The sequence below is a fragment of the Micromonospora sp. WMMD734 genome, from assembly GCF_049178975.1.
GTDB lineage: Bacteria > Actinomycetota > Actinomycetes > Mycobacteriales > Micromonosporaceae > Micromonospora > Micromonospora wenchangensis.
In genome coordinates, this window is record NZ_JBMHMK010000001.1 from 2,981,617 (window position 1) to 3,039,287 (window position 57,671).

General features: G+C 70.7%; 34 protein-coding genes, 1 pseudogene and 3 CRISPR repeat arrays (2 of these 38 only partly in view). Of the genes and pseudogenes, 7 read left to right on the plus strand and 28 right to left on the minus strand.

Annotated features, from left to right (window positions below; all coding sequences use genetic code 11):
• The 4 genes in view from ACN267_RS12675 to ACN267_RS12690 are tightly spaced (at most 43 nt apart) and all read right to left on the minus strand, a layout consistent with a single transcriptional unit that may run on beyond the window.
• Positions 1–525, minus strand: the 5' end (the start) of a protein-coding gene (locus tag ACN267_RS12675; protein ID WP_421488733.1) for a hypothetical protein. The gene continues 3,147 nt to the left of window position 1, outside the view; the window shows 525 of its 3,672 coding nt (coding positions 1–525); its start codon is at positions 523–525; its stop codon lies beyond the left edge, outside the window.
• 5 nt (positions 526–530) lie between these two features.
• Positions 531–3,302 (minus strand): hypothetical protein, encoded by a 2,772-nt coding sequence (locus tag ACN267_RS12680; protein ID WP_421488734.1) that lies wholly within the window; start codon positions 3,300–3,302, stop codon positions 531–533.
• Positions 3,303–3,342: 40 nt separating this feature from the next.
• Positions 3,343–7,914 carry a DUF6603 domain-containing protein gene (locus ACN267_RS12685; RefSeq protein ID WP_421488735.1) on the minus strand — a complete coding sequence of 1,524 codons (4,572 nt, stop codon included), beginning with the start codon at positions 7,912–7,914 and terminating at the stop codon, positions 3,343–3,345.
• Between the two features lie 43 nt (positions 7,915–7,957).
• On the minus strand, positions 7,958–9,631 hold the full coding sequence (locus ACN267_RS12690; protein WP_421488736.1) for a hypothetical protein: 1,674 nt from the start codon (positions 9,629–9,631) through the stop codon (positions 7,958–7,960).
• A gap of 287 nt (positions 9,632–9,918) precedes the next feature.
• On the opposite strand from ACN267_RS12690, the pseudogene ACN267_RS12695 reads away from it, so the two are divergent.
• Positions 9,919–10,119, plus strand: a pseudogene (locus ACN267_RS12695) (phenolic acid decarboxylase); the annotation flags it as partial.
• 74 nt (positions 10,120–10,193) lie between these two features.
• Here the strand turns inward: ACN267_RS12695 and ACN267_RS12700 are convergent.
• The 4 genes from ACN267_RS12700 to ACN267_RS12715 all read right to left on the minus strand — a co-directional run bounded on the left by ACN267_RS12700 (position 10,194) and on the right by ACN267_RS12715 (position 14,371).
• A complete protein-coding gene (locus ACN267_RS12700) occupies positions 10,194–10,901 on the minus strand; it encodes a VOC family protein (RefSeq protein ID WP_421488737.1) in 708 nt (235 codons plus the stop codon).
• Between the two features lie 26 nt (positions 10,902–10,927).
• Entirely contained in the window at positions 10,928–12,937 is a 2,010-nt protein-coding gene (locus tag ACN267_RS12705; protein ID WP_421488738.1) for a putative bifunctional diguanylate cyclase/phosphodiesterase, read from the minus strand.
• A gap of 751 nt (positions 12,938–13,688) precedes the next feature.
• Complete coding sequence (locus tag ACN267_RS12710) at positions 13,689–13,970, minus strand: winged helix-turn-helix transcriptional regulator (protein ID WP_208570228.1); 282 nt, start codon at positions 13,968–13,970, stop codon at positions 13,689–13,691.
• Positions 13,967–14,371: a VOC family protein gene (locus ACN267_RS12715; protein ID WP_421488739.1), complete on the minus strand. Its 405-nt coding sequence runs from the start codon at positions 14,369–14,371 to the stop codon at positions 13,967–13,969. The genes ACN267_RS12710 and ACN267_RS12715 overlap by 4 nt, the downstream gene beginning before the upstream one ends.
• 580 nt (positions 14,372–14,951) lie before the next feature.
• On the opposite strand from ACN267_RS12715, the gene ACN267_RS12720 reads away from it, so the two are divergent.
• A complete protein-coding gene (locus ACN267_RS12720) occupies positions 14,952–16,202 on the plus strand; it encodes a hypothetical protein (protein WP_421488740.1) in 1,251 nt (416 codons plus the stop codon).
• Between the two features lie 682 nt (positions 16,203–16,884).
• Positions 16,885–17,061: a hypothetical protein gene (locus ACN267_RS12725; RefSeq protein ID WP_421488741.1), complete on the plus strand. Its 177-nt coding sequence runs from the start codon at positions 16,885–16,887 to the stop codon at positions 17,059–17,061.
• A 278-nt stretch (positions 17,062–17,339) separates the two neighbouring features.
• Here ACN267_RS12725 and ACN267_RS12730 read toward each other — a convergent pair whose 3' ends face one another.
• Positions 17,340–19,166, minus strand: a complete 1,827-nt coding sequence (locus tag ACN267_RS12730; RefSeq protein WP_421488742.1) for an FG-GAP-like repeat-containing protein — start codon at positions 19,164–19,166, stop codon at positions 17,340–17,342.
• A 41-nt stretch (positions 19,167–19,207) separates the two neighbouring features.
• Here ACN267_RS12730 and ACN267_RS12735 point away from each other — a divergent pair.
• Positions 19,208–20,649, plus strand: a protein-coding gene (locus ACN267_RS12735) for an IS3 family transposase (RefSeq protein ID WP_421487888.1) whose coding sequence is annotated in 2 segments (ribosomal slippage) — positions 19,208–19,580 and positions 19,580–20,649 — 1,443 coding nt in all. Because the reading frame shifts where the segments join, the coding sequence is not laid out codon by codon here.
• A 1,887-nt stretch (positions 20,650–22,536) separates the two neighbouring features.
• Here the strand turns inward: ACN267_RS12735 and ACN267_RS12740 are convergent.
• The 8 genes from ACN267_RS12740 to ACN267_RS12775 form a co-directional block, all read right to left on the minus strand.
• Positions 22,537–23,784, minus strand: coding sequence for an IS701 family transposase (locus ACN267_RS12740; RefSeq protein WP_421488743.1), 1,248 nt, complete (start codon positions 23,782–23,784; stop codon positions 22,537–22,539).
• A 307-nt stretch (positions 23,785–24,091) separates the two neighbouring features.
• Positions 24,092–24,417: a CRISPR direct-repeat array (repeat unit 36 nt; unit sequence TTTCCATACGCCCTTGGGCGTGACGTGGTTGGGGAC).
• A 151-nt stretch (positions 24,418–24,568) separates the two neighbouring features.
• Complete coding sequence (locus tag ACN267_RS12745; protein ID WP_421488744.1) at positions 24,569–25,633, minus strand: hypothetical protein; 1,065 nt, start codon at positions 25,631–25,633, stop codon at positions 24,569–24,571.
• An 83-nt stretch (positions 25,634–25,716) separates the two neighbouring features.
• Positions 25,717–26,163 (minus strand): hypothetical protein, encoded by a 447-nt coding sequence (locus ACN267_RS12750; RefSeq protein WP_421488745.1) that lies wholly within the window; start codon positions 26,161–26,163, stop codon positions 25,717–25,719.
• On the minus strand, positions 26,160–27,419 hold the full coding sequence (locus tag ACN267_RS12755) for an RAMP superfamily CRISPR-associated protein (RefSeq protein ID WP_421488746.1): 1,260 nt from the start codon (positions 27,417–27,419) through the stop codon (positions 26,160–26,162). The genes ACN267_RS12750 and ACN267_RS12755 overlap by 4 nt, the downstream gene beginning before the upstream one ends.
• Positions 27,416–28,738, minus strand: coding sequence for a hypothetical protein (locus tag ACN267_RS12760; protein WP_421488747.1), 1,323 nt, complete (start codon positions 28,736–28,738; stop codon positions 27,416–27,418). Before ACN267_RS12760 ends, ACN267_RS12755 begins: the two co-directional genes overlap by 4 nt.
• Positions 28,735–29,307, minus strand: coding sequence for an RAMP superfamily CRISPR-associated protein (locus ACN267_RS12765; RefSeq protein ID WP_421488748.1), 573 nt, complete (start codon positions 29,305–29,307; stop codon positions 28,735–28,737). Before ACN267_RS12765 ends, ACN267_RS12760 begins: the two co-directional genes overlap by 4 nt.
• Positions 29,304–30,734: a Cas10/Cmr2 second palm domain-containing protein gene (locus ACN267_RS12770; protein WP_421488749.1), complete on the minus strand. Its 1,431-nt coding sequence runs from the start codon at positions 30,732–30,734 to the stop codon at positions 29,304–29,306. The genes ACN267_RS12765 and ACN267_RS12770 overlap by 4 nt, the downstream gene beginning before the upstream one ends.
• Complete coding sequence (locus ACN267_RS12775; RefSeq protein ID WP_421488750.1) at positions 30,731–33,157, minus strand: TIGR03986 family type III CRISPR-associated RAMP protein; 2,427 nt, start codon at positions 33,155–33,157, stop codon at positions 30,731–30,733. The genes ACN267_RS12770 and ACN267_RS12775 overlap by 4 nt, the downstream gene beginning before the upstream one ends.
• A 294-nt stretch (positions 33,158–33,451) precedes the next feature.
• On the opposite strand from ACN267_RS12775, the gene cas6 reads away from it, so the two are divergent.
• Genes cas6 through cas1 form a run of 3 tightly spaced genes read left to right on the plus strand, consistent with a single transcriptional unit; the run spans position 33,452 to position 36,368 of the window.
• The gene (gene cas6, locus ACN267_RS12780) at positions 33,452–34,195 is read left to right on the plus strand and encodes a CRISPR system precrRNA processing endoribonuclease RAMP protein Cas6 (RefSeq protein WP_421488751.1); all 744 of its coding nucleotides are present in this window, start codon (positions 33,452–33,454) and stop codon (positions 34,193–34,195) included.
• Positions 34,192–34,953: a reverse transcriptase domain-containing protein gene (locus ACN267_RS12785; RefSeq protein WP_421488752.1), complete on the plus strand. Its 762-nt coding sequence runs from the start codon at positions 34,192–34,194 to the stop codon at positions 34,951–34,953. The genes cas6 and ACN267_RS12785 overlap by 4 nt, the downstream gene beginning before the upstream one ends.
• Positions 34,845–36,368, plus strand: a complete 1,524-nt coding sequence (gene cas1, locus ACN267_RS12790; RefSeq protein ID WP_421488753.1) for a CRISPR-associated endonuclease Cas1 — start codon at positions 34,845–34,847, stop codon at positions 36,366–36,368. The genes ACN267_RS12785 and cas1 overlap by 109 nt, the downstream gene beginning before the upstream one ends.
• A 1,162-nt stretch (positions 36,369–37,530) precedes the next feature.
• Positions 37,531–42,953: direct repeats of the CRISPR family, unit length 37 nt; unit sequence GTTGCGATCCTCGCCCGGCGCGGTGGCCGGGCGCAGC.
• A gap of 126 nt (positions 42,954–43,079) precedes the next feature.
• Here cas1 and cas2 read toward each other — a convergent pair.
• The 11 genes from cas2 to ACN267_RS12845 form a co-directional block, all read right to left on the minus strand.
• Positions 43,080–43,388, minus strand: coding sequence for a CRISPR-associated endonuclease Cas2 (gene cas2, locus ACN267_RS12795; RefSeq protein ID WP_067314634.1), 309 nt, complete (start codon positions 43,386–43,388; stop codon positions 43,080–43,082).
• Positions 43,373–44,401 carry a type I-C CRISPR-associated endonuclease Cas1c gene (gene cas1c / locus ACN267_RS12800; RefSeq protein ID WP_421488754.1) on the minus strand — a complete coding sequence of 343 codons (1,029 nt, stop codon included), beginning with the start codon at positions 44,399–44,401 and terminating at the stop codon, positions 43,373–43,375. Before cas1c ends, cas2 begins: the two co-directional genes overlap by 16 nt.
• The gene (cas4, locus tag ACN267_RS12805; protein ID WP_421488755.1) at positions 44,394–45,044 is read right to left on the minus strand and encodes a CRISPR-associated protein Cas4; all 651 of its coding nucleotides are present in this window, start codon (positions 45,042–45,044) and stop codon (positions 44,394–44,396) included. Before cas4 ends, cas1c begins: the two co-directional genes overlap by 8 nt.
• Positions 45,041–45,931, minus strand: a complete 891-nt coding sequence (gene cas7c, locus ACN267_RS12810; RefSeq protein ID WP_421488756.1) for a type I-C CRISPR-associated protein Cas7/Csd2 — start codon at positions 45,929–45,931, stop codon at positions 45,041–45,043. The genes cas4 and cas7c overlap by 4 nt, the downstream gene beginning before the upstream one ends.
• A complete protein-coding gene (gene cas8c, locus ACN267_RS12815; protein WP_421488757.1) occupies positions 45,928–47,754 on the minus strand; it encodes a type I-C CRISPR-associated protein Cas8c/Csd1 in 1,827 nt (608 codons plus the stop codon). The genes cas7c and cas8c overlap by 4 nt, the downstream gene beginning before the upstream one ends.
• A complete protein-coding gene (cas5c, locus tag ACN267_RS12820; RefSeq protein ID WP_421490415.1) occupies positions 47,754–48,443 on the minus strand; it encodes a type I-C CRISPR-associated protein Cas5c in 690 nt (229 codons plus the stop codon). The genes cas8c and cas5c overlap by 1 nt, the downstream gene beginning before the upstream one ends.
• Positions 48,444–48,632: 189 nt before the next feature.
• Complete coding sequence (gene cas3 / locus ACN267_RS12825) at positions 48,633–50,900, minus strand: CRISPR-associated helicase Cas3' (protein WP_421488758.1); 2,268 nt, start codon at positions 50,898–50,900, stop codon at positions 48,633–48,635.
• 239 nt (positions 50,901–51,139) lie between these two features.
• Positions 51,140–55,164: a CRISPR direct-repeat array (repeat unit 37 nt; unit sequence GTTGCGATCCTCGCCCGGCGCGGTGGCCGGGCGCAGC).
• Between the two features lie 442 nt (positions 55,165–55,606).
• Entirely contained in the window at positions 55,607–56,020 is a 414-nt protein-coding gene (locus ACN267_RS12830) for an SDR family oxidoreductase (RefSeq protein WP_421488759.1), read from the minus strand.
• 44 nt (positions 56,021–56,064) lie between these two features.
• The gene (locus ACN267_RS12835; RefSeq protein WP_421488760.1) at positions 56,065–56,415 is read right to left on the minus strand and encodes an S-adenosylmethionine decarboxylase family protein; all 351 of its coding nucleotides are present in this window, start codon (positions 56,413–56,415) and stop codon (positions 56,065–56,067) included.
• 11 nt (positions 56,416–56,426) lie between these two features.
• Complete coding sequence (locus tag ACN267_RS12840) at positions 56,427–57,551, minus strand: hypothetical protein (RefSeq protein WP_421488761.1); 1,125 nt, start codon at positions 57,549–57,551, stop codon at positions 56,427–56,429.
• Positions 57,548–57,671 carry the end of a class I SAM-dependent methyltransferase gene (locus ACN267_RS12845; protein WP_421488762.1) on the minus strand. 554 nt of this gene lie beyond the right edge of the window, so the window shows 124 of its 678 coding nt (coding positions 555–678); its start codon lies off the right edge, out of view; its stop codon occupies positions 57,548–57,550. Before ACN267_RS12845 ends, ACN267_RS12840 begins: the two co-directional genes overlap by 4 nt.

The window sequence follows — 57,671 nt, forward strand, 5'->3', positions numbered from 1 at the left end:
GGCGGCGAACGTGATGTTGCCGGGTGCGACCGCGGTCAGGAACGGCGTCGGACGCTCGGCCGGCTCCCGCCAACCCGCCAGGGGCAGCACCCGGCCGATCCGGGTCGGCGTCGGCGTTCCGGCCGTCGGGTCGAGGTACGGCGAGGCTCCTTCCGGACCGAGGTGGTCGCTCTCGACGACCCACCCTCGGCTGCGGACCCGGTCGCCGGGTGCCCGATCCGCTCGCGTCGCGCTGCGGACGACCAGCCAGCGGTCCGGCACCAGCGGATATGTCGTCGTGCCGCCCGCCGCGTCGTGGTGCCCGGTGCGCATCGCGGCGGGCAGAACCCACTGCAGGTGCACGCCGTCGCTGTCGGTGTCACCGGCCCAGTCCAGCCGGGGCTCGGCGAACGCGTCGGGTTCGGGCGAGTCGAAGCCGGGCAGCTGGGTGTAGTCCATCCGCCACCGCCGGAAGCCCTGGGCGCGCACACCCGGGTTGACCTGGAGGGCTTGAAGCTGGATCGGGACCAGCAGGGTGGTGTCCACCGGGCTCACGTCTCTCTCGGCACTGGGGCGGTGTGGTGGAAGGTGAGCTGATGCGCCGACGCGAGGAGTTCGGTGGCGAACAGAGCGGGACCCATCGGTACCGCGGTGCCGGGCAGCAGTTCCCCCAGCCGGGCCTGCAGGGCGTCAGCGAGGTCCCGCACCCGCAGCACCGACGGATCACCCGGGCGGGTGAAGGCGGCGTGCAGGCCGGGCTGACCGGCGGCCGGGAACCGGGCGTTGAGCTGGGTGCCGTCGGGCCGGCGCAGAACCAGCCCGCCACCGCCACCGTCGTCGTTGTCACCGCCACCGCCGAAGCCGAAGTGCAGGCCGTGCCAGGGTTCGGTCAGCGTCACCGTGTCCGGCACGCTGTCGAACAGCGCCAGCAGCACGGTGTCGGAGAGCCGGTCCAGCCGCAGCAGCGGCACCGGCCGGCCGCCGGCGCTGGCCTCGACGGCCAGGCCGGGCCAGCCGGCGACCACGGCCGAGCGCAGCAGCAGACCCGCGCGCTGCTGCGACAGGGGGACGGCGTCGGGCCCGGGGTCGGGGCGGTCCGGCCGGCCGGGAATGTCCGGCAGGCCACCGGAACCGGGCGTCCCCTGCGGGGCGGGGGGCGTGGGCGGGGTGGCCAGGCCGGCCGCCGTGGAGGCGCCGGTCCCGGCGGCCTCGGCCCCGCCGGTGGGTACCGCCAGGTCCGGCCGGTTGCGGTGGTCCGCGCGTACCGCACCCACCTTCGCCGCGACGACCTCGACCAGCGGCCGGCTCATCGCCTGGTGCAGCTCCAGGTCGCGGCTGCCTTCGACGCCGATGCTCAGCGCACCGTCGATCAGGGCCGCGATCCAGCCGCTGTCGAGGTAGAAGAACCGTATCGACTCGACCGGCAGCATGCGCTCGTCCGGGATCAGGTGCCGGAACGGGATCTGGTGCAGCAGCGCCAGTTCGGCCAGCCAGCCGGTGGCCGGGTCGGCGGCCGGGCCGCGCGCGTGGTCGGCGAGCAGGTCCTGGACGTCGGTGCGGGAGAGCAGGTATCGCAGCTGCTCGACCGGGTCGAGCCCGTCCCGGCCGGGCCAGCCGGGTCGGCCGGGGATGAAGCCGGTCGGCAGGTCCGGGTCGGACGGTCGCGGCGGGACCGGCGGCTCGGCCGCCTCGACCGGCTCGACCGGCGCGGCCGGCTCGACCGGAGACAGATATGCCGCATCGACGCCCTCGTCGGAGCCACCGCCGCCGAGGTACAGCGCCGACGGTGGTGGCAGCAGCAGGCCCGCGATGACCGCCGCGGCGGCGGTGCCCGGCGACACCGCCATCGGCGGGCTCGGCGGTGCCGGCGGGCTCGGCGGCGCGGGTGGGCTCGGCGGCGCGGGTGGGCCGGTGAACGCCGAGGTCAGCTGGTCCCCCATGCCGCCGGCCAGCAGTTCCCCGAACGCGTTGCGGGTGCGGACGGCGAGCAGGTCGGCGGCGCTCACCTGCGGACCGGGTGGCGGCGTGGGAGCAGGCGGCACCGGCAGCGCTGGCCTGAGGTTGGCGAACAGCGGCGAGCCCGCCCGGGCCTGGAGCTTGGTCACGATCTGGAACGCCGAACGGCGGGCGTTGACCATCGCCACGGCAAAGCCACGGTCGGCCAGCGCCGCGAGCCGGCCGGCCTCGAACGCGACCGCGTAGGAGACGTCGAAGACGCCGTCGGACTGCGAATAGACGGTGACCTCGGAGGCGGTCGCGTAGTGCGGGGTGCCGTCGGTCGGGCCGGGCAGCGGCTGTGCCGGGTACGGCGTGAACGGCCCCCGGTACCAGGCGAAGGTCTGCTCGCCGGTGGGTAGCCGGTAGTCCAACGCCGCGAAGCCCTGCCGGAGCCGGGTCAGCGCCGCGGACGGCGGTGCGGACGGCGGCACCGGGATCCGCGGCAGGAGCGCCTCGGGCCCGGCGGACGCGGCAGGGGCCAGACCGGCCAGCAGCCGGCCGATGTCACCGCCGCCGGCCGGGTTCGACGTGAACGACCACGACGCGAGCACCGCCAACCGCAGCCGGACGTCCCCACCGTCCGCCGGGGCGCCGCCGACACCCGGCAGGTCGACGGCGAGACCTTCGAGCGAGATCAGGCAGGCGAGGTGGGCCGAACCGGTGCCGCCGCTGCCGGGCGGCGGGGTGGGCCGGCGGTTGGCGACGACGACGGCGTGCCAGCCGTCCCGGTCCGCCTGTCCGGCCGCCCGGGACGCGGTGTCCGTGCGCCGTACGTGTGCCAGCAACCGCGCCTCACCGGCGGCCGGTGCGATGGCGGTGAACAGCCGCCGGTGCAGGCTCAGGCTGGTCATCTCCGTCGCGAGGACCTGCGCGGACAGCTTGTCGGCGGCGATGGCCGGCGGACGTTCGTGGGGGTCGGAGGCGTCCAGGAACTGCGCGACGGTCCCCGTGTGCAGCGCCGGGCCGGGCGGCAACTCGTCGGCGCGCAGCACCAGCAGCGCCAGCCAGGGCTCGGCGTTGTCGCTCGAGTCGGCGTCGAGGTGCCGTTCCCACGGCAGGGTGCGCCGGTTCAGGACGATCGAGGGCAGGGTGGCGCCGAAGTCGCCGGAGCTGTTCGCCGGTGGGTACACCTCGCCGACGTCGCCGGCGTCGAGCACGAAGCGCGGGGCATCGACGGTGAACGTCTGGGTGCGCGGCCCGAAGTACGTTCCGGTGTCCACGCCGTCGACGCTCTGCACGGCCGACAGCTCGTAGGTCCCCGCGTCCAGACCCGGGCGGTACCCGTCGTAGAACTGCACGGAGCCCGGCGGCAGCGGCTCGCTCATCGACGTTCCTCTCTCACACGGGGTCGCCGTGCCGGCCTGTTCAGGGTGCGGTCCCGGTCAGCATCGGCTCATCGGTGAACAGCGTCCCGGCGTCCGCCGCGAAGGCGTCGACCGGGCCGTCGGCCGATGGCGCGGCGCCGAGGATGCCGAGCGCGGTGAACAGCGCGGCACGCGCCGACTTCGCGGCCGGGCCGGCGATCTGCGCCGCGATCGCGCCGACCGCGCCGGAGTGCGTCGCCACCGCACCGACCGGCTCGGCGGCGGCGCTCAGCGGCAGCGCGTCGTCGGCCGTGATCCGCGCGACGCCGAGGGTGCCGGCCGCGTCGACCGGGCCGCCGGTCCACCCCGCGACCGCAGGCGGTGCGGTGAGGGTCAGGCCGGTCAGCCGATCAGGGACCAACTGCGCGCCGCCGGGGTCGAGGGTCGAACCGTCGCCGGCACCCCACAGCGCCGTGGGAACGTCCGCGGTGACGCCGGCAGCGTGCCAGCCGGTAGCGGTCAGGTCGATCTCGCCGGCCGGGCCGCCGGCCGTGCGCCGTAGCGTCACCCGCTGCCGCACCGTCAGGCCGGTGCGGCCCAGGGGCCTGACGTCCACCGGCGACCCGGACACGGCCGCGGTCTGCGTCGTGGAGCCGAGCAGCACCCGGCTGACCGGCACCGCGTTGCGCAGCGTCACGGCGAAGCCGTCGGCGCGCACCGGCCAGGGCTCCGGCTTGGCTGAGTCAGTCGAACCAGCCGAGCCGTTCGAGCCGGTCTGTGGCGCGGCCAGGCCGGCCGCCGCGGTGAAGGTGGTGCTCGCCGTGGCGGCCGGCAGCAGTTCCTGGAACCCGGCCCAGTCCAGCCGGGTCACCGCCGGATCGGCGGTGTCAGCCGTCGCGCCGAAGGCCACCGTGAAGGTGACGACCCACAGCCGGACGGTGACCGTCCCGCCGGTCGGCGGACCCCACAGCTCCAGCTCCGCGCCCGCCTCCAGGTGCAGGGTCTTCGCCGTGAACAGCAGGTTCGCCGTGTACTCGATCCCGACGCTGACCCCGATCCGGGTCCGGAACCGGAACGGCGCCCATGCGACCAGCAGATCGGCCTGGGCGGTGAACCAGGCGGTCAGGCTGCCGTCGTGATAGCGCACGTCCAGCGTCCCGCCGGCCATGATCGCCGACGGGGTCAACGCGAAGTAGGCGGTGCCGGAGATGCGTACCGCCGCGTCCAGCGACCAGGTGAAGCCGACCCGTGGTACGACCGGGTAGTGCTTCGGCGCGTCGAACGCGGGGTGGTAGCCGCCGACGGTGACCGCGAAGTCGCCGGCGTTGCGGTGCTCACCGAACCAGGCGTAGAACGCGAAGCCGCCGGTGAGTACGCAGGCCGGGTCGAGCAGGTACGAGTTGCGGGTCAGCGCCGCGGACAGGGCGAAGATCCCCTCGCCGGGCCGCAGCACGCTGCGGAGCTCGAGCTGCAGCTGCGCGTACGGGCGGGCCGCGCCGGTCGACGGGAAGCGGGCCGTGGTCACGCCGAGCAGCAGGACCGTCAGCGCGTTGCCGAACTCGACGGCCAGCAGGGCGGTCGTGTCGAACTGCCGGTACGTGTGGAAGCGCACCCCGACGGCCAGCCAGGTCTGCCCCGGCGCAGGGCTGAGCCAGGGCTGCGGCCCGCCGGTGAGGGCGGCCAGCGCCTGCGCCGGTGAGCCGTCCGCCTCCTGCGCGCCGAGCCCGGCGACCAGCGGGAAGCCGGCCACCTCGGTGACCGCGGGCAGCCGGATCGTGGAGTGGTAGCCGAAGCCCGCCGCCAGCGCGGTGACCGAGAACGCGGGCGGACCCCCGAACGTCCCGGCGGCCCGCAGGAACAGGAACATCGACGGTTCGCCGTCGACCTCGGTGTACGAGCCGTAGGCCAGCGCGCCCCAGGACGGCATCGAGACCGCGGCGCCGCCGTCGTACCGGAACGTGGCACCGTCCGTCGGCGGGACCGAGGTGAATCCGCCGAGGATCGCCAACGGCGCGTTCACATAGGACAGTGCCAGGCCGCGCACATCGAACCGCGGCACGAAGCCGGCCACCGGCACCCCGATCGAGGCGTCCTGCAGGGCCAGGGACAGGCCGTCGGCCTCCAGCGAGCCGTCCAGGACGAACCAGAGGGCCGCGTCGCGGTACCGGGCGCCGACCCGGCCGATGGTGACCGGTCCGAACGCCTTCTGCACGGTGAACCATACGGTGCCGTCCGCGTCGGTCGGCGCGGCGGCGACCACGCCACCCCGCCCGGACGATTGGCCGACGGTGGAACCGACGGGCGCGGTCGCCGGATCCGTGGGGGTGCCGGATCCGGCGGCCTGGCCGGCGCCGAGGGCGATCGGGATGCGCTGCGCCCCGAAGCGCAGCACGGCGGAGAAGGCGAGGGCCGCAGCAGTGCCCTGCTCCGGGAACCTCGGATAGCCCTCCCGGATGAGCCCGTTCGCCTCGACCGCGGTCTGCGGGAGAATCCGGGCGTCGGACACGATCACCTGGAGCTGCTCGACCGCGCAGGTTTCGGCGTCCCCGAGGGCGACGCCGATCACCGGCAGGTCGGACAGCCCGATCGGGTCCCCGACGGACACCGCGGCCAGATACCGCGTCGACCCGTCGCCATCCGGTGCGGCGGGCAACGCCACGAAGACCGCTGCGCCGTGGGCCGCCGACCGGGCTCCGATCATCAGTTGCCGGGAGGTCGGGTCGTAGGTCAGGTCCGCGGCGGTCAACGTCAGGTCGAGCCCGGGCGGAAGTTCCGGCACCGGCAGGTCGAGTCCCGCAGCCACGTCGGTGAGGGACAACGGGGGCTGCTGCGGGTCGGCCGTCCAGCGCGCGTCGATGCTCGTGCTGCTCCGGCCGTCGCGCAGGTTGAGCGTCACCGCGCAGGCCATCCGACCGATCGTCAGGGTCGCGCTGTACCGGGCGGCGAATCCCGCGGTGCCGACCGTGGTCGCCGGGTCCGGCGGTGCCGCGCCGCCCGGCTGGCCCGCCGGCACCGGGTCGAGCGCGACGTCAACGCGCAGCTGCGCCGGGGCGCCGGCCACGGTGAAGGCGCCGGTGCAGGAGAACGTGAATGCGCCGGTGCCGGTCGTCACACTCGCCGCCACCTCGACGAGGGCGAGGTGGCGCAGCACATCGGGCACCTCGGTGATGCCGAAGTCGGCGGCGAGGGAGCTGAGGAGGTCGCCGACCGGGAGGAGGTCCCCCGTGCCGGTCGACCCGGCGAACCGCCAGCCTTCGGCCGCCCCCTCGTACGCGGCCCCCAGCAGCACGTTGATCGACGGCCCGAAGCTCAGCACCGCCTCGACGTACCCGGACAGGCCCGACGACGACTGGTAGGCGACGCCGACCGAGACCCGGCGCAGCGCCACGGGGCCGATCCGCCACACGTCGCTCAGCGTGAGGTCGACCGCGTACCGCCCGGCCCGGGGCCGGGCCAGGAAGAAGGCTTCGCTGACGGTCAGCGCCCGTGGCAGGTCCGCCGAGGGCAGCCCGAGCGAGTCGAGCAGATCGGCCACCCCGACCGGCGTCTGCTCATACAGCTGCCCCGTTATCTCCAGGCCCGGCAGGCTCGCCGTGACGTCCAACCGCAGCACACCGAGGGTCAGCAGGCTGACGACCTGCACCGACGGCAGCTGCCCGGTCGCGGCGTCGAACGTCATGGTGACCTTGCGGATCGCCGCGTCCAGCCCGCCGACGCCCAGTCCCGGTCCGTCGCCGCGCAGCGAGGCCAGTTCACCGGCCGCCGCCGCGCCGCGCTGCGCACCACCGAGCCATCCGGTCAGTGCGGCCAGGCCGGGGAAGGCCGTCGTCCCGGACGGCCGTAGCGAAGCGGTCCACCGTCTGCCCGGAGCCACCCCGATGGCGACCTCGACCGGCAGGTCCCCGATCGTGACGAGGCTGCTGAGCATGATCTGGTACTGGGCCGGGCCGATGTCACCCCGAACGGTGACGTTGTCGAACGCCAGGACCGAGGGTACGACCGTCCACCGGGCGTCGGGCAGGCTTGCGGTGAACACCAGTCGCGGCCGGTGTGCCCGGCCCGGATAGAAGGTCAGGTGCAGCTGCGCGGGCTCGACCGAGGCTGTGCCGACCAACGTCTGCGGTGGGACCGGCAGGACCGCGGCCCGACCGCTTCCACCGACGCCGAGAGCCAGCAACGTGGGCAGCGGTAGCCGTGTCGTCGCGGGCACGCCGAGCCGCCAGGCCGCTACGGTGCCGGCGGCGGACTGCTCCCGGGTCGACGCCAGCGTCACCGCGACCGGCCGGTCGAGGTCCAGGACGCCGGACGCCGCGCCGCTCACCGTAAGGCCGGCAGTGCCGGTCGCGCCGGTCGCGCCGGTCAGGGTGACCGAGGCGTGGGTCAGACGCACCGGGCCGGCACCCGCCGGGCCGAGACCCTCGATCGGCCAGGACGCCGAGGTGCCGCCGGAGATGGTGAGCACCTGCCCGGACAGGCTGATCCCGTCGTCGCCCGCGCTCAGTTCCAGGACGCCGTTCGGCATCGTGCGTAGGAACTCGGCCAGCTGCACGGGCAGTGCGGAGTCGTCCGCGGCGAGGGTGACCGTGCGTCCCATCGACTCCAGGTGCCGGTACAACGCATCCAGGTCGCTCACGCCGCGCTCCTCCTCCGCGCGTCCGCGAGCCGGCGCGGCGTGCTCACCACTGGGTCGTCACCACCGTCGGGCCCGCGACGGCCATGGCCGTCGGATAGTGCTCCCAGTACGTCGTGGTGTACGTCCGGTTCCCCACCATCGCGGTGCTGCCCGCCTGGTTGATCCGCAGGACGATATTGCCCCTGTCCCGCCCGAGGGCACCGTTGTTGTCGTTGTTGTCGCCCGAGATACGTGACCAGTTGTGTGGGACGTTCTGTTCGTACGCAGGCCCGGGCACCCGGGCCGGGCCTCTGTCTGCTGCCGGCGATGCCCGGATGCCCACCCGGGGATAGCGGCAGTTCGTCAGGAAGTAGAACTCGATCGTGGCGTTGGGATCTTCCAGCCGGTCGATCATCGTCTGGAACGGGTGTCCGTACTCGCGGCCACAGGAGATGATCGCGGTCTTCGGTCCCAGGAAGTTCAGGAAGTTGTCGCTGGTGGACGTGTCCGCACCGTGGTGGCTGGCCTTGAAGGCCGTCACCCAGGGCGGTGCCGCCAGCGCCGGCAGCAGGCCGCCGGCACCGTTCGGCAGCGGCTGGCCCGCCACCATCAGCGCCATCGCCAGCTGATCCTCGCTCTCGAGGGGCAGGTCACCGGCGGTGAAGTAGCGGAAGTCGTTGAACTGCACGACCAGGCCGATGCTCATCCGGTTGTCGAGCTGCCCGGCGTGGATGATCTGCGGCGCCACACCGACCCCCTGCCACACGCTGGCGGTCGCCCCGGAGTGCGGTAGCGGGCCCGAGACCAGGACCGCGTACGGGGCGTTGGCGGGGGCCACCGGGGGTGCGACGCCGTTCCAGAACAGCTCATCGCCCAGCGTCGGAGCGAAGCCGGTCCGCTGCCGGTTCACGCCGGGTATCTGCAGGTGCACCGACGTGCTGCTCACCAGCTCACCCGCGACCGCTTTCGCATACGGGGCGGGCGCGGTGCGCGCATCGCCGATGTCGACAACCCGCGTGTTGCGGTAGATTCCGCCCGTGTCGAACCGTCCATCGTTCGGGACCGTCCGTGCCAGTGCCGGGAACACGGCGGCCGCGACCGCTGCACGCACCTGGGCGACGGTCGGTGGATTCGCCATGGCGAGCAGGGCTGCCACGGCCGCGCCGGCCGCCAGGCCGGCGTCCTTGCGCCAAGCTTTGCTGGTAATCAACGTGACGTGGCCGCCCCAGCCGGCCCCAACCGCCTCCGCCCTGGCCACTCCCCGCTCGGCGGCCTGAACCGGGTTCAACAGGCTGACGTTCGCCGCGGTGAGGGCGTTCACCGTCGCGTCGATGGAGTTGACGTTCGCCCCCCACGACCCGTACAGGATGCCGACCGTCGCGCAGGCCGCCTTGGCCGCGGCCTCCTGCTGCGTGAGCGCCGCACCACCGCCGACCAGTGCCCCGACCGTCGCCCCTACAACGACGTCACACAGGACGGAAAGGTTGTCGGCGAACAGGAGGCTGGAGATCCCGTGCGAATGGTCCTTGTCGTAGTGGGTGACCAGCAGGACATCCGGACCGGCCCCGGGCGGCAGGGTGGCCACGACATACTGGTGCGTCAGAGCCGCCGCCGCCGACAGCCCGCCGTCGATCAGGATCGACCTACGCGAGCCGGGTACCGCCGGATCCTCGGCGATGATCAGGCTGGCCTCACCCACACCGATGTCGATCGTGTGGATCTCCAACTCCCACGGCACGCGGCGTCCCCTTCGGATAGTCGCCCACATCGGACGGTGCACGCCGTCGCGGTCTCACTCGGGGCGCCGTAGTGTATCGGCAACCACACCGGTTGCCCCGCCTTTCGCGTGAAGAGATTCCTGCCGTTGGCGGGTCGCGGACATCACGCAGGCCGGTCACCGTGGTGGTGGCCGGCCCCACGCCAGGGTGTTGTGGGAGGTGTTACGCCGAGACGGCGCTACCCCGGGTCGCCGACGAGTGCAGTCGATCGATGGTCAAGAACAGCCTTGCCATGCTGGCCCGGGTGATGCAGCAGGCCGTACCCAGCTGGGTACACGAACACCCGGAACGTAGGGTGCTCTTCCCGAACGACCATCTGCAACGCATGCGTCGGTACCGCGACGACGGACCGACGTACCCCGTACACGTCGTCGCCGAGTTCACCGACATCACCTTCATCGAATCCTGCGGCACCGACGACGACACCGTCATCGACCGGCCTGCCCACCAGCTTCCCGCCGTGCCTCGGTGCCGGTTTCGGGACGCCACGGTGACGACGACCTGCGAAAGAACGCCTGGCAGTCAGCTACCGGCGTGGGCCGGTCGAATGACGGTGAAGACGGCTCCCGCCGGGTCGGCGAGCGCGCAGACCCGACCGGTCACCACGTCGCGCGGCGGCACCAGCAGTCGGCCACCGCCCCGCTGGGCCCGCTCGGCGACGTCGTCCGGGTCCGCCACGGCCAGATAGACCATCCAGCCGGCGGGTAGCAGGGTGTCCAGCGGCGCAGGCGTGGCGAGCCGGCCGGCGACCGGCGCGACGTCGCTGACGAGCAGGGCGTACGAGTCGTCGGGGGCGCCGGGTGGCACGCTGGACCGCAGGCCCAGGGCGGCGGTGTGGAACCGGTCCGCTCCAGCCGGGTCGGTCGTCATGTACTCGTACCAGCAGGGCCGACCGAGGCCCGGGGCCACCGGGGCCGGTGCGGTGCGTAGCCGGAAGCTCCCGCCCAGCGGGTCGTGCACCTCGTCGCCGGTCAGCCGGGCACCGGCTGCGCCGGCGGCGGCCCGGACGGTGGCCTCGTCGGCGGCGCCGAAGACAGTCCACCAGCGGGCCGGGGCAGGACCGAACCTCAGATCGGCGGCGGGAGCCCCGTCGGCGAGCGCGGTGCAGCCGTCGGCGGTGGCCTGGTACGTCCAGCCCAACAGGTCCTGGTAGAAGCTACGGGCAGCGTCGAGGTCGCTCGTGACGAGTTCGGCGCCGGTGGGGAACGGCCTTGTCCGGGGTGCGTTCACCTGAGTCTCCAAAGCGGGGCGGTTGATCAGGGTTCAGGATGCCCCACAACTGTCCCGGCCGCCCCGCCGCCCTGCCGCGAGTCGAACGTTCGACCGAGTAGTTCGTCCAATGGGGCCGGTCGGCCCAGGTGGTAGCCCTGGCCGGCGTCCACACCCAGCATCCGCAGCGCCGGCACCAGCGCGGCGCGCTCCACCGACTCGGCGACGGTTCGCATGCCCAGGCCGTGCGCGGCGCGGACGACCGCATCGATGAGCACAGGATCGGCGCCGCCGTGATCCGCCTGGCGGACGAAGTCGCCCGCGATCTTGACCGTGCTGAAGGGCAGGTGCTTGAGGTAGGCGAACGAGCCGAACCCGGCGCCGAAGTCGTCCAGGCTCAGCCGGCAACCGGCGTCGCGCAAGGTGCTGGCGAGGTGCCGCACCGCGGCGACATTGGTGATCGCCGCGGTCTCGGTGATCTCCAGGCCGAGCCGGCTCGCGTCGATGCCGGCAGCGCGCAGGGTGCGCACCACCCAGTCACCGAAGCCCGGCGATTCCAGGGATCGAGCCGAGATGTTGATGTCGAAGCACATTCCCGCCGTCATGGCCTTGGGGTGGGCCAGCGCCTGCGTGGCGGTGGACACCACCCACCGGTCGAGCTCACCGATGAGGTCGTCCCGTTCCACCGTCGGCAGGAACTCGGCCGGTGACAGGCTGGGCTCGCCGCCGTCGCGCAGCCGGATGAGCAGCTCGCGGCTGACCACTTGCCCGGTCGACAGGTCGATGATCGGCTGGGCGTACAACCGCATCCGGTTCTCGTCGAGGGCCTTGCGGACCCGGGTCACCACGTTGACGCGCTGCACGGCGTGCCGGTACTGCTCCGGCAGGTAGAGCCTGGCCCGGTTGCGGCCGGCGTTCTTCGCCTCGTACAGGGCGAGGTCGGCGTGGGCGAGCACGGTGTCGCGGGTGTCGCCCGGTTCCAGCGAGGCGGCACCGATGCTCAGGGTCACCCGCAGCCCGGTGCCGGCCAACGGCACGGGCGTGCGGACACTGGCGTCGCAGAGCCGCTCGGCGACGGCGAGGGCGTCCTCGGCGTACGCCCCCGGCAGGACGACCGCGAACTCGTCGCCGCCGAGGCGGCCCAGCACCGTGCCGTCGGGCAGCTCGTGCAGCAGCCGCCGGGCCAGGACGCGCAGCACGTCGTCGCCGACCGCGTGCCCGTGCACGTCGTTGATGTCCTTGAAGTTGTCGATGTCGATCAGCAGCAACGCCGCGGACCGTTCCCGCAGCTCGGCGATCAGGTCGTCGAGGCGGGCCAGCAGGGCACGGCGGTTCGGCAGATCGGTCAGCGGGTCGCGTTCGGCCAGCTTGGTCAGCTCGTCCTGCACCCGCCGCATCGCGGTGATGTCGTGGGCGGTGCCCAGGACGCGCGCCGGCGCCCCAGCGGCATCGGGGAAGACCTCGCCGTAGCACTCGAAGACGCGCAGTGTCGCGCCGTCGGCGAGGTACATCCGGTGCGTGTAGGAGAACGAGCCGCCGTCACGCAGGGCCTTCTCCAACGTCCGTTCGATCATCGCGACGTCGTCCGGGTACAACATCTGCCGGTAGGAGTCGTAGTCGAGGTGCGCGTCAGCAGGCAGACCGAACATCTGCAGCAGCACGTCGCTCCAGACGACCTCACCGGTCAGTACGTTCCACTCCCAGGTGCCCACCTTGGCGAGTTGCTCAAGGTGGGCCAGCCGCCACCGGTAGTTGCGCCCACGGTCGCGTTCCTGCCGCTCGGCGCTGACGTCACGCAGCTCGTACAGGCGCAGCGGTTGCCCCTCGTGTTCCATGCCGTGACATCGCACCCGTAACCACCTGGTGGCCCCGTCGGCACCTCGCACCGGGTGGTCCACCGCGGGCCCGTCGGGCCCGATCTGCCCCAGCGGCAACTCTGCCAGCCCGACACCCAACCGGTGACCGGCCGGGTTGCACCAGAGAAAGCGGCCGTCCGGGGCCATTATCGCCAAGGCGGTGGAGGCGGTGTCCGCCGCGAGTCCCGGCAGCGTGCTCACCTGGGGCCACCACTTCCCTTCGCCGAGCAGGACACAGCACGGCCACGGCTGACAGACGGTCATCCTATCGCGACGGGCAGTCTAGCGGCCGTCCGGAGGGTCCACTCAGGCGTCGGCGGCGAGAGAGCGGGAGTGTGGCGTTTTCCGGGTTTGACCGCCGGGTGTGATCGAGGTCGTTAGATGGTGATCCGGCCGGTGATGCTGCTGCCGCCCCGACCGGTTGTCCGTCACCCACGTCCTGACCGGCGAAACCCAGGAACGCCACCTGCAGGGCGCCGAACGTTCGAGCTGACGAGCAGGGCTACGACCTCGGTTGACAGGTCGATTTCAAACACCGGGTAGACCAGATGCCCCACCGCGAGCGTACGACGACGAGGGCGACCGTGAGAGCGGTCCCTCCCGCGTCGATCCGCGCTGACGGGCCGGCCCGTCCCGTACTGAAGAGACCGCGCACCGGCTCCCCAGCAGATGACCGCGAGAAACAGCAGTTCGTTGCTCCAATCGGTACCGGGTGGCCGCGTTCGACCCAAGCCGTCATCGCCACCGCCGCGGCGGGCGGGTCAGGGAGAAGCGACAACAGCAGGAGGGCTCCGGCGGTGAGGAGCACCCCCACGATCATCAGCCAGCGGCGCGCCCGCACGTCGATCATGTCTCGTACCTTCGGACTGCCACAGCAGTCATCTCTCCACTGTGCCCTGCATACCCTGCCTCCCGTGGGCGGCCAGCCATGATCCCGGACGGCGGTGCCGGATCAGGAGTCGCGCCTGCCCCAGTTGCCGAGTGCGACGATCGCCTCGCGCAGGGCGAACCCGCGATCGGTGAGCGCGTAGGCCCGGGTGTTGTGTCGAAGGGGCAGGCGGATCAGCACGCCAGCGGCTTCGAGCTCGCGCAGGCGTATCGCGAGCATGTTGGTCGGCACGCCGAGGTCGCGCTGCAGATCGCCGTAGCGTTGTGGCCCGTCGAGCAGGCGTTCCACGATGAGCAGGGCCCACCGTGCGCCGACGATGTCGAGGGCTGCGGCGAGGTCGCTCACGCGGTCGGGTCGGCGTCCACCTTCATCCAGAACGGTGAGTAGTGGTAACCGTCGGGGTCGTCGAACTGGCGCTGGTACATGAAGGGGTAGTCGTCGGTGTCACCGATCCGCCCGCCGGCGGCACCGGCACGGTCGACGAGTTCGTCGACCGCCTCCCGGCTGCCCAGGTCGAACGAGACCGTGACCTTGGAGGGCGTGCGGGGTCCGCCGATCAACTCTTCGACTCCGCCGACGCTCGCGTACATCTCGCGGCTGCCGAGCATGACGTAATGCCCGGGGGCGATCGCGAAGCACGACACGTTGTGGTCGGACATCTCGGCGTTGAGGGTCCAGCCGAGGGCGGTATAGAAGGCGGTTGCCCGCTCGACGCTCTCGACCGGGCAGGTGATGAAGAGGCTCATGCGGGCCATACTTGCAAAATACAAGTGACTGGTCAAGCGGCATGCGTCCACCGTCCAGCGACGGAACCGGGAGTGGGCGCCCTCCCCGGCGCCGAGTTCGTCAGGAGGGTCCCGAGCCCGGGAGGTAGGGCAGACGTTATGGGAGGTCTACGTGGTGACGGAGGGCCTGGCCGGGTCGGGCTTCCTCCCCGCTGCTGGGGTGAGGCGATCACCTCCCCGGTGGGTGGTCATGGAGTCCGACGGGCCGGTCGTCGCCGGTCCCGGGCCGGCCCGGGAAAACCACCTCTAACCTGACCGCACGGGCCTATTCTCGACCCGTAGACACCGGAACCGGAGGCTCGTCGCGGGCTCCGGCCTGCCGACCGGCACACGTCACGGCCACGTGCGCCCGGCTGCCCGGGGCCCCTGTGGTGGTGTCCGGACGACGCGACGGGTCACGTCGCCGGCGGTGGAGCATGACGCCCTGCCCGGGACAGCCTCGGGAACTCACGACGACGGGAGCACGATGACCAGTTGCCCCATCGGATCACCCGGACGGCGTGGTCGTGTCCGACGCGGATTCCCGCTCGTCGTGCTGCTGGTGGGGCTGTTGATCCCCGTCGCCCCGGCGTGGGGTGCCGATGGCGGTCCGACCGGCCCCGTCGAGATGGCCGCCGACGGGGACGTGGTCGGCACCCCCACGCCGCTGCGTAACGTGCCATCGGTGATCGCCGACGTGGCCGACGGCCAACTCGTCGTCTACCGCATGCCCGGCATCCGGGGCGGCCAGATCAACGCCACCGCCATGCTGTTCCTGCCCACGCAGGCGCCACCGGCCGGCGGGTGGCCACTCGTGGTGTGGGGGCACGGCACCGTCGGGTGGGCCCCGGAGTGCGCGCCGAGCGTGCAACTCCAGGAACACGGCCGGTGGGCCGACGGGCCGAACGCTCCCCTGCTGGCGTCCATCCTGAAGATGAACATCGCCGTGGTCGCCCCCGACTACGAGGGACTCGGTCCGGTGGCCGACGGCGTCCCGGAGGGGCACGGCTACTACGAGCTGTCCAGCGAGGGAAACTCGATGGTCTTCGCCGCGGTGGCCGCGCAGCGGCTCCTCGGTGACCAACTGTCGGGTCAGTGGGTGCCGGCCGGCTGGTCGGAAGGTGGCTTCGCCGCCCTGGCCGCCGCGTACTACTCCGACCGGGCCACCATGGCCGACCCCGACCTGGAGTACCGCGGCACCATCACCCTCGCCCCGGTCCCGGACGTGCCCGCCATGAACCGGGTCCTGTGGAACGACATCGCGGCGGCCTCGCGGTCCGGGCTCCCGCCGACGGAACACCAGATCGAGCAACTCGTCTTCGCCAACGCCGAGACCATCTACTTCACCAGGACCGAACGGTACGCGGGCTACGACATCGACCCCGCCACGATCTACGGTCCCACCATGCTGAGGTTCTACCGCGACAACTGGCGTACCTGCCTGGACGACCTCAACGCCCTGGTCAAACGGGACATCCAGCACTACCTGAACGCGTCGCCGGCACACCGGCTGACCACCTACCCCGGTATTCACGGCGAGGCCCCGAACTCGCTGCCCGAGAACAAGCGGTTCTACGCGGAGAACCAGGGCAGGCTGGAGAACTCGACGCTGCCGGGGGCGATTCTCTGGCTGTACGGAACCGACGACATCACCAGCCCGGCCACGGTCACCTACGACACCGTCAACAAGATGCTGATCAACGGCAACGACATCAACCTCGCCGTCCTCGAAGGTGTCGGCCACTATGGCGTGTCCGCCGCCGGCCAACCCCTGATCGAGGCCCGGCTGAGGCAGCTGTTCGACATCACGTAGCGCCGCCTCGCCGTTGAGGCGTACGCCGGTGGGTTGAGGTGAGCCGCCCGGTCGCGCGGGCCGCAGGGCGCGGCCGTGCCAGTGCCACGGCCGGCCCGGGGCGGTGTGAACGGCACGTTCAGGCGGCGCGCCACCGGTTGCGGCTGTCCGTCGCTGACGGCCCGCACCGCATCAGCTTCCCGGCGGAGGTCCGACCCAACGCGCCCCGCGGTGTGCAGAGCGCTCCGGGATGCACGCCCTTCTGCACCGAGGGGCCTTGGTCTTGACCGGGTCGGCTTGGGTTTCGGGGCGGTGGTGGTGGCCGTTGTCGGGGCAGGTGTGTCGGCGGTGGGGCTGACACTGGTGAGCACCCCGCCCGCCGACTCGATCACCATGGGCCACATCGCAGCCCGCGCCGGGCTCGCCCGCAACACCCTCTACAACTATGGCCGCGACCGCAGCGCGCTGGTCCTGGCCCTGACCCAGCGGGTGGGTCAGCCCACGGTGCAGCAGGTGTCCACGATCGCCGCCCGGTCCACCGAACCGGCCGCGCAGCGGATGCGGGAGATCATCGAGGCGGTCCTGGCCGCGTTCCAGGACCAGGTCCTGCAACTGATGCTCCGGCCCGGTTCCGGCCTGCCGTTCGCCGACCTGCCGAAGGGCCCGGACAGCCCGTTCCACGCGATAGTCGTCGAGGTCGAACGTGGTCCGCGATGGCATCGAACGCGGCGAGTTCCGCGACGTCGGCGAGGTGCACCTCGTGGTGGAACTGCTCAGCGGCGTCATGCGCGCCGGCGCGGAACGTATCGGCCGGGACCCGGGCAGCTACTCCCCCACGGTCCACGCCACCCGGGAACTCATCCTCGCCTCGCTCGGCTGAGGTCGGCCGGCTGACCACCCGGGTTTCGCCGCGCTACTGATCGCCGGGTACGCCGCGCAGGACGCCCTCCGGGACGGTGCGGGCCTGGACCGTAGCCGCTTTCCCGACCGGCGAGCTGCGAAGAAAGCGCTTCGTCACCATGTGTCGTCACGAGCAGATGGGCACCGTGCGGGATGAATCGTCGCCGGGGAGCCCGGCCTGGCGGGGCAGGGCGTGCCCCGGTACAGCCTCCGCGTGGCGACGCGAGGGCCGTACCGGGGCAGGCCCGGGGTCAGTGTCTACCAGTTGCCAAGGACGAGGCGGCCGGAGACGTTGTTGAGGTTGAACGCCCCGCTGCTGTACCAGACACGGGCGGCGTAGTTGCCGTTGCGCCAGACGTAGTAGGAGAATGTGCCGTCCGACTTCTGGTAGGCCATGACGACGTCGTCCTTACCGTCACCGTCCACATCACCGGCGGCCATCCGGTCGCCGACGACGCTGAGCCGGAAAGCACCCGAGTCGTAGTCGGTCGTGCGGTTGAACGAGTCACCATCGGACAGCCACCGGTACGTCCGCATGGTGCCGTCACCCTGGTCGTAGGCCATCGCCGGCTCGGCCTTACGGTCACCGTTGAAATCGCCCAGCACGAGACGACCGCCGACGTTACTCAGATTGAACGGCCCGCTGTCGTACCAGATACGGGCAGCCGAGTTGCCGTTGCGCCAGACGTAAAACGAGAACGTGCCGTCCGACTTCTGGTAGGCCATGACGACGTCGTCCTTACCGTCACCGTCCACATCACCGGCGGCCATCCGGTCGCCGACGACGCTGAGCCGGAAAGCACCCGAGTCGTAGTCGGTCGTGCGGTTGAACGAGTCACCATCGGACAGCCACCGGTACGTCCGCATGGTGCCGTCACCCTGGTCGTAGGCCATCGCCGGCTCGGCCTTACGGTCACCGTTGAAATCGCCCAGCACGAGACGACCGCCGACGTTACTCAGATTGAACGGCCCGCTGTCGTACCAGATACGGGCAGCCGAGTTGCCGTTGCGCCAGACGTAAAACGAGAACGTGCCGTCCGACTTCTGGTAGGCCATGACGACGTCGTCCTTACCGTCACCGTCCACATCACCGGCGGCCATCCGGTCGCCGACCGCGCTGAGCCGGAAAGCACCCGAGTCGTAGTCGGTCGTGCGGTTGAACGAGTCACCATCGGACAGCCACCGGTACATCCGCATCGTGCCGTCACCCTGGTCGTACGCGACCGTCGGGGCGGCGCGACCGGTCGGCGTCGTCGGGGGCGGCGTGGACGACGCCGCGATCTTCGTGTACCGCCGCGCCACGTAGCTGGTGGCCCGGTGGCTGTCGATGGTCCCGGCGTCGATCGCCGCAGTCCTGATCTTCACCGGCGTCGACCCGAAGCTGTAGTAGCTGAAGTGCCGTCGGTCGGTCTTCCATCTCTTGAACAGGACGACGTGCGTGGAGGCGATGTTGAGGATGTCGCCCGGCTGGAGATTCGCCTTGCTGATCTGGTTGGAGAACTGGGGCAGCGTCCGCGTGCTCGGGTCGGCATTCAGATGCCAGGCCATGCCCACCAGCCCTGAGCAGTCACGCCGGTATTTGCGGGTGTGGGTCGGGTCCCAGGAGAACCCCCGCTGACTGTAGGTGCCGGGCTGGTTGTCCACCCAGCCCTGGGCCCGCTGCATGATCTCGGTACGCGTGATCGGCCCACCGATCGCGGAGGCCAACGTGGACAGTGCGCCACCGTCGGAACCCTGAGCCGCAGCGGGATCCTCGGTCTCCTCGGCCGGATCATCATCGGGCAGCTCGTCGCCGGGGTCGTTCAGCTGGCATCCGTCCAGTTCGGCCGCGATGGCGGCCGGCACCGACTCGTCGCAGACCCCGCCCGAACCGACGTTGAGCGGTTTCCACTGCTGCGCCACATCCTCGAAGCGAAACAACACGAAAGAGGCGTCGTACTCGCCGACCGCCGGCACGACCGCCGTGGCCCAGGGCAGGGCACAACTCACGCCCTCCAGTACGGCGGGATTCCCGGCCGCCTCGTCGGTGAGGGGGTCGGCCCGCAGGGCCCTGTCTGTCAGGGTGAGTTGAGGCCAGCGGTTCATAGCAAGTCCGCCGGACAGGGCGAGTTCAGGATTGAGAAGCGTTGAATGCTGCTGTAGACGTTGTGACGGCCCAGGATGGGGTCATGAGTCGCAAGAAGGGCCCGCGTTCGGAAGGGCCGCGTGCCCGCCGGTCGTTCACCCCGGGGCAGAAGCTGGAACTCCTCGCCGGTTACGAGCAGGCCGTCGCGGCTGGTGAGGGCGGAGCGTTCCTGCGGCGGGAGGGCTTGTACTCGTCGTTGATGTCGGAGTGGCGCCGGGCCCGTGACGCCGGCCTGTTGCAGGGCAAGCCGGCCGGTGAGACGGTCGGGAGGCCGTCGGCGGAGCAGGCGGAGATCGCCCGGCTGCGGCGGGAACTGGCGCAGGCGCAGGCGAAGCTGGCGCGGACCGAGACGGCGTTGACGATCATGGGAAAAGCACGAGAGCTCTTGGAGGACATCTCCAGGAGCGATCCGGACGGTCCGGACGTGTTCGGGCTCGGCAAGCGCTGATGGCCGCGTACCGGGAGTTGACCAGCACCGGCACCACGACCCGGGCCGCGGCGGCGATGACCGGGATCGCCCGGTCCAGCGCGGAGCGGGACCGGCGCCGGCCGACACCATCGCGGCCGGCTCGGCGGACGCCTGCGAACGCGCTCACCCCGAGCGAGCGCGGGCAGGTGCTGCGGCTGTTGAACAGCCCGGAGTTCGTCGACGCCGCCCCGGCTCAGATCTACGCGGCGCTGCTGGACCAGGGCGTCTACGTGGGCTCGATCGCCACCATGTACCGGCTCCTACGCGAAAACAAGCAGGTTCGCGAGCGTCGCCGGCAGGCCCGGCACCCAGCCAGGCAGCGTCCCGAGCTGATCGCCGACCGGCCGGGGCAGGTCTACACCTGGGACATCACGAAACTCGCCGGACCGGTCAAGGGCGTCTACTACGACGCCTACGTAATGATCGACATCTACTCCCGGTACATCGTCGGGGTCCGCGTGCACGCCCGCGAGTCCGGTCCGCTCGCCGAGTCGATGATGCGCGAAGTGTTCGGCGCCCACGGTGTCCCGCACGTCGTGCACGCCGACCGGGGCACCTCGATGACCTCGAAGTCGGTCGCTGACCTCCTCGAAGACCTCCAGGTGACCCGCTCGCACTCCCGGCCGAAGACCTCCAACGACAACCCGTACAGCGAGGCCTGGTTCAAGACGTTGAAGTACGCGCCGGTCTTCCCGCACCGATTCGCGTCCCTGGCCCAGGCACGGGCGTTCATGGCCGAGTTCGTGACCTGGTACAACCACGCCCACCGGCACTCCGGGATCGGGTTGCACACCCCCGCAGACGTCCACCACGGCCGCCACCACGCCGTCCGCGCCAACCGCCAGGACACCCTCGCCACCGCGCGGGCGGCGCACCCGGAACGATTCGGCACCACCCGACCCCTACCCAAGATCCTCGACCTGCCCAACCAGGTCTGGATCAACAAACCCGAACCGGAACGACAGGCCGCTTAACTCCCGCTGGCCTCAATCCCTTGACACGTTCCGGGGCGGCCAGCAGACCGGCCGGCGTCGGACAGTCCGGAGCCGCTGCCCTGGCCTGGGCCGGGAGCCCACCCGGAGCGGCGAGCACACCCGCCATCATCAGTACTACCACGAGCCTTCGCCCGCCGGATCTACGCACAGTCTTTCCTCCCCGTTGGTCGCTGGTGCACGTCCGCATGTCACATGTTCGAGGGGCAGCCCAGGTTGCGGGCACGCTCGGTGAATCCAGGTCCCTGTCGACCTGCACACGCCGCAAGCGAGCCGCCCGCACACGGCAGACGTCGATGATCGAACGCCCACGTCACCCGACGTCTCGGGGCGTACGAACCGACATTGGCCAGAGTCCGCAGCGATGGCGTCCGGGATGGAGGTTACAACGCCTGAGAATTCCTGTGTGTCCACGATCCGACGGGTAATGCCGGGTAAGGCGAAATGTCGAACATCATGCCCTCGACCTTGCCGCGCAGCGCGGCGGCGATCCGGGCTGCCAGCAGCTCCGACGTCCGCTCCCGGATCTGCTCCTCGGTGCACCAGGTCCTGCTGCGCAGCTCGTCCGCTGGCAGGTGGCGGCCGTGCCCACCTCATCGAGGGTGCCGCCGTCGTAGACGAACATCATGCCCTCAGTACGGCCGGCCAAGGAGCACCCAGTCGGTCACCAGCAGCCGGCCAGGGGACACCGACGTGAGCGTGGATCTTGACGGTGGTGGGCAGGTGGCCGCGCTCTCGGCAGGAGATCCGGACGGCAGCTGAGCCGCGACCGATCCGCACGGTGAAGCGGTCCGAGAACGACCGTGGCAGGTCTTCCGGGGGTTTTCGGGGGCGGTTCACATCTCCATAGAAGAAAGTCAAAGCCCTGACCAGCGTTCCCGCTGGTCAGGGCTTTTTGTCTGTCGGGACGGCCGGATTCGAACCGACGACCCCTTGTTACGGAACGTAGCCATCCCGGCCTTGTCGTTGGCTGTCAGAATTAGGCGTTGAGCTGCGCAGACATGAGCAGGCAATGATCGCCGCTTGTCACTGATTGTCAACCGCTAGCGGGGGTTTTCGAGGGGTAAACGGGGGGCCGACAGGACGTCGCCAGGTCCGCCGCGTCCCGCTCCCCATCAGCTGAACACCCGTCACAAGGAACGTTGCGCCCCTTATCCGTCGCGGCACACTTGGCCGAAGCGTGGGGTTCGTGTCGGTGGGGTGATCGATACCGCAACCCCACCCCCACAGCGTGCCCAAGACAGCGTAGCTATCGAATTTCGACCGTAGCCGCGGGCGGTACGGACCTTGCCGGCTGCCCCGCCTGGCCTTCTGGCTGGTGTACCGAAGCGAAACGCGCGTGCTGAGACGGAATCGAACCGTCGACCTACGCTGCTCGACCGTTGCCCTCCCGCGCTTGTCATCGCTTAGCGAAATCGGTCGTTGACCTGCACAAACGTTGACAATCAGTTGAGCAACGCCAGTCGCTGTTTACCGGTCGTTGGTACGAGTTTTCGGGGGGTAAACGAGGGCACCGTCACACGTCACGCCCGCCCAGCATCGCTGCGTGCCGGATCACCCAACACGACCGGAGGAACATCACCCCCTGCGCGGCTGGGCGACCGCCGCCGCTCGACGGTAGGGCACAGGTACTACAGCTGCGGATCATTCAGACCTGGATGACTTCGGGGCGCTTTACCCATTTTCGTAGGATTGCCGGGAGTGGATCGCCACGGCGTTGGTAGTGGCTGATCTGGGCGCGGATTTTGTGTTTGAGGCGCCAGGCGATCCAGCGCAGGCTGTGGTGTCGGTCGTGGCGGGCGTGCAGCACGGTCTGGGCGAGCAGGTTGCGGACGTCGGCGACGGTGGCGTGGGCGAGTAGGTCCGGGCTCAGCCAGTCGGGGCCTGCCGGGCGGGTTGCCGTTGGGCTGCTGCTTTTCCCTGGCCGGTGGCCTGACCGCCGGCGGGAGTGTCGGCGCTGGTCGCGGTGTCGTGGTGCAGGTCGGCGTGTTGGACGGCGATGAACGCGTCGGCGAACATGCACACGGTGATGGTGTGCTGCCACGCGGTCCAGGTCCGTACCTGATGCTGATCGATACCGATGAGATCCTTACCCTGCTCGTTGTTCTCCTCGATCTTCCATCTCGTCCCGGCAGTGCGGATGAGCGTGCCAGCCGGGCTCGGATCCGGGGCGTGGGCAAGGAAATAAGTGACCTCGTCCGGATCGGTGATCGAACGCCGTAGCAGCAAAGTGTGGGCGAACCCGTCGGCGGGTGTCTCGTCGCTGACCCGCAGGTTGCCGCCGAGCCGGACCAGGGCCCAGTCGTAGAAGCGCTGCCCTTTGCTGCCCTCGCCGCAGGAGCGGCGCTGCCAGTCGTCCTCGGTCAGCCGGGACAGCAACTGGTCGGCGCGGGTGATCGGTACGGCGCCGGGCAGCACGCCGATCTGCGTCAACGGCAGCGCCGCCGAGGTCGCCACCACATACGGCAGGCTGCGGGCGGCCAGCCAGTTGCGGACCTGCGGGTACTGACCGTAACCGCCGTCCATGGTGACCCACCCGAACGGCACCTTCGCGGCGACCGCCTCGGCCAGCAACTCTTGCGCCAGGTCGAGTTTCGTGGCGAACCCCACCATGGTCGGGATCCCCGCCTCGCGGCAGCGGGCCGGATCGTCGGTCCACCGTTTCGGCAGGTACAGCCGATGGCCGATGAACGCGTGCCCGGCTGGCCCAGCATAGGTCAGCATCACCGCGACCTGGCAGTTCTCCACCTGGTTGGTGGCCCCGCAATGCTGCGGGGCGACCCCGACGGACTTGTCACCCTTCTTGATCATCTGGGTGTCGTCGATGATCAAGACCCCGTCCGGGTCGCCGAGATGCTCCACCACGTAGTCACGGACCTCGGCCTCCAGGGCGTCGGCGCTCCACGCACCACGGCACAGAAACGACTGCATCCGCCCCGGATGACCATGCCCGGCCCGCTGCGCGAGGGTCCAGCAGTTCTTCTTCTCCAGATCCGACAGCAACCCGTCGACCAGGTCAGCGAACACCTCCCGCGGCTCCGGCCGGGCGAACAGGTGCCCCATCCGGCCGGTCAACTCCCGCAGCCGCGCCTGCCAGCCGTCAACCAGATCATCCATCACCTCGAATATCACGCCTGCTCAACGACGATCAACCGCCATCGTTACGTGATCCGCAGCTGTAGTACAGGAACCCTCCTGCGGGATGTCTCCATTCGCCCTCACGCGCGACGCGGCTGGGAACGAGTGGAAGCATTGCACCCTCCCAGGCCGGGAAATACGAGTTTCTATGCATTCTTGGGCGTGATGTGATTTGGAAATCGCAGGGACCGATCACCAAGCCCATGCTATGGACATTTCCATCCCCCGGGCGTGACGTGGGTTAGAAAACCCCGGCAGCTACGAGGGCAAGGACCGGCGTCAATGATTTCCATACGCCCTTGGGCGTGACGTGGTTGGGGACTCTCGAGGCGGTGTACTGGACAGCCTTCTGGCAGGGCCGGGTTTCCATACGCCCTTGGGCGTGACGTGGTTGGGGACGCGGGTACTGTCCCGGAGTGACCTGTTTTACTGTTTCCATACGCCCTTGGGCGTGACGTGGTTGGGGACCTCCCCTCATTCTTCGGAGTGAGCGGAGGGCACATCTGGTTTCCATACGCCCTTGGGCGTGACGTGGTTGGGGACCACAAGGTCACCACGTTGCAAACCCGCAACGGGTTTCCATACGCCCTTGGGCGTGACGTGGTTGGGGACCCTACTGCTGTCGCTCTGGGCTTGACCAGGGTGTTTGTCGGCAGGTTGCATACCCCCTCGGTCCGGACGGTCCAACAATAGCCGCCAGTCGATGATTATGCCGCGTTCGCGCTGGTGAAGGCATTGCACAGGGGATAAGGCGGGGTCATGATCAGCTACCCAGGTCCGCTTCGTCAGTTTCTGCGCCGTTTGGACGGTGTGCGGAGGGAAGCTTGGCGAGTGGTCGGGTGGCTTGCGCGGGGTGGGCACGGATGGGGATGTAGGTGTTGGTCCGCTGTTCGTAGTGGAGTAGGCGGGTGTTGGTGAAGAATCGGGTGGTCGCTTGGGCGAGGTGCCATCCGATGGCCATGGCGAGCACTTTGGGCATTGCGGCGGCGATGATGACCTCGCGTGCCCCGGCTTGGTTCTGCACGGCGATTATCGCTTCGGTGAGGGGCTTGGCGAATGTGGCGATTTCGGGGCCGGTGAAGGTGGTGCGGCTCAGTTGTGTGATGTCTTCTGTCGCGGCTGGTCGGATGCGTTGGCATCGGCTGATGGGGTATTCCGCGTATGTCACCTGTGGGGTCATTTTCGTGGCGGCGGGCGCGAAGGCGAGGATCAGGCCGACGGGAGCGTCCGGTGTCGTGGTGTCGAGGGGAAGTTCTTCGGTGACGAGGGTGGCGGGGGTGACCGCCTTGGTCAGGGTGAAGGTGATGGGGTGGGGTGTGCGGGGGTCTGGTAGTTCGAGGAGTTGCAGGTCGTCGACGATGGGGAGTTCGGCGCCGATGGCGAGGGCGGCGGGCCAGAGGATGTTGGGTGCGATGGTGTAGGCGGTGTCGTCGCGGTCGGTGTTGATCACCGTTTCGAGGGCGGCGGCGATGTCGGCGCAGGTGGCGCTGAGGTCGATGACGCCGTGGTGGGTGTGGGTGGGCAGGTCGGCCCACCGCGTGACGGATTTGAGTGACATGCGGCGTCGGGCGGCGATCTGGATGGCGGTGTCGTGCAGGTCGGGCATGTCGTCGGCGAGGAGCCGGACGTAGAAGAGGGTGCCGGTGCGGCGGTGGATCAGGCTGCGCCAGAGGACGGCCGTGAAGAGCAGGACAAGGGCGGCGGCGAGCAGCGCGGCTCGTTCCGGGGACACCTGGCGGGGTGGTTTCAGGGGTAGCAGGTCTTCGACGATGAGGCCGAGGGCTGCGGTGGTGAGGGCGGTCAAGGCGGCGATGGCGAAGTTCGCCACGGTGGTGAGCAGTGGACCGGAGGCCGGTCGCCACCGTCTGATGCCGGCTCGGGTCCTGGCGGTGGGCATCGGTGCGGGGTTGTTCATCTGATCCTGACGAAGGTGGTCGGGTGGGTGCCGGCGGTCTGGTAGAGGTCGGCCTGCCGGTCGGTGACAGTGTGGTCGAGGGGACCGATGCGCTTTTCCAATGCGGGCCAGGTGTGGGCGTGGCGGATGGTGTAGGCGATGGTTTCAACGGCGACGGGCTGCGGCTCCAGTGGGGGCGTGGCGTTGTCGAGGTGCAGGACGCCGACGATGGCGGTGTCGTTGTCGAGGCGGGCGCGGAGGAGCCAGTTGGTGGTCCAGGCCCACAGGTGGGTGTAGGGGGGTGGGCTGGTGGGGGGTGCGCCGATGTGGAAGCCGTCGTAGTCGGCCCAGGCGGTGCCGTCGGCTCCGGTGAGGGTGGCGGCGAGGTGGTGCCAGGGGATGCGGCCGTGGGAGTGCAGGACACCGGTGGTCGTCGCGGTGGTGGTGTCCATGGAGCTGGTCATCGCGCCGGTCCTTCGGTACGAACTGTGGGTTCCAGGTCGGGGATGGTGACCGGGTCGGGTGTGGGTGGGGTGTCGAGGCGCAGGGTGCCCATGCCCCGGGTGGTGCGGGAGCCGAGTCCGATGAGTCCGTCGTGCAGGTCACGCAGGACGTGCTGGATGACGGTGTGCGCCCAGTCGGGGATGTCGGTGAGGGCGTCGATGCGTAGGCGCAGTCGGCCGGTGGTGACCGGGGTGGTCTGGTAGAGCAGGCCGTCGTGGGCGCCGCCGGTGACGCGGTCGATGGCGACGTGGGTGCGGGCCGGTGGGCGCTGGGCGTCGAGGATCGGGCTGTCGTGGAAGGCGAGTCGTCCTCGCCTGCCCTGGTGGCCGAAGAGGTCGCAGGTGGGGCAGGTGCCGCAGCCGGTCTGTTGTCGGCAGGCGGTGTCGGGGCCGTAGCGGGAGCGCAGGATGTATTCGGCTCGGGAGCGGAACAGGCCCTTCCACGCGGAGCCCGGGACGAACGGTTGGTTGTCCCGGGCGCGGGCGGTGGCCGCGCCGGTGGGTCGCGGGTCGCCGACGAGGAGCGCGTCGACCAGGTGCAGGTCGACGTCCAGCCAGGGTCGGGTCGGCGGTGGTGTCGGGGTGATGGGGTGGGTGGCGACGGCTTCGACGAGCGCGGGGCCGGTGTGGGTGAGCCAGGTGCGCATGCCGTCCTGGGTGGTGGGGTCGATGCTGCCGTGGCGCAGGGCACGTAGGCGGGCCTGGCCGCCGCCGGTGGTGCGGTCGCGGCCGATGGCGGGTTGCCAGGCGGCGAGGGCGTGAAGGTGGTCGTCGGTGAGCGGTCCGTCGTGGCGTAGGTAGGCGGTGAGGGTTCCGCCGGTGGCGACGGTGTGGCTGTACCGCAGGGAGTTGGGCCGGGCGGTGCCCCGGTGCCGGTCGATCGCGGTCTGCCCGACGATTTCGGTGAGGGTGTCGCTGCCGGGGTCGGGGGTGAAGTGGGTGCCGAGGATCCACAGCGGGGACGGGTCGGTGGTGTCGCCGTGGTGTGCTGGGGGGCGGCTGCCCATGAGGGTGGTGTCGAGGGTGGTGCCGTGGCGGGTGTCGTGGTGGCGTAGGTGGGCGCGGAGTGATCCGGCGAGTGCGGACCCGGGCACCCAGGGTCGGCCGTCGGTGTCGTGGAGCAGGTCGCGGTCGAGGGTGGGGTCGTCGATGGGTACGGCGCCGACGGCCCAGCCGGGTTCGACGGTGATCTCGGCGATCAGGAAGGTGATGATCATCGTGCCGTCCGTTGTGCTGCTCGTTGGCGGTCGGCGGCGGGTGTGGTGAGCACGAGGGTGGTGAGGTCCCGCAGGGTGGCCGGGGCGAGCCCGTCCAGGGTCTTGCGGAGGTGGTCGCGTTGCCGGCCGGAGAGGTCGGCTGCGGTGGGCTGTTTGAGCAGGTCTACAAGCAGGTTGGCGGGGACGGTGCCGGTGCGGTGGTGTTCGACCTGGAGGGCGCGGAGGGCACCGATGAGCCACCGCCAGGCGGCGTCGTCGAGGCCGATGTCGAGTAGCCGCTTGTGCAGTGTGGACAGCGGATCGGTGGTGTCGTCGTCGTCCATGCCGGGAGCGGTGGGTCGCCAGGGTTGGGTGGCGATGGTGACGTCGCCGAATCCTTCGGACCGGCGTAGGCCGATGCCGTCGCGTAGGAGGCGGGTGGCGAGCGTGGCGAGGACATCAGGGGTGCCGGTGATCCGGTAGGTGGAGCCGGCGGTGGCGCAGAGTTCGGCGGGTTTGGGCAGGCGGGAGGCGGCGTGCCAGCCGGACCAGGTGATCGCCCGGGTCCATACCTCGGGCAGGAGGGTGGCTCCGGGGATGAGGTCGAGGGTGGGTTCGGGTGTCAGCCGGGGGCGTCCGGCGAGGTCGACGAAGACGGCGGGGCTGGCCAGTCGTATGACCAGCGGTTTTCCGGGTGCGGGCGGTGTCGGCGCGGCGGGCTGGTGTGCGGTGGTGGTGAGGTCGGCCTGTCCGCCGACGGTACGCCGCCCGCCGAGCCACAGTGTGTGGGGTTGTGTGAGCCACGGGTGGTGGCCGTGGATCAGGCCGGTCAGGGTGGTGCCGGCGGGCAGGGCGTCGTTGGCGTACAGTTCGCCGTCCTTGGCCCGGCCGGTGGCCGGGTCGATCGAGGTGCGGGTGATGCGGGTCGGCTCGCCGGGCGGGTCGAGGTTGCCTCGGCTCTGTTCGAGCCGCTGGCCGCAGCCGGGACAGTGGTCGCCGGTCTCAAACGCCCGGTCGACGACCGTCTCCGCGCACGTCGGTTCGGGCGAGTATTTGCACTGGAACACCGACAGTGGGGTGCGGTGGCTGCCGGCGGGTAGCAGGTTCCCGTAGCGGATCGTCCCGTCGAAGAGGGTTCGGAACTCGTCGGTCTTCGGGTTGCCGCGCCCGGGTGGGCCGTGTTCGGTGATCCAGACGGCGGCGAGTGCGCCGCGGAGCGCGCTGCCCGGCACGTAGCGGTGGCCGGCGGTGTGGTAGCCGATCTCCGAGCCGACGCCGAGGGCGAGTCGTTGCCGGGCGGTCACGGTCACCGCCAGCACGGCCGGGCCGGGCGCGGTCATGATGACTCCTCCGAGCTGTGGAGCAGGTCGGTCAGGTGGTCGGCGCTGGCTGCGGTCCATGCCGGGTGCAGCGGGGTGAGGCTCACCCAGCCGAGTCCGCGTCGCCGGTCGCCGCCGAGCGCGGTGACCGCGCGGGCGGCGGCGGTCAGCACCGCCTCGTGCCGGGGCAGGTCGGCGGCGGGCACCGGGCCGCTGCGTCGTACGGTGAAGGTGGCCCGGTGGGCGAGGATCTCCTCGCCGACGGCGAGCGCGCCGTCGACGGCGGTGTGCGTGATGTCGGAGATCTGGATCCGGGCGCGGGCACGGACCCGCAGCTGCTCGACCCCGTCGCTGGTGAGGGTGGCGTCGGACCAGCTCCACGGCGAGGGCTGCCAGGCGGTCCCGAATACCGCCTCCACCAGGTGTGGTGGGAGGGTGAGCAGGTCCCGGGCAGCGGAGCGCATGACGCCCTTGATGCTGGAGGCGGGCAGCGGCACGTCCCGGTCGATGACGCTGTCGGTGCCGTCGCCGGCCCGCCCGGTCGCGACCCGGAACGGCCCGTGGAAGGTGATCTCGAAGGTGAGGGTCACCGCCACCACCGGACCAGACAGAGCGCGTCGGCGACCGTGGCCGGTCCGCCGTGGGTCAGGAACGGGTCGAGGACGTCGCTGCGGTCGAGGCGGCGGGCCTGTTCGCGTAGCCGGGCGGTGGACAGGGCAGGCCGGCCGGGGTCGATGAGCCGCTCGCAGACGGCCCGCCCGGACGGCGGTACGGTGGCCAGCGCCGCCAGCGCCGGCCCTAGAGCGGCCAGCTCTTGGGTGGTCCACGTGGCCCGGTGCCGGGGTGGTTGTTCCCCGTCGCGGGTGACGTCGAGCCAGCCCACCGCCGCGTCCCGCCCCTTGTGGTCCTTCTTCGCCTTCTTGAGCAAGACTTCGGCCAGTTCCACGCTGCGGCGGAAGGGGAACTTCGCGTGGGCGAAGACCAGGCCGGCGGACGCGGTCACCTGTTGCCCGTCGGGCAGCAGTCCGGCCGGGCCGTCGATGCCGCGCATCTGGTCGGCGAACGCCTCCAGATAGGTGGTGACGAATCGCCACGCCCGGTCGGCGACCACCGAGACGAGTACGTCGTCCCCGCCGACCAGATGCGGGATGACCGGAACCGCACGGGAGGAGCCGAGGACGACCCGGGTCGCCTCGACCAGCGCGGCGCGGGTGGCCGCCGACACCCGCGCCGACACCCGGGCCTTCAGGTCCCCGTCGCCGTGACGGGCGACGTGGTCGAAGAGCGCGCCGAGCCCATTCCCGTCGATGTACACCGTCGCCAGGTGGTTACGGTTGCCGTCCTCCTCACCCAGCGCGGCCAGTTCGGTGAAGTGCTGCACGACCTGACGTGGGGTCAGCGACAACGCCTCCAGCAGGTCGGTTTCCGCGCCGACGGGCACGTGCGCGTGCCACAGTCCGGGCTGTCGGTACCGGTCGGTGTACCGGGCCTCGCAGTCCGCGCAGACCGGCACGTTCTGCTCCTCGTGGATGTCGATGGTGGCGACCGTCGGGTCGACCCGGCAGCGGGCGCAGGTGGCCAGCACAGGCAGGTCCGGCAGCGGTGGGAACGCCTCCAGTCCGGTACCTGTCTCGGGGTCGTGCATGGCCCGGTACGCCGCCAGGTAGGAGTCAGCGGCGACCCAGTTCGCCCGCAGCCACACCCCGGGCAGCCGTCGCCGCAGCGCGTCGACGACCGTCCGGGCCACCTCCTCGGCGGCCCCGCCGCCGGGACCGTCGGCCGGGCCGGCAGGTATCCGCAGGGGGATCAGCCCGTCGGCCTCGCCCGCCTCCGGGTTGACCTCGGGCCTGACGCCCAGCTGCGCGGTGGCGGTGGCCAGCCAGTCGGGTAGCCCGGTGCGGTGCGAGGTGTGGCTGAGCCACGCCGACGCGCCACGCCGACCCTTCAGGTCCGGGGTGCGGCTCAGGTAGTCCCCGATCCGGACGGCGGCGACATCGATGAACATCCCACCCGTCATGACCGTCGGCCCTTCGGCCGATGCTCCTGGTGCTCCTCATGGATGATCGGCAGGGTCTGGTCCGGGGCGGTCGGGTCGGGCAACGGCAGCAGCGGCCGTTCCTCGCCCTTCGCGAGGTACATGCCGCTGGTGACGGTGAAGAAGGCGAACGGCTCGTCGAACCGTTTCGGGTCCTGCTGCCGGTCCGTCCAGTCCGCGCCAGGCGGATACGACACCCGGGCGCCGTTGACCGTGCCGGCACCCAGCACCGCCGACAACGCCGCCCAGGTCGCGGTCACCTCGTCCGGGCAGGAGGCGACGAACGCGTCGACGAACACCTCCGGCGTGTACGCGGGCGGTGGGCTGTCGCCGTAGCGGCTGCCCGCGTCCCACACCTGCGCCTGCACGACGGTCGCGGTGCAGGAGCCGAGACCCAGCGGCTTGCCACCGCCCAGATGCAGCCGCGTCCGCCCTCTCTCCTCGGTTTCACCGCCGTGGCGCAGGGCCAGGTCCGGTTGCAGGGCCGCCAGCAGACCTCCTAGCTCGGCGGGGTCAAGGTTGTCGAACGTGACCGTCTGCGTCAGCGTCGTGCCCGGCGGGGCGAGCAGCTTGTCCGCGACCATCTGCGGCCGGTGATGCTCCTGCGCCTCGTGTCGGGGTGGATGCGTGCCGGGCGCGGAGTGCCAGTAGAACTTGCGTCCCCGCACCGGTCGTGGCTGCGACCGGTCCGGATCGGCACCCCACTCCCGCGTCGGCGGCCGCCCCCTTCCCGCCGGGCGTCGGTCGGCGTAGGACAGGTAGAACTGACCGGCCCCGGGATGTGGCGTGCCCATCGGCGCCCGCCGGAATGCGGTCAACGCGACCGGCCCGGCCGACACGGCGTCCCCGAACCGCACGTGACCGGCGTACGCCCGCTGGTCGGCCCGGCCGTCCTCGTCCCGCGCCTGCGTGTCCGCCGACCCGAACAACCGGCACGACGGGCACAACGACACCGGATCGGTGCACGGCAACAGGTCAGGCGGCACCCGCTCACCCAGCGGTCCCGTGCCCGGGTGCCGCCAGATCGCCGACAGCCGCACCTCGACCACCCGGCCGCTCCGGTCGCGGCGTACCCACAGCACGTCGCCCTCCTCGAACCAGCCGGTCACCGACTTCCGCTCGCCGATGACCTGCCCCCGGAACGTCACCGGCACCCAGCTGTTCTGCTCGGCCTGAGCGGGCTTTTCATGGCCGAGTTCCCGTCGTGCCGGCCTACGGTTCTGGACCGCCTCGCGGGCACCCGCCACCGCCTGCCGGAACCGTCGCCATACCGCCTCGTCCACCTCCGCCTCCGGCGTCGAGTCGGGGATGTGGCCGCAGGCGGCGAAGTACAGGGCCGCGCTGCCGTCCCGACGCTTCTCCGGCCGGGCTCCGGCGTCGGTCAACAGCACCACCCAGTCACCACCGGCCGAGACCCGGGCCTGCTCGTCCAGCTCATACCGGTTGAGACTGTTCTTACGCTCCGGTGCGTCGAGGGTGACCCGGCTGCCGGTCCGCAGTCCAGCGCGGCAGGCCGCGACGAGCTGCCGGGAGCGGACCCACACCACCTGGGTCGCCGGCCGCACCGTCAACGGCTGCCCGTTGAACTTTCTGGCGACGACGGCGAGGGTCCAGTCGTCCGACAACGCCGAGGCGGTGTCCCGGTAGGACGGGACGAACTCCTCATCGACGATCCGCAGACAACCGCCGGCCATCGTCTCGTGCACCGACCGCACCACGCCCTTCACCGACGACCCCGGAAACCGCAACACGGCACCGTCGGCCGACCCGTCGGGCGCCTGGGCCGGCCCGGTGAACTCCCACCGCACCACCAGCCGCCCGGACAGCCGGCCCGGCGCCAGCCACTCGTGCCCCGCCGGCTCCCGCCGCACCACCCGCGCAGGAAACGGCACGAACGTGTACGGGTTGACGAACCGGTCCCGACGCCGCCTCCGAGCCTTGGCCACCGCCAGCTCCTGGCGGAGCGCTTCCAGCCATCCGGACAGCCCACCCGGACGAACCCAGCAGCCAGGCACCGGCCCTGGTGGGTCGAACAGGAGGAAGTCGCCGATCTGCTGGACCCGCGCCAGGGTCGCCTCCTCGCCGGGCAGCCCGAGCGACGCCGCCGCAAACGTGACCACCCGATCGTTGGTGTCCCGCTCGGTCAGCCGCACCGCCGCGCCGTCCCGCTTCGCCGTACACCAACGGGCCGGCGGACCACACAGGTCCAGCAGGCAACGGCCGCCCTCGATGACCAACTCACCGGCCCTCGGCAGCGGGCCCCGCCCGCACTCGGCGGACACCTCCCCCGCATCCTCGGCCGGCACCTCCACCGTGCTCTCGCCGCCGCCTTCGCCGCCGTTGACCGGCACATACCGCAGCAGCCGCGCATCCGCGTCCCACCCGGTGACCACCACCGACACCATCACACGTCACCGCAACCCGGGAACGCGTCCCGCCGGCCACCGCCGAAAGTCATGACTCCCATACGTACCGTTCCGCCAACACCGCCACAAGACCACGCCCGGACAACAACAGCGACCGCGACGGCACCCACCGTCACCAGATCGAGGCATCAGCCCTGGTCACCACACCAGCCACCGCAGACCGTCCAGGGCGATCCGCCCACTGTCCACACCACGACACTTGCACCACTTGCCGCCCCCACGACCGTCACCTACCGTGAGCCGTCCAGCGCCGCGACAACCACTCCGATCCGGATGGAGGCCGCCGCCGACATGCCCAGCCGCTGGCGGATCACCACCCCCGGCATCGACCCCACCCGAGTACGCGTGGAACACCTGCACGCCGTCGTCTCCGGCTGGTTCGACACCGACACCACACACCACACGCAGGCCAAGCCCTACACGGTCAGTCCGCCCACCCGGCAGACCGACGCCCCCGGGTTCGAGGTGATCCTGCTCGACGACACCCTCACCAACCGGCTGCTGACCCGGGCCGCGCCCGGGGTCCGGCTCCGGCTCGGCGCCCAGCACACACACCTCACCCTCGGCGCCGAACAACTCGCCACCACCGCATGGACCCACCTGGCCGACAGCGACAGCGGCGCGAACGCCTGGTGCCTACGCTTCGTCACCCCCACCACGTTCCGCCGCGGCAACGCCTTCACCCCCTGGCCGGCACCCAATCCGGTCCTCGGCAGCCTGCGCGCCGCCTGGCGCCGCTTCGCCCCACCCGGCCTACCCGAGATCGTCCTCGACCTGTCTACCGACCCGGTCTGGGTGACCGACGTCGACGGCACCAACGAGATCCTTCGAATCAACAACCTCACCGTCTCCGGGTTCGTCGGCCGCATCCGCTACACCTGCGACAACCCCGACATCCGCGCCGCCGTGGACCGGCTCATCCGCCTGGCCCCCTACGCCGGAATCGGCGCCCACACCACCCGAGGACTCGGCCAGGTCCGCCCCGAACCGACCTGGCGACAACCCGGCCGCCCATGACCAGCCCGCTGTACACGACCGCGACCAGCCTGGCCGCCCTCACCCGCGCGTGGGAGGACCTGCTCGCCGACGACCACGACGACGGCACGCTCTCCACCGGCACCCGCCGGTTCGCCACCAACCCGCACGCCCGCCTCACCGACCTCGCCGACCAACTCACCACCGGCACCTACCAGCCACAACCACTGGCCCCGGTGACCATCCCGAAGGACAACGGCGACACCCGGCACCTGGCGATCCCGCCAGTCACCGACCGCATCGTGGAGAAAGCCCTCGCCGCAACCCTCTCCCCGATCATCGACCCGCTACTCGGCCCCGCCGCCTACGCCTACCGCCCCGGCCTCGGCGTCACCGACGCCGTCCAGCAGGTCGCCCGGCTCCGCGCCGAAGGCCTCGCCTGGGCCGCCCACGCCGACATCGACGACTGCTTCCCCTCAATCGACATGCCCCGCCTACGACGCCTGCTGTCCACCACGCTCACCGACGCCGACGTCCTCACCCTGATCGATCTCCTACTCCGCCGCCCCATCGGCGGCGACACCGGACCACGCCCCACCCAGGGCCTGCCGCAAGGCGCACCGCTGTCCCCCTGCTGGCCAACCTCGCCCTACGACACATCGACGACCAGGTCACCGCCGCCGGATTCCCCATGGTCCGCTACGGCGACGACTTCTGCGTCCTGGCCGCCACCCGCACCGACGCACAGGAAGGACTCCACCTCGTGGAACACGCCGCCGCCGAGATCGGCATGCGCCTGAGCACCGACAGCAGCGTGATGTCCTTCACCGACGGGTTCTGCTTCCTCGGCGAGGACTTCGGCCCCCGCTACCCACCCGTCCTCGACGACCGCATCGTCGAACCCGCCACCCGCACCGACTACGTCGCCAAACCCGGCGCCTTCGTACGCACCGAAGCCGGCCGACTCATCGTCGAAACCACCGACGACGTCGAACTGCTCAACGTACCCACCGGACACGTCGAACGACTCGTCCTGTTCGGCCCGGTCGGGCTCAGCGCCGGCGCCCGCTCCTGGGCCCTGGCCAGCGACGTCGAGGTCATCATCGCGTCCCGCCGTGGCCACTACCTCGGGCAACTCAGCTCAGGCTCCACCCGACGGGTCACCCGACTCCGCGCCCAACTCGCCTGCGCCGACGACCCGGACCGGGCCATCCCGTTCGGCCGCGCCGCCATCGACGCGAAGATCCGCAAACAGATCGTCCTCATCCAGCGGATCACCCGCCGCGACAACCACGAAGACCTCGCCGCCAGCGTCGACGCGATGCGCCGCATGCTCGCCCTACTACCCGACGCCGCCACCCGAGACGAAATCATGGGCGTAGAAGGCGCCGCCGCCCGCGCCTACTTCACCGCGCTGAGCCTCGCCGTCCCCGAACCCCTCCGATTCACCAGCCGAAGCCGACGCCCACCCCTGGACCTCGTCAACGCCGCCCTCTCCTACGGCTACACCCTGCTGACCGGCGAAGCCGTCGCCGCCCTGACCGCCGCCGGCCTCGACCCCGCCATCGGACTCCTCCACACCGACACCGACCGCCGCCCCAGCCTCGCCCTCGACCTCATCGAGGAATTCCGCCCCTCGTCGTCGACCAAGCCGTCACCACCCTCGCCCGCGCCAACCAACTCCGCCCCGAACACGCCCGCACCGAAGACGGCCGCGCCGGCATCCTGCTCACCGAAGCCGGCCGCGCCGCCCTCATCGACGCCTACGAACACCGCATGCTCCACACCACCCGAGGAGCGCTCCCCGGCTTCACCGGCAGCCTCCGCCGCCACCTCCACCGCCAAGCCCAACGCCTCGCCGCCCACATCGACCACGGCACCCCGTGAACCGGCCTATCATGGCGGTGATCCACCATGCCCACCGTCCTCATCACCCATGACATCTCCACCGACACCACCCGCGCCCGCGCCGCCGCCACCATCCAAACCTGGGGCGACCGCATCCAACGCAGCGTCTTCGTCTGTACCCTCGACGCCAACGACCTCCACGACCTCACTGAACAACTCCGCCAACTCGTCAACCCCCGCACCGACTCCATCCACATCGTCCCCCTCTGCGGAACCTGCTGGAACGGCATCACCACGATCGGCCAAGCCACCGTCCAACCCGATACCCTCTACTGGGCAGTCCCATAGAAACCGCCAAAAGCACTAGGCAACAGGCGATCCGGACCTAGGTAGCCGATCAAGTCTCCACATCGCCCCCTATGCAGCCATCCCTACCAGCACAAACGCACGAAATGCATTGACCTTCGTCGGTCCAACTGCCGCCGCACGCCAGGTGGTATGCAGCGGCGCGGCAAACAACCTGGTCACACCCCTCGCACAAGGGCCAGGGTCCTGAACCACGTCACGCCGAAGGGCGTATGGAAACGCGTCACATCACAGGGTGATGGAGGCCAACCAGTCACGTCCTGAACCACGTCACGCCGAAGGGCGTATGGAAACAGCGGACGCATCTCCGCAGGGAAGGTGATCTCGCCACCTCGTCCTGAACCACGTCATGCCAAAGGGCGTATCCATCCAGGACCACCTACGACCAGTCGGCGGTGGCCAGATGCACGTGCCCGATGATGTCCGCCAAGGCCGAGCCGGCGGTGCCCCTGCTGGCCCCCACATCCCCCCAGCCCTGGGCCGCTGCCACGCAGAGCAACGAGGGACGCCAGCGACGCCAGCCAAGATTGCCGTCGGCAACGACAGGCAGTGTTGCGGCCATGCCGGCACCGACCCCCGGTGCGTGCGGCGAGAGCAAGCCGAACCCGGACGAGATGACCTTCGAGATCACCGCGCCCCGCGCGAACTCAGCATCGAGCCCAGCAGCCCTGCCCCACCCCCGTACGGGAGGCTTTCGGGGGGTGATCGATACCGTGGCCCCACCATCGCCTGGCGCAGACGATGACGTGATGATCGACTGTCGTCCGTAGCTACGCTGACAACAGGTGCCCCAGCCGGCTAACCGCCCCGCCAACCCAAGAGGTGGCCTCACGAGCATGGCTTCACTCGCTAGTACGGCCACGGACTCGAACCCCGAACCCGCGGTTACCGAAAGTAGCGACTCCAACATTGTCGCCGCCTGTCGAGAATTGGCACTGAGCTGCCCAGACATGTCCGCGTAATGATCGCTCCCTGTCACTGCTTGTCACCCGCCGATGTGGGTTTTCGGGGGGTAACCGAGGGGTGCCGACAGCACGTTGCCATGATCCATCAGCCCCGCTCAGGGTCGGGCACCATCGGCACGTTTACAACCAGCGTCCCTCACCCGGCGCGGTAACCGGGCGCAGCCTGGCACCAACGCTAATACGTGCGCTTGGCGTCGAGTTGCGATCCTCGCCCGGCACGGTGGCCGGGCGCAGCCTCCTGGTCGTGCCCCTGCTGGGTGTCCTGATCGCGTTGCGATCCTCGCCCGGCGCGGTGGCCGGGCGCAGCGGATGTACATCGGCGCGTTCGGGTCCTCCCACAGGTGGTTGCGATCCTCGCCCGGCGCGGTGGCCGGGCGCAGCACACCTCGCCCGGCCACGGCCAGCCCATGCCGGCCGCGTTGCGACCCTCGCCCGGCGCGGTGGCCGGGCGCAGCCACACGGTCACGCTGATGACCCGGGGCCCGCTGGAGTCGTTGCGATCCTCGCCCGGCGCGGTGGCCGGGCGCAGCCGTCGAGCGCGCCGCGCAGGCTGCGGCGTTCGGCGTGGGCGTTGCGATCCTCGCCCGGCGCGGTGGCCGGGCGCAGCCCTTCGAGGCCGGAGGAGCTGCCGCCGGCGCCGCAGAAGTTGCGATCCTCGCCCGGCGCGGTGGCCGGGCGCAGCACGACGACACCGGGCTGCTCGGCGCGGAGCCGGTCGCGTTGCGATCCTCGCCCGGCACGGTGGCCGGGCGCAGCCCGCGCCGTTGCTCTTCGCCCCCTGCGCGGTCAGGGTGTTGCGATCCTCGCCCGGCACGGTGGCCGGGCGCAGCACGATGACGACGACGACGTGCCGTCGGGCTGGTTCCGCAAGTTGCGATCCTCGCCCGGCATGGTGGCCGGGCGCAGCTGCCGGCCGCCGCCGCCTGGTCGACGTCGACACCGGGGAGGTTGCGATCCTCGCCCGGCACGGTGGCCGGGCGCAGCTCACCAGCAATAAGCACCTCATCTACCGCGACGCGGTTGCGATCCTCGCCCGGCACGGTGGCCGGGCGCAGCGCGCGCTTGCCCCAGCCGCCCTCGTCGATGTCGTAGGCGTTGCGATCCTCGCCCGGCACGGTGGCCGGGCGCAGCCAGGCGCTTGACTGGCATGACCGCAGTCTGTGCGGGTTGCGATCCTCGCCCGGCACGGTGGCCGGGCGCAGCATGATCTTCCGCCGGTGGATCACGTACGAGGTGCCGGGGTTGCGATCCTCGCCCGGCGCGGTGGCCGGGCGCAGCATGAACCGGGACGTCCGGACCGCGTGCGCCCTGGAGGTGTTGCGATCCTCGCCCGGCGCGGTGGCCGGGCGCAGCGTGGTGGCGGTCCGGGCCGCAGCACACCCGAACCAAGCGGTTGCGATCCTCGCCCGGCGCGGTGGCCGGGCGCAGCCCATGTGACCTGCAAAAAGCTTCGGGCCGGACGCCTAGGTTGCGATCCTCGCCCGGCGCGGTGGCCGGGCGCAGCACTGCGTCGAATGGTCAGGCAGCGTGATGCTGCCGGTGTTGCGATCCTCGCCCGGCGCGGTGGCCGGGCGCAGCCGCCCCCGGGTCGCATCACCCGGAGGTGTGGCATGACGTGTTGCGATCCTCGCCCGGCGCGGTGGCCGGGCGCAGCTGTCCAACGCCTAATGCCTAACGCCCAGCTCCAGCCCAGTTGCGATCCTCGCCCGGCGCGGTGGCCGGGCGCAGCTCGGTGAGCGGCGCCGCAAGCGGATGACCCCGTCAGGTTGCGATCCTCGCCCGGCGCGGTGGCCGGGCGCAGCTTCCGCCGCTGGGCTGCCGCTACTGCCAGGTGCCGGTTGCGATCCTCGCCCGGCGCGGTGGCCGGGCGCAGCTTCCGCCGCTGGGCTGCCGCTACTGCCAGGTGCCGGTTGCGATCCTCGCCCGGCGCGGTGGCCGGGCGCAGCCGGACCCGGCCGTGTCCGTGGCGGCGTCGACCGCCAGGTTGCGATCCTCGCCCGGCGCGGTGGCCGGGCGCAGCTACAGGGTCGGATCGGGCGTCCCGTCGGCCAGCGCGGTTGCGATCCTCGCCCGGCGCGGTGGCCGGGCGCAGCACGAGAAAAGCCTACGGCTGTCCTCGACCACCGGGGTTGCGATCCTCGCCCGGCGCGGTGGCCGGGCGCAGCACGACTCATCGGACGTCATCACGGAGATGCCCGGCGTTGCGATCCTCGCCCGGCGCGGTGGCCGGGCGCAGCACCGACAAGCCGCTGAACATCACGATCCCGGAGGAGCTGTTGCGATCCTCGCCCGGCGCGGTGGCCGGGCGCAGCCTGGGCAGCACCGATCAGCAGCAGGGCCCCACCGGCGTTGCGATCCTCGCCCGGCGCGGTGGCCGGGCGCAGCCTGTTTACCGACATGTTGTGGGCGGATGCGCTGCATCGGTTGCGATCCTCGCCCGGCGCGGTGGCCGGGCGCAGCCCTTCACCGGCGGGCATGTGCCGGCATCCGTGCACGTTGCGATCCTCGCCCGGCGCGGTGGCCGGGCGCAGCCCGGGGCATGTCCCTACGCGAACTCGCCCACCACGTGTTGCGATCCTCGCCCGGCGCGGTGGCCGGGCGCAGCCTCGTCGCTCGCCGCGCCCCAGCCCTGCCGGGCGAGGTTGCGATCCTCGCCCGGCGCGGTGGCCGGGCGCAGCTACCGGCCGCCGCCGCCGTTCGTGAGCTGGGCGAGGTTGCGATCCTCGCCCGGCGCGGTGGCCGGGCGCAGCCGCCACCACGGCGGTCCGGGCCCGCACACCCGAATCAAGCGGTTGCGATCCTCGCCCGGCGCGGTGGCCGGGCGCAGCGGCCGGAGGCCGCCAGCAGGCCGGGCACGGCACCACCCCGTTGCGATCCTCGCCCGGCGCGGTGGCCGGGCGCAGCTGGTCGACGTGCCGGCCCCCGCTCCGGCCATTCTCGTTGCGATCCTCGCCCGGCGCGGTGGCCGGGCGCAGCGTTGGAGGTGCCGGCCGACGCCGGCCGAGATCGTGTTGCGATCCTCGCCCGGCGCGGTGGCCGGGCGCAGCACCGCATACACCGCGTCGACCTGACCACCGGACCGGGTGTTGCGATCCTCGCCCGGCGCGGTGGCCGGGCGCAGCGCCGACCTCTACAGCGTCAGCCCTGGCACGATCGCGTTGCGATCCTCGCCCGGCGCGGTGGCCGGGCGCAGCTCGATCCGTCACCGGATGATCCACCGTCTCCGCCGGTTGCGATCCTCGCCCGGCGCGGTGGCCGGGCGCAGCTCGGTGGGTGCGGTCAGATCGCCGGGCATACGAGCGTTGCGATCCTCGCCCGGCGCGGTGGCCGGGCGCAGCAGCCCTCATTGGTGTTGGCCACGATGATCGTGCGAATGTTGCGATCCTCGCCCGGCGCGGTGGCCGGGCGCAGCGCCGACCTCTACAGCGTCAGCCCTGGCACGATCGCGTTGCGATCCTCGCCCGGCGCGGTGGCCGGGCGCAGCTTGATCAACCTGGTCGGGGCGTGGATGCTGACCCGCTTCGTTGCGATCCTCGCCCGGCGCGGTGGCCGGGCGCAGCGGTGTCATCGGGCGAGTTCGTCGCGCCGGCCACACCCGTTGCGATCCTCGCCCGGCGCGGTGGCCGGGCGCAGCCCACAACTGGGCGGGGATGCCGCACGCCTCGTCGAGTTGCGATCCTCGCCCGGCGCGGTGGCCGGGCGCAGCCGGACCCTGGGCGACCGGTACCGACCGGCGCACAAGTTGCGATCCTCGCCCGGCGCGGTGGCCGGGCGCAGCCCCGCACGGCAACGCCTAGAGATCGACCGGTGCCGGGAGTTGCGATCCTCGCCCGGCGCGGTGGCCGGGCGCAGCAGGCCGCCCGGCGTCGGCCGGTAGTCCGCCACCCCATTGCGATCCTCGCCCGGCGCGGTGGCCGGGCGCAGCTCGACCATCTGCGCGATGTCCCCACCACGCGAGACGATGTTGCGATCCTCGCCCGGCGCGGTGGCCGGGCGCAGCGCTCCCAGCCCGGCCGGTGCAACCGGTGCGACGCCGTGTTGCGATCCTCGCCCGGCGCGGTGGCCGGGCGCAGCCCTCTACAGCCAGGTCACCGTCCGCTGGAAGGACTCGTTGCGATCCTCGCCCGGCGCGGTGGCCGGGCGCAGCACCATGCCCCGGTGCACGCCGGGCGTCGACCAGGCGGCGTTGCGATCCTCGCCCGGCGCGGTGGCCGGGCGCAGCCCTGGCAGATCAGGCGGCCGAGAAGGCGGCACGCGAGTTGCGATCCTCGCCCGGCGCGGTGGCCGGGCGCAGCCGCGATTCCATCGGTCAACCGGGCGTTGCCGGTGGAGTTGCGATCCTCGCCCGGCGCGGTGGCCGGGCGCAGCCCTGGCAGATCAGGCGGCCGAGAAGGCGGCACGCGAGTTGCGATCCTCGCCCGGCGCGGTGGCCGGGCGCAGCCGCGATTCCATCGGTCAACCGGGCGTTGCCGGTGGAGTTGCGATCCTCGCCCGGCGCGGTGGCCGGGCGCAGCCACGGGGTGCCGTTCCGTGCGTACCCGCCCCTGCCGTTGCGATCCTCGCCCGGCGCGGTGGCCGGGCGCAGCTCCGAGGTGGCCGGGCTCCGGGGCATGTCCCGGCCGTTGCGATCCTCGCCCGGCGCGGTGGCCGGGCGCAGCTTCTGGCCGGCGTTGGTGAGCCGGATGCCCCGGACATGGTTGCGATCCTCGCCCGGCGCGGTGGCCGGGCGCAGCGCGATGTCGGCCGCGTTTTCGGCGTCGCACTCGTAGCGTTGCGATCCTCGCCCGGCGCGGTGGCCGGGCGCAGCCGGCCTGGACCTGCTGCCCGATCAGGATCTGATCGTGGTTGCGATCCTCGCCCGGCGCGGTGGCCGGGCGCAGCGCTCCCAGCCCGGCCGGTGCAACCGGTGCGACGCCGTGTTGCGATCCTCGCCCGGCGCGGTGGCCGGGCGCAGCTACCCCGCCTGCTGTGCCTCCACTTCCAGGTACGACCAGTTGCGATCCTCGCCCGGCGCGGTGGCCGGGCGCAGCTGGTCCGGGGCACCCTGGCGGCCGAGCGGGGAGCGGAGTTGCGATCCTCGCCCGGCGCGGTGGCCGGGCGCAGCGCGCACTGGCTCTGTGTGTTCACCCTGGCAACCCTGGCGTTGCGATCCTCGCCCGGCGCGGTGGCCGGGCGCAGCCTCAACGCAGAACAGGTAATTGCCGCCCCAACGTGGGGTTGCGATCCTCGCCCGGCGCGGTGGCCGGGCGCAGCGCCGGGAGCGGTAGTTGCCGCATGAGCAGGTGGCCCGGTTGCGATCCTCGCCCGGCGCGGTGGCCGGGCGCAGCCTGTCTTACTGGCAGTTCGTGATGAGGGTCCGCGCGGTTGCGATCCTCGCCCGGCGCGGTGGCCGGGCGCAGCCTCGCCGGGGTGCCTCGCCGGTCGTTCCGAGACTGGTTGCGATCCTCGCCCGGCGCGGTGGCCGGGCGCAGCCCGGAGCCTGGCCGGTCAGTTGATCCGGATCAAGGACCGGTTGCGATCCTCGCCCGGCGCGGTGGCCGGGCGCAGCCGCCTCCGGCACCTACCGGCAACAACTCGACGAGGTGTTGCGATCCTCGCCCGGCGCGGTGGCCGGGCGCAGCGGTTCGCGAGCAGCATATATAGCCATCTGACGATTCCTCGCCAGCTTGCTCGCAGTCCGTTTTGTTCATCTAGTCCATATTCTTTGCCTCGGAACCTCCCGGGTTTCTGGCGTCCACCGGGGGTTCCTAGATCACTAGGGCTCCGCGCGGGTCGATGGGTCGTGGTTTGCCGAGGTGTTCGACGTCGTCGAGGGCGTGGGCTGGTAGGTGGTAGATGCGGATGCTGTCTTGGGTGGGGTCGATGGCGTCTTGGAGGGCGGCGACGAAGCGGACTTTGTCGGTGTCGCGGCAGACCACTTCGAAGACCGACTTTTGTACGCGGTGCCCGTACGCTTCGCAGATCTTGGCGACTTTGCGGAGTCGGCGTTGTCCTTGTGGGGTGACCGTTTCGACGTCGTAGGTGACGAGTAGGTCCACGTTCAGTTCACCGTCCACGGTTGGTAGGCGGCCGTGTCTCCGCGGAGGTGGCGGGCGAGTAGTCGGGCTTGCACGAGTGGGAGCAGCGCGGCGGGTACTTGGCGGCCGAGTTGGGCGTGCGGCCAGTCGCGTTGTCGGCTCTGTTGCCAGGCGGCCAGCACAGTTTTGCGTCCGTTGTCGGTGAGTCGGTAGGCCTTGTTTGGTAGTTCTTCGAAGTCGGTGGGGGTCAGTTCGCGTCGGTTGAGCATGGTGAGGGCGAGGCGGTCTGCCAGGAGGGGGCGGAACTCTTCCATCAGGTCGAGGGCGAGGGCGGGTTTGCCGGGTCGGACGGCGTGGAGGAAGCCGATGTAGGGGTCGAGTCCGACCTGTTCGAGTGCACCCTGCACGGCGACGCGCAGCATGCCGTAGAGGAAGGAGAGCAGGCAGTTCAGAGGGTCGGTGGGTGGTCGTTTGTTGCGGCCGGATGCTTTCCAGTCGGTGTTGTCTCCGAGGAGGTAGGGCATGGCGGCGAAGTAGTCGCGTGCGGCGATACCTTCGACGCCGAGGATTTCGTTGGTACTGGTGGCGGTGGTGAGGAGTTCGAGTCGTCGGGCGAGGAGCTCGGCGGTGGCGCGTAGGGCGGTCTGTCGGTGGCCGCTGGTGTCCCGAGCGGTGCGGAGCAGCACTTGTCGCGCGTTGTGGATTTTGCCGGCGACGATGGCGACCGCGATGGGGAGTTGGCGTTCCGGTGAGTCGGCGGCGCGGTGTTGGGCTTGGCGCAGCAGCGGGTTGCCGTGGGTGGGGCCGACCAGGCCGGCGCGGAATCGTCCGCTGCCGGTGAGCCAGCTGACGGAGCGGCCGTCGTCGGCGCAGCGCAGGAGCAGGTCGTCGGTGGGGGTGACACCGCTGAACAGGACCAGGTGGTCGAGTCGGACGAGGGGTAGCAGGTGGCGTCCGGGTTGGTCGGGGTGGTAGATCCGCACGGTGTCGCCGTCGAGGCGCAGGCTGGTGCCGGGGGTTTGGACGTAGAGGGTGTTGAGTAGTTCAGTCACGCCACTGTCCCAATGGTCGTGGGGTCAACAGGTCGGGTGGGGTCTGCCGTTGGCCGTCGGTCAGTTCGGGGAGGCAGTCCTCGCGTAGGGAGCATCGCCGGCAGCGGGGGTCGTTGCGTGCTGCGGGCAGCGTCGGGGTGTGTAGGAGTCGGCGTACGGCTGTGGTGGCGGCGATGACCCGGTCGAGCAGGTCGTGGTCGATGGGGACGGGGTGTCGGCGGCGTTCGGCGACGGAGTAGATGTATCCGGTGGGTACGTCGAAGCCGGCTTCGATGAGGCAGAGGGCCTGCCCGCCGAGTTGCAGTTCGGCGGGGCCGCCGGGTTGGTAGCGTCCGACCTTGTATTCGACGGGTGTGGCGGTGTTCTTCTCGAACTCGACGACGTCGCAGATGCCGCGTAGGCCGTGGGTGTGGCTCCATACCGGGAGTGACCGGATGGTGGTGAGGCCTCGGCGGCGTTGGATGCCGGGTAGGTCGACGGTGGTGTGGCTGAGGTCGCCGCGTACCGTTTCGACGTTTTCGGTCCAGACGCCTTCGACGTGGATGAGGGCGGTCTGCCGGTGGCAGTAGGCGTAGTGCTCCAACGCGGACAGCGGCACCTCCCGCAGGTCGGTGCCGCTGTCCGCAGGGTGGTCGTGGGTCACGGCCAGAGGTCGACCAGTTTGGTCAGCTCGATGCCGCCGGGCAGCCCCGACTCGTCGATGCTGCGGGTGTAGTCGGTGTGGGCGCGGGCAGCCTTGTCGTCGTTGGTGCGCTTGACGGTGATCCGCTGGGTGAGGGCGGCCGAGGGTGCGGCTCCGAAGGCATCGGGGTGGCTGAACACGTACAGCCCGCAGAGCTTCATCTCGCCGCGGCTGGCGGCCCGGTCGTGGTCGAACATGACGGTGACGGCCTGCCACAGGGCGGCGAGGTCGTCGCTGGTGACGCCGGTCTTGGCGGCGCGGGGTGCGGAGTAGAACAGGTGGGCGCGGTAGAGGCCGTACGGGACGGTCCACTTGGAGCCGATCTCGGTGCGCTCACCCTTGTCGATGTCGTCCTGGCGGGTCTGGGTGACCCGGGTGATGGTGTGGTCGGTGGGCAGGATCGCATCGATGCTGCGGGCGAAGGTGAGCTGCAGCGGGCCACGGACCTGCCCGGCGCCGCCGCTCTTGCCGGTGCTGAGCACCGCGCCGAACATGCGGATGTCGAAGTAGTGCTGGCAGAGCCACTGCTGTGCCGCCGCGCTCTCCGCCGGGGTCGGCTTGTTGCTGATCTTGGGCGGGTTGGCGGCGAAGGCGCCGTCGATGCGGGTGTTCAGGGCGTGGCCGGCTTCGACGAAGATGCCGTAGCGCGGGTCGTCGCCGCGCAGCAGCGACACGGTGTCGCGGATCTTGCGTTTGATGGCCACGTCGGTGACCAGGCCCTGGCCGCTCTCGTCGTCGGTGCGGGGCTGGTTGCCGGCGTCCGGGTCGCCGTTGGGGTTGCCGTCGCTGACGTCGAACAGCAGGACGGCGTCGTGGCGGCGGGTCGGGTCGAGGTGCGCGGCGCTCATGCGTCGTCTCCTTCGTCGTCGGCGGTCGGTGCCACGTCGTCGGGCTCCGGGGGCAGGTCGGTCTTCTTCTTGTTCGCGGCGGCGGCGAGTCGTTCGGCCCGCATCTCGGCCCGCTGCTGGTGGTAGCCGAGGATGAACTGGGCCTTGTCCGTCAGCACCGCAGCGCTGGGGATCACGTCGAGTTGGACGAACAGGTCGTCGAGTCGCCGCTCGTAGGCGTCCGACCAGCCGGGCCGGCGCAGCGGGCCACGGAGTCGTTTGAGCCAGGCCTGCACGTTGCGACGGCCAGAGACGATGACGACCTGCGGGTTATCGATGGCCCGGCCGAAATAGCGCTCGGCGAAGGTGGTGTTCAACCTCTGGTCGGCGACCCGGAACACGGTGCGTTGCAGGTCGTCCATGACGGCGAAGATGCGGCCGGACACGTAGGCCGGCTGCTGGTGGGCGACGTTCAAGGTCGGCGTCAGCCTCTCTCGTTCATGCTCGGGCAGGGTCGGGTGACGGCGCAGGGCGAGCCGGATCAACGCCGCGCGGCCAGGGTCGAGTCGGCCATCGATCCGGATGCGATTGATAACGTGGTTGAGCAGCTTCGGCGGCAGCGGCCGCTTGAGCAGCGCGGCACTGAGCAGCCGGTGGAACAGATCAGGTGGGCGGCGTTCTCCAGATGCACCGAACCTGGTCCAGGCGCCGGGTGTTCCGTTGCGGCCAGCCTCGAACCGCCCCGCCACCCGGGCGAGTTGGGACACCCTGATGGTGGCCACCTCACCGGTCCAGCCGTCCACGACCTGGTGGTCGTCGAACCAGGCCCGGATGTTGTCCTTGACCCGGGAGATCGGCTGCTCGACCCAGTCCCGCACGACGACGCGGGCGACGTTGCCACCCACAATCACCGAGCAGTACCGCGACACCTCGTCCAGGGAGGCTTCCACGCCGCCCGCCGGCCCTGCGACCAGGTGCTGGATGTGGCTGGGGTCCAACTGCTCGACGGTCGCCCACGGGTCGAAGGTCGACCCGCCCAGCACCCACCAGGCGAGCCGGGCGTTCTGCCCGGACAGGCTGGTGCTGTGCCGGGGATCGGACAGCAGCGCCGTCAGCGCGGTCATGAACTTCAGTCCGCAATCGGCGCAGATCGGGGTGTGAGTCAGGAACTTCTGCAACTCGTAGCCATGGGTGGCCTCATTCATGCTGACCAGCGACGCGCTCTGGGTGGCCCCGGGCACCCACCGCCGAGGAATCTGCTGCGGCATCGTGTGGAGCAGCGGCTGCACCCGCCCGCAGACCAGACACAACCCGGTGCGTCCGGACCCCTTCCGGTCGCCGGCTACCCCGGCCCAGAAACGCTGCGCCGCAACAGCGTCCGCCACGTAGACCCCGTCGACCCAGAAGCCGACCAGATCTCCCCTGCTCCAGTCAGCCGGCGGTAGAACCTTGTCGGCGTACCCCTCGCGGTAGAAGGCGGCGATAGCCGGACCATGACTGTCCGGCTCGGCTACCGCCCAGTCGGCGATCAGGGCGCGGAAGGCGCTGTGCTGCTTGGCGACCCGTTCCGGTTTGGCTCCCTCCGACAGCCAGCCGAAGAGGTACTCCCCCGTGTCGACCGCGAGCGCGGGCGAGATCCCGACGGTCCGGGTCACCGCCGGCACCAGCCGGGACGCACCGAACCGGGAGTTCGGGTCGTCCTTGTTCGCCGTGTCGACCAGGCCGCCCCGGGGTACGCCGTTGGCGTCGATCTCCAGGCTCCACCGCACCGGCTTGCGGGAATAGAACGGCGGAATGACGTCCTCGCTGGTGTCGGCGAACTCCACCAGCCGCTGCAACAGCACTACGCCACCCGGCCTTCCACCGGAAGCGCCAACTCGATCCCCCGCTCCGGCACCGCCAGCACCCCGGCCTCCACCCGAGCGGCGAACCACTCCATCCGCGGCTGGGCGGACTGACCGTCGCGGTGGATGGAATGCAGCATGATGCCGATCTCCTCGTTCACGTCCGCCCGGGGCGTGTCATCCGGCCAGCCGAACTCCGCGCTGAACTCGCGAGTACCGAGGTAGGGCTGCTGGAAACAGGCACCCTTACGAACCCGTCGACGCAACTGATCCCGGTACGCCGCAACCGACTTGTCGGCATGCGCCGCCAGTTCGATGTGGGCATGGATGCGGTAGGCGACGTCGCGCAGGCACACCGCATTACGTTGATCACGATGCGCTGCGGTGTCGACCCGACGGGTGCCCTTGAGCGCCTCCGACAACGGCGCGACATCCGAGGTTTCGTTCCGCCGGATCGTGAACTGCCGCACCGGCTTGAGCACCTCGATCGCCACCACCTGGTACCGCATCTCCGGCTTCCAGAAGATCGATTCGAGCACCCCCACCGCAGCAGACGGCGTCATCACCGGGTAGCTGACCCGTTCCACCTTCAACTCCGGCCGCGAGAACAACGCCGCCTCACCACTGACCTGCACCACCACCGGAAGATCACCCTCCGGGCTACGGCGCAGAGTCACCCCGTTGACCACATCCGTCGTCACCACACAGCCCCTCCCACGACAGCTCGTCGAACACGTGAACGAAGAAAGACCACACCACAGAACCGGAGGCTCTCTCGCACAGCGAGTGCGACGATCCACGACCAGTACGACAGGAACGGCCACACCACGCCGTCAAAGCTCTACTTAGGAGTGACAAGAATCCGACTGACGAGTGCTTCAGAAGACGAACTGCTCCAGGTTCGGGTCGAGGTTGATCCCCGTGGCGGGGTCGTACTCGCCGATCCACTCGACCAACGCACCTCGCCGTACCTCGGTGCCGAGAATCGGTCGCAGTAGCGCCATCACACCGGTCTGACGTAGGGCGCTGGGGTGGAGGTTCGTCGTGTACGGCTGCAAGCGGCGCAACTTGGTCAAGTCTCGGATCGGAGCATGGCGTAGGTCCACGATCAGCTGTTCCAGCTCTTCGCGCAGCTCGGGCGTCTCGGCACCCTGGGGCGTGACCACGTTGACGGCGTCGTCGTCGATCATCCTGAACGCCAGCTTCCGATCCCGCTGTTTGGTTTCCGCGTTCATCGGACCGTCTGCTACAGACTCGAACTCCCAGCGTTGTCGGGCTTGCTGGATGCGTTGCCCGACGTGCTGGCGGTCCGCAAGATTGAGCATGTCGTACACGTTGCGGTAGTAGCGTCCGAGTGCCTCGACATCGTCCGGGTCTGCCTTGACCGGGCCGAACTGACGCCCAGTGCAGCCGACCAGCGTCTTGTACGAGGGTGGTTGTCCGCCGTCCTGCGGTGCGAAGACGACCACCCGACCACCGTCAGCCATCCGGCCCTCACGGTTGGCCCGGCCGGCCGCCTGCAACAGCGAGTCCGCCGGCGCCATCGCGCGGAACACCACCGGAAAGTCGACGTCGACCCCGGCTTCGATCAGCTGTGTGGCCACCAGCAGGACGCGCTCACCCCGGTCGAGTCGCGTGCGCACCTGCGCCAGCACCCGTCGCCGATGATCCGGGCACATCCGGGTCGACAGGTGCCAGGCCGTCCCCTCCTGGGCCGTGTCGTTCCACCGCTCGAACACCGCCTTCGCGTCCGCCGTCGTGTTCACCACCACCAACGCCGACCGTTCTGCCGCCGACTGGTCGGCGATATCCGCCAGCGTCGGCTGCGGGTCGAGCTGCCACTCGTACCGCACCCTCCGCAGCTCACTGACCAGACGCGGAGTGTCGTGGATCAGATCCGTGCACGGCACGTCCTTGAACTCATCCAGCGCCCAGAAACTCGGCTGCGTCGCCGAGGACAACAACACCGTCGCGCCGAAGTGCCGCACGAGAAGGCGAAGACCATCGAGAATCGGTGCGAGCATCGCATGCGGCAACGCCTGCACCTCGTCCAACACGATCACCGAGTTCGCCATACGGTGCACCCGACGCATCGCCGACGGCTTACGCGCGTACAACGACTCGAACAACCGGACGAAGGTCGTGACAACAAACGGCGCATCCCAGTTCTCCGCAGCCAGCCGCGCCCACCGGCCAGCATCCGGATCGTCGAAGTCAGCCTGACTGTGATGCTCCAGGACGACCGGCTCGCTACCCTCCTCGTCCAACAGCCGTCGATAGACGGCGGCATTCTGCTCAGTGATGGTGAGGAACGGCACCGCCACGATCACCCGGCGCAACCCGTGCTTCTCCGCATGCCGCAGCGCGAACGCCCCACTCGCCAGAGTCTTGCCGGCGCCGGTCGGCGCACCAAGACGGAAAACCCCCTGCTCGCCCTCAGCCGCCGTCAGACAATCCGCATAGGTCCGCTCCCGTAGCGCCGCGATCGGCGAACCGCCACGACCGGCAATCTCCGCCCGACGCCGACTCTCGAAAATCCGGTAGAGACGACCGAAATCGACATCCGCACCAACCCGAGGACCGGCCAACCCGTGAAAATGCGCGGCCGTGTCCAAACTGTCGGCATCCACCAACGCGCTGTAACACAGGCGCAACGCCATCTCACCCACCAGCGGATCACCACGCCAATCCACCGGCACCAGAGAACCCAACTCCTGGGGCAGATCGGGCAGCAACACGGGCAACTCGCGCTCAGCGGACGCTACCTCTGCCGACCAGTCAGTCAACCTCTTCCGCAACGCCTCACGCAGCCCAGGAGTATCGACGAGACCACCATGATGGCCGAAAATCGCACCAGCGAACGGCCCAAGCCCGCGCTCCTGCGCGACCCTGGCCCCCAGTGACTTGTGGTCAATACCAACCGCCCCGCCAGTGGACCCGACCACAGCGAGCTTGTCCTGCCAAGCACAGGACGCCTTGCCCACATCATGCAGCGCACCGAGCCAGTACGCCACCTCACCCCCACCGAAAGGAGCAGCAAACTGTCGCGCCAGCACCGCAGTGCTACGAAGATGATCCACAAGCGGATGCCACCGAGCAGAACCGGCAGCAGGACTATGCGCCCGCAGGGAACTCACACCAGACATATACAACCTCCAAGAACAATCACTACCGATCCCTCAAGCCATGTGGTAACCGACCACAAAGCACCGACACCGTCGGCGACGACGGCTCCCTCCTCGCCCAAATGGTCGCCACAGCAATAGCCTGTCAACCTAGCCATCGATATCGAGGCCCACACCCAGTCCATAGGCCAACGCATACCCAGCAACACCGATGGGCGCGAAAGCCGCGATCCTCGCCCGGTTCGTAGACCAGGCGCGGGGCTGCGATCCTCGCCCGGCGCGATGGCCGGGCGCAGCAGCTCGTCGACCCGCCGTCCGTCGACGACGCCAAGGTGGTTGCGATCCTCGCCCGGCTTGGTGGCCGGGCGCAGCAAGATGTCCGCCTTGGTGGCGGTGCGGGTGTCGTCCGCTGTTGCGATCCTCGCCCGGCGCGGTGGCCGGGCGCAGCCGTACTTCTCGGAGGTGTCGCCGTCGCGCTCCTCGGTGTTGCGATCCTCGCCCGGCGCGGTGGCCGGGCGCAGCCACGCCTGGCCGACGACCAGACCTGACCCCTGTACGACGTTGCGATCCTCGCCCGGCGCGGTGGCCGGGCGCAGCAAGTAGTTGCCGACGGCCTGCTGAACGTGCCCGATGTTGCGATCCTCGCCCGGCGCGGTGGCCGGGCGCAGCACCTTCCTGGACTGCACCGCCTGGCGGCAACTGGCGGAGTTGCGATCCTCGCCCGGCGCGGTGGCCGGGCGCAGCCCGGCTGGGCAAGGCCAAGGTCAGCGCGAGCGTGGGGTTGCGATCCTCGCCCGGCGCGGTGGCCGGGCGCAGCCACCCACCCGAGCGAGTCTCGGCCGTCTCGCTGACGGTTGCGAGCCTCGCCCGGCGCGGTGGCCGGGCGCAGCCGCCGTCGCGCCGCGCAGCTTTTCGGCCTGCTCCCGCAGGTTGCGATCCTCGCCCGGCGCGGTGGCCGGGCGCAGCCTGTTCTTCGGGCCGGTCGGGTTCGACCAGGGCCGGTTGCGATCCTCGCCCGGCGCGGTGGCCGGGCGCAGCCTCACGGATGATGACCGGCCGCATCGGGTACCCGCTGTTGCGATCCTCGCCCGGCGCGGTGGCCGGGCGCAGCCACCGCTTCCGCGGCCGCCCCGGCCCCTGCTTCGGGACGTTGCGATCCTCGCCCGGCGCGGTGGCCGGGCGCAGCACAAGCTGACGGCGGTCTACGACACCAGCACCCCGGAGTTGCGATCCTCGCCCGGCGCGGTGGCCGGGCGCAGCAAGAGCGGGAAACAAGGTAGCCGTCATCCGGCAGCGGTTGCGATCCTCGCCCGGCGCGGTGGCCGGGCGCAGCTTGCGGCACCACTCGACCCGGTCGTCGAGGGTGGCGATGTTGCGATCCTCGCCCGGCGCGGTGGCCGGGCGCAGCACACCGGCGCACACGACTACCCCCCCCCCCCCCCCCCCACGACGGTTGCGATCCTCGCCCGGCGCGGTGGCCGGGCGCAGCACGGCGACGCGCTCGCTACGGATCTGGTCCGCAACGCGTTGCGATCCTCGCCCGGCGCGGTGGCCGGGCGCAGCGTGGGTACGCGGCCAAGATCCCGAACACGTTGCTGCTGTTGCGATCCTCGCCCGGCGCGGTGGCCGGGCGCAGCCAGCGCGTCCTGCGGGCCCATCGCGTCGGCGTGCTCCGGTTGCGATCCTCGCCCGGCGCGGTGGCCGGGCGCAGCCACGTTCCCCTACCTTTCCGACCCGCGCTACTCGCGTCGGTTGCGATCCTCGCCCGGCGCGGTGGCCGGGCGCAGCGGCGCACCCCGACCAGCATCTGCCTCTGGCCCTGCCCGTTGCGATCCTCGCCCGGCGCGGTGGCCGGGCGCAGCTACAGGGTCAGGTTGTTGGCCTTGGTCGAATCCCTTTGGTTGCGATCCTCGCCCGGCGCGGTGGCCGGGCGCAGCCCGGCCGGCGAGCTGGTCCTGCACCACGCGGCACGCGTTGCGATCCTCGCCCGGCGCGGTGGCCGGGCGCAGCCCGAGGACGTCGACGAGCTGGCCGCCCAGTTGCCGAAGTTGCGATCCTCGCCCGGCGCGGTGGCCGGGCGCAGCCTCATCCGCGCGAGCCTCACCCCGCGAGATCGACCCGTTGCGATCCTCGCCCGGCGCGGTGGCCGGGCGCAGCTCGATCTCACTGCCGCTGTCGTTGAACCGCGCGACTTCGTTGCGATCCTCGCCCGGCGCGGTGGCCGGGCGCAGCCGATTGGATGGTGACGCTGGTCGACCACGCGAGGATGTTGCGATCCTCGCCCGGCGCGGTGGCCGGGCGCAGCGCCAACGCCTCCCACAACCTGCGTGACGTGCTCGCCGGGTTGCGATCCTCGCCCGGCGCGGTGGCCGGGCGCAGCGACCCAGCGTGGCCCGCGTTCGTCGGCCTGGGCGAGACGTTGCGATCCTCGCCCGGCGCGGTGGCCGGGCGCAGCGTGGGTGGCAATCCAGAGCATCGCCGCTCCCAGCCACAAGTTGCGATCCTCGCCCGGCGCGGTGGCCGGGCGCAGCATGGAGATGGCGGTGGCGGCGGCGGCCACGACGTAGTTGCGATCCTCGCCCGGCGCGGTGGCCGGGCGCAGCGCGAGTGCTGCGGGCGGGGCGGGGTGGCGACGGTGTTGCGATCCTCGCCCGGCGCGGTGGCCGGGCGCAGCGAGACGGAGAAACGCGCCGCACTCCGGTCGGTCGACGTTGCGATCCTCGCCCGGCGCGGTGGCCGGGCGCAGCCTGCGGTACGCGTTCCGTGCGGCGCACGGCGGATAGTGTTGCGATCCTCGCCCGGCGCGGTGGCCGGGCGCAGCCGCGATCGCCGCCGCGATCACGGCCGACGCCGGGTCGTTGCGATCCTCGCCCGGCGCGGTGGCCGGGCGCAGCCCGGTGCGCAGGTCGAGACGGACATGCGCGGGCTGCGGGTTGCGATCCTCGCCCGGCGCGGTGGCCGGGCGCAGCGCTTTCTACCCCGCGACCAGGCGTTTGACGTTCCCGATGTTGCGATCCTCGCCCGGCGCGGTGGCCGGGCGCAGCCACCTCCGACTCGCACGACGTCACCACGTACGGCAAGTTGCGATCCTCGCCCGGCGCGGTGGCCGGGCGCAGCCCCCAACAGGAATTCGTCATCGGCCAGGGCGTCAAGGTTGCGATCCTCGCCCGGCGCGGTGGCCGGGCGCAGCTTCCTCCTCCCGGCCAGCAAGCGGCGCGGCGGAGGTTGCGATCCTCGCCCGGCGCGGTGGCCGGGCGCAGCCCCAGCTCCGCCCCGCGCCCGTCGGCGGCGGCCCCGTTGCGATCCTCGCCCGGCGCGGTGGCCGGGCGCAGCCTCCCACACGAGAGGATCACCATGGACACGTTCCCGTTGCGATCCTCGCCCGGCGCGGTGGCCGGGCGCAGCCTCCCACACGAGAGGATCACCATGGACACGTTCCCGTTGCGATCCTCGCCCGGCGCGGTGGCCGGGCGCAGCAACGGAGCTGCTTCTGCGCGTCGTACATGGCCCGCAGTTGCGATCCTCGCCCGGCGCGGTGGCCGGGCGCAGCAACAAGCACACCTCCACCGCCCAGCCGGGCGGATGGTTGCGATCCTCGCCCGGCGCGGTGGCCGGGCGCAGCCCGAGTCCGATGCTGGCAACCTTCAGGGTTCCCATCGTTGCGATCCTCGCCCGGCGCGGTGGCCGGGCGCAGCGCAGCTCGGTCAGGTTGTCGGCACCGGCCGCGTCAACGTTGCGATCCTCGCCCGGCGCGGTGGCCGGGCGCAGCCCGGGTTTGCAGGTCCAGTGCCGGCTGCATCAGCCGGTTGCGATCCTCGCCCGGCGCGGTGGCCGGGCGCAGCACACCGCGACGCTGCGCGGGCGGCTTGGCCTCGACGCGTTGCGATCCTCGCCCGGCGCGGTGGCCGGGCGCAGCCCTCACGGATGATGACCGGCCGCGACGGGTACGCGCTGTTGCGATCCTCGCCCGGCGCGGTGGCCGGGCGCAGCGATGTCACGATCCTGCGGCCGGTTCCCGCCTCCGCCTCGTTGCGATCCTCGCCCGGCGCGGTGGCCGGGCGCAGCCCGGGGCGCGAATGGTCATCTGCTCCGAGGTCAACGTTGCGATCCTCGCCCGGCGCGGTGGCCGGGCGCAGCCAAGTGGCCACGCGACACCGCCGCCGCGATCGACATGTTGCGATCCTCGCCCGGCGCGGTGGCCGGGCGCAGCACAAGGTGGATAAGACCTTGGAGCCGAGATTGCAGGCGGTTGCGATCCTCGCCCGGCGCGGTGGCCGGGCGCAGCGGCTCACGAACAGCAAATATTGACATTCTGCGATAGCAGATCGCCTTGATCGCGGTCCGTTTTGTTCGTCTGATCCATATTCAGCCCCTCGGAACCTTCCGGGCTTTTGGCGTCTACCGGGGGTTCCTAGATCATCAAGCCCCCGACGGGTTAAGGGGTCTCGGTTAGCCGAGATACTTAACCCCCTTCACACACCGATTCTCGCGTGCACCCTCGGGTTATAGCTAACGTGGGGCGGCAGCGCATCGACAGCTCTTGTAAGCGGTAGTGCCTCTCGAAGGTCGTCGGCGATCGACCAGATGAGACTACCGTGACGTACTCACAAGGCTCCTTGCGAGGATCATCGAACGACAGGTGATACACGCCCAGTGCAAGGCCGAACGCACCACCGAGCAGGCAGCGGCGTGCCCGGCGGCAGCAGCCGAGGCGTCACAGGAGTCTTCTACCAGGCGATCGGCAGGCGATCAGCGAACAGCTCGCCGGTCGGACCGTCTGATGGCAGGGTTGCGAGCCACACGGGTATATCGACACCTTCCCCCGGCGTCCGGTCGGGCTCGCCGTGCGCCATCCACGTGTTCATGCGTCCCGGTGAGCATACGTTAACCAGGATGCCGGTGCCGGCCAGTTCGGCCGCGAGGACCCGGGTCAGCGCGTTCAGAGCCGCCTTGGACACGCGGTTGGAGACGTTCGTGTAGCCCATGGTGGTGAGCGAAGCGAGGTGGCTACTGATGTTGACGATGCGGCCGTAGCCGTTCTTGTTCATCTCCGGCACGGCGGCCGCGCAGCAGCGCCACGTGCCCAGGAGGTTGGTGTCCAGGGCGGGGTGTCCACGGCACAATGGCCCGAATTCACCCATAGCGTCGTCGTCCCCTGCGGGCCCTTCGTCGTATCAGTCGCGGTTCAGGCGGCGATTGGTGCCGGTAGCGGCAGACGCGGAACTCGACCGTTGAGGGCAACGTCGCCGCCGAGCAGCGCGAGGATCGGCGCGACGGCCATGTCTGGGTCGCTGTCGGCCCGGCAGGTGAACACGTCGATGTGGGCGAGCCCGAGCTCGGGCCACGTCGACACGGTGATGTGGGACTCGGCGAGGATCAGGACGCACGTCGCGCCGTGCGGTTGGAACGGCTCGATCAGTTCGGAGCGGGCCGTGTTGCCCAACAGGCGGCACGTCTCCCGCATCGCGGTCATGATCTGTCCCGGGTCGACGTCGGCCCTGGCGCAGTTGGTCACGTCGTAGACAGCGTGGATCACGGGTGCTCCGATCAGGCGGCGCGGGGCGCGGGACGGGTGGCCAGGTGCTCGTTGAGCAGGGCGGTGAAGTAGTCGACGGTGTAGGAGCGGTGCAGCCGGCGCGGGTCGCTGGCCCACCGGGAAACCTCGGCCCACAGGATGTCGAGGACGTGGTCGCCGTGCTCGGCCAGCAGGACGTCGAGGTTGAGGAACAGCTCGGGCAGGTCGGCGTACGCGCCCTTGGCGACGTACAGGCTTTTGGATAGCTTGCCGCCGGTGCGGTCGACTACAAGCGGTGTGAACACGGAGACGGGCCAGTCGTGCGGCGGTACGCCGAGGGTGGCCAGGCCGGGCGCGAGGACTTGGCTGTGCCAGGCTCCGCCCCAGTCGGCGCCGTCGGCGGAGACGGAGCAGGCGTCGTACAGCTCCCGTTCGGCCGCGAGGAGGTAGCCCTTCTGGATCGAGCGGACCGGGGTGTTCGCGTCGTACCAGCCGCCGCCGTCGACCGGGACGTGTTCGGTGTACGGGCCGTGGTCCGGGCAGATGCTGTCGAGTTGCACGGCGTCGGGCAGCGCGGTGATTCGCAGGTGCTTGCCGGCTTTCTCCATGAGACGGCATGCGGGGCAGCGGGGGCGGACCTTGACCACGCCGTCGGTGGGGGCGCAGATCGGCGCGAACGCGTCGAGCTGCCGGGCGATGTGGTGCAGGCACTCCCGGACTGGACGCAGGTTCTGGTAGACGGTGTACGGCCGTACCTCGTAGGGCACCCCGGAGCGGTCCCGGGCCCAGTCGAGAAGCCGCCGGAACCCGTCGGTTCGGGTGGCTTCGTTGAGGCGGCCCGCGTCGATGAGGTCGCCGACGGTGCGGGTGTACTGCTCGCCGCCGCGCTCCAGGTGCTCGGCGGGTGCGTTCTCCAGGGCGTCGAAGACCACGGTCGCGGGAAGCCCGAGGTCGTCGGCGGCGTGCGCGGCGAACGCGAAGACCGTCAGGATCGTGACGGTGGTGCCGAAGTGCGGTACGCCGTTGAGCTGCGCTGCGGTCGTCACGCGAAGCGTGGACCGGCTGGCTGCTGCGGCGCGCAGCAGGTCGGAGTTGCGGTTGGTGAGGTGGGCGATGCCGACCGGCGCGAAGATGAGGGTGGTGCTGGGGGTGGTCACTGTTTCCTCCCGGTGTAGAGCCACAGGCTGGGGAACTGTGGATCGACGCTGGCTACTCGGTGCAGCAGGTGCGGGTGGATGCCGGCATCGGCGAACGCGCGACGGTAGAGGCCCTGCGTC

Bases quoted from the DNA above. Each gene is read 5' to 3' on its own strand.
- ACN267_RS12680 (WP_421488734.1), bottom strand. From the start codon at position 3,302: ATGAGCGAGCCGCTGCCGCCGGGCTCCGTGCAGTTCTACGACGGGTAC.
- ACN267_RS12715 (WP_421488739.1), bottom strand. From the start codon at position 14,371: ATGAGCCTCTTCATCACCTGCCCGGTCGAGAGCGTCGAGCGGGCAACC.
- ACN267_RS12730 (WP_421488742.1), bottom strand. From the start codon at position 19,166: ATGAACCGCTGGCCTCAACTCACCCTGACAGACAGGGCCCTGCGGGCC.
- ACN267_RS12740 (WP_421488743.1), bottom strand. From the start codon at position 23,784: ATGGATGATCTGGTTGACGGCTGGCAGGCGCGGCTGCGGGAGTTGACC.
- ACN267_RS12750 (WP_421488745.1), bottom strand. From the start codon at position 26,163: ATGACCAGCTCCATGGACACCACCACCGCGACGACCACCGGTGTCCTG.
- ACN267_RS12755 (WP_421488746.1), bottom strand. From the start codon at position 27,419: ATGATCATCACCTTCCTGATCGCCGAGATCACCGTCGAACCCGGCTGG.
- ACN267_RS12760 (WP_421488747.1), bottom strand. From the start codon at position 28,738: ATGACCGCGCCCGGCCCGGCCGTGCTGGCGGTGACCGTGACCGCCCGG.
- ACN267_RS12770 (WP_421488749.1), bottom strand. From the start codon at position 30,734: ATGACGGGTGGGATGTTCATCGATGTCGCCGCCGTCCGGATCGGGGAC.
- ACN267_RS12775 (WP_421488750.1), bottom strand. From the start codon at position 33,157: ATGGTGTCGGTGGTGGTCACCGGGTGGGACGCGGATGCGCGGCTGCTG.
- cas6 (WP_421488751.1), top strand. From the start codon at position 33,452: ATGGAGGCCGCCGCCGACATGCCCAGCCGCTGGCGGATCACCACCCCC.
- ACN267_RS12785 (WP_421488752.1), top strand. From the start codon at position 34,192: ATGACCAGCCCGCTGTACACGACCGCGACCAGCCTGGCCGCCCTCACC.
- cas1 (WP_421488753.1), top strand. From the start codon at position 34,845: ATGGTCCGCTACGGCGACGACTTCTGCGTCCTGGCCGCCACCCGCACC.
- cas7c (WP_421488756.1), bottom strand. From the start codon at position 45,931: ATGAGCGCCGCGCACCTCGACCCGACCCGCCGCCACGACGCCGTCCTG.
- cas3 (WP_421488758.1), bottom strand. From the start codon at position 50,900: ATGTCTGGTGTGAGTTCCCTGCGGGCGCATAGTCCTGCTGCCGGTTCT.
- ACN267_RS12830 (WP_421488759.1), bottom strand. From the start codon at position 56,020: ATGGGTGAATTCGGGCCATTGTGCCGTGGACACCCCGCCCTGGACACC.